Here is a 56029-nt window from a genome sequence, read left to right on the forward strand (position 1 = left end):
CCGCGGCGAGCAAATCGTGGTGCAGGTTGCAGGTGGCCACGGCTCACTAGGAACAACCATTGGCGACTATGTGGTGGCTTATAAATTGCCATCTAATTGATTTTAAATGAAAAGTTAAAAAGCCCAGCAATGTCTGGGCTTTTTTATGCTTTTTTGTTTGATGTTGGCTTTCTGAGAGTTGTTTTGGTTATAACGAAACGTTGTCCAACAGATCAAAATTGATATTGGCAGTCAGAGTTCAAATTTCTTATCATTCCGCGCCAATAGTAGCCAAAAGCTACGATCTCCAAGAATTTTAACTGGAAACAACAGTAATTATGACAAAACCAACTCCTGTGGCGTTACTGCCGCTCGTGCTTTTCTTGACGCTCTTTGTTGGCAGCGGTCTGTGGTACCAAAGCCTTGGCAAAGAATTCGCGTTTTACCAAATCCAAGCCCCTGTCGCGATTTTGCCTGCGATTGTGCTGGCGTTGATCTTGGGTCGTGGTGCATTGCAGTCGCGCATTGAAACCTTTGTTAAAGGGGTGGGCGATCAGACGATCATTACCATGGTGCTGATTTATTTGCTGGCGGGTGCTTTTGCTAGTGTTGCTAAAGCCATTGGTGGCGTCGATGCGACTGTTAACTTTGGCTTAAGCGTGATTCCTTCAAGCTTTATCTTGCCCGGTATCTTTATCATTACGGCGTTTGTGGCAACATCAATGGGTACTTCTATGGGCACCATCGCTGCGATTGCACCGATTGCTGTAGGTGTGGCGGAAGTGACGGATTTGCCATTGCTGACGACAGTAGGCGCGGTCGTGGGCGGTGCGATGTTTGGCGATAACTTATCGATCATTTCCGACACCACGATCGCAGCGACCCGTACGCAAGGCTGTGATATGCGTGATAAGTTTCGCATGAACTTCAAAATTGCTTTACCAGCAGCGGTATTGGTGTTGGTTTGGTTGTTTTTCCAAGGCTCACAAGCACACCTTGACGATCTAAAAGAGTATGACTTGTTGCTGGTATTGCCTTATGTCGCGGTACTGGTGTTGGCCGTATTGGGCGTCAATGTATTACTCGTTTTGTTTACCGGCATCGTACTGGCAGGTGGTATTGGCCTGTCGAACATGGACGATTACAACGTTGCGCAGTGGTCACAAGATATCTACGCAGGCTACACCGGCATGCAAGAAATCATGATCTTGTCGCTACTGATCGGTGGCTTAGGCGCGTTGATGAAAGCTCAAGGTGGCCTTGATTGGATTGTGAAGACAATTGAAGGCATCAGCCGTCGTCTCGGTGCCAAAGAAGGCTCAAACAAAGCCGGTGAGCTGAGTATCAGTACCTCGGTGGCGCTAACTAACCTATGTACCGCGAACAATACTGTCGCCATCTTGATTTCTGGTTCTGTTGCTAAAGATGTGGCCACTCGTTATGGCGTTGACCCACGTCGTAGTGCCAGCTTATTGGATATTTTCTCGTGTGTGATTCAGGGCTTAATCCCTTACGGCGCTCAAGTGCTGTTGGCTTCTTCGCTGGCTGGCGTGTCGCCTATCGAACTGATTACTCATGTTCAGTACAGCTGGATTCTTGCCGTTGTGGCGTTGCTGTCGATTGTCTTTGCTTGGCCAAAAGCAGCTGCCAAAGCCACAGCCTAAAAGTTATTTAGGCCGTTCATTAAAAAGCCGAGTGCGGTGCTATCCCTACTCGGCTTTTTTTATGCATACAAACTGATAGCGCTTAGCTTTGGGCAGGCTGTTCTGCCATAGAAGTGATACGACCTTGGTCGTCAAACTCAGCAATGCTTTCGTCTTTTTCACGCCATTCTGCTTGTTCCACATCCGATGCCTTAGGTGAGAATAGCCCCAGCTGTGCGTACAGCAAGCCCAGCACCGGTGAGATCCAGCAGGCGAACGCCAATGGAATGTAGAGTAGGTTTTCGAAATTACCGTCGGCAATGCCTAACCCCAGTGCTGTTACCACAAAGGCACCACCCGCATTCCAAGGAATCAGCGGTGAAATCAGCGTGCCGCCTTCTTCTGTGGCGCGTGATAAGTTAAGCGTTGAGTACTTCATACCACGGTACACTGGCGCGTACATGCGACCCGGTAGGGCAATCGACAAGTATGGGTCACCCGCGACAAGGTTGGTTGCCACCGAGGTAAACGTAGCAGACGTTTGTAGGCCCTTAAACGAACGTACCTTAGACATGATGGTACGGATAATCGACTCAAGACAGCCGGTTTTCTCTAGTGAGCCACCAAATGCCAAGGCAATCAGTACCAAAGAAATGGTCCACATCATGGACTGGATGCCGCCGCGGTTTAGCAGGCTATTGATCTCATCCGAAGCCGTTTGGATGCTATAACCACTGTTGGCAAAGGTGACGACTTCATACAAGCTTGCACCTTGTGCCCACATGGCGGCCAAACCACCGGTCAGGACACCGACAAACAAGGATGGCAACGGCGGCATGCGCATCACCGCCAAGGCAATAACAATGATCGCAGGTAGTAGCAGCCAGACTGAAATATCAAAGTTCGCCTGCAAGGTCGATGTGATCGACGTAATGCGTTCAAACGAGGCACTGTCATCACCAATCAAGGTAAAGCCCGCCACAAAGTAAATCACCAAGCCGATTAGCATGGCTGGCACCGTGGTTGGCATCATGTTTTTAATGTGTGAGAACAAATCTACGCCAGTCACCGCTGGCGCAAGGTTGGTTGTGTCTGACAGTGGCGAGACTTTATCGCCGAAGAAGGCGCCAGACACTACGGCACCGGCGGTCCAGTACATAGGGATATCAAAGCCTGCACCGATGCCCATTAGGGCCAAACCAACCGTACCCACGGTGCCCCAAGAAGTACCAAGCGATACCGATACCACGGCACATAGGATCATCGCCGCCGCTAAGAAAATCTGTGGTGATAAAATGGTGAGGCCGTAATAGATCAGCGTCGGTACTGTGCCACTGGCGATCCAGACGCCGACAATCATACCGACCAAAATCAAGATAGCGACCGAAGGTAAGCCCACGTGGACTACGTGCAGCATACCGGTTTCGATATCTTTCCATTTAAAGCCAAGTTTGATTCCGACCAGACCTGTGATCGCGATCCCGATTGAAAGCGGGACATGCGGGGTAAAGTCACCGAAGTAGAAAATTTGAATGCCTAGAATGATCAACGTCAACACGACAGGGACCATGGCTAGGCCAAAGCTCGGCTTTTGCACCGTGCTTTTGGCAGCATCAGAAGCCATATAATATTCCTTTTATGATGGGTAAAAACAGCATACGTCAGCGCAGCGTGATTAGGCCCAAAGCCGCTCTGCACTGAGTTAAAAAGATAAAGCCAGACAAGGGGTTGAGTAAAGACCTGTCTGGCTTAGTTGTGGTGTTAATCAAACGGCTTTGGTGCAGGAGTTTGATCTACTGAGGGCGGAAGAATCGGTAAGGTAAACTGTGGTTGGTCACCTGTCAGCGATTTTAAGAACGCAACAATCGCGGCATTGTCGGCAGCGGAGAACTGACGCCCTAATTGTAAGCGTCCCATAATGTCGACAGCCTCAGTCAAGGTCGCGGCTTCACCATCATGGAAGTAGGGATACGTTAGCTCCACATTGCGTAGCGTCGGAACTTTAAACATGAAGCGATCAGCGTCTTTACCGGTCACAGCGACACGACCCTCAGCACTGTTGTTCGTTTTATAGGGTTCGATAATGCCCATTTTCTGAAACGAATTACCACCAGCAGCGGGGCCATTATGACACGCGGTACAGCCGCTCTCTTTGAATAGAGCATAGCCCGATTTTTCGGTCTCGGTCAGTGCGTCTTCATCCCCCATGAGCCACTGGTCAAAGGGCGAATTGGGTGTGACCAAGGTTTTCTCGAACTCGGCGATAGCGTCGGTCATTAGGTCGATCGAGATACTTTGGGGGCCGAAGACTTGCTGGAATTCCCGTTGATAACCTGGAATCGAGTCGATGACGCTTACCGCGAGTAAGTGAGTCGAGCCCATTTCGCCTGGGTTAGCGATTGGACCGCCTGCTTGCTCTTTCAAGTCTTTTGCTCGGCCGTCCCAAAATTGTGCGAGGTTCAGGCTAGAGTTAAGCACGGTGGGGGAGTTTATCGGCCCTTGCTGCCAACGATCGCCGATCGACGTTTTTAAATTATCCGTACCGCCCATACTCAAGTTGTGGCAAGAGTTACATGAGATGAAGCCTGATTTAGACAAACGAGGATCAAAGTAAAGCTTTTTGCCCAGCTCTGCTTTGGCTAGATTGATTGTTTTGACGGGCTCGATTGGTTGGATGGGTTCTTGGGCGACCGCTGCACCGGCAAGCAGTACGACCGAAGTCGCGATCAAAGTTTTAGGTAATGCCAAACATTGCATGTTCCACCTCGCATGATTGGTTATTAAGGATGAGCGCCCTATCGTTATTCGTCCGTTATTCGTCCTTTATAAAGCGCTAATATAATCATAAAAGGTCTGTAAACTTATGTTACTGTATGCTGACCCAGCATGATGCATATCAGATATATAAAGCGGTTATGTGACTGGGCCGACGTCTTCTTTCATTGATCCTAAGAGCTCTTTATGTCGCAACTCGAACCCGCTGCAAAAGCTGGCATGCTGTATGGCATTACCGCTTATTTATTGTGGGCCATTGCCCCGCTGTATTTTAAAACCATCGATCAGGTGCCGGCTTTGGATATTTTGTCGCATCGCATTATTTGGTCGTTTGTGATTGTGTTGGTGTTAATGGTGTTGCTGCGTAAGGGCACGGCATTGCGCCAAGCGCTGAGTAAAAAGGTGCTGGCGGCGATGTTGGTCTCTTCTTTGCTGATCGCCGGTAACTGGGGCACTTACATTTATGCGGTCAACAGCCAGCAGTTGTTGAGCGCAAGTCTGGGGTATTACATTAATCCTTTAGTGAGCATCGTGTTGGGCATGGTGTTTTTCAAAGATAAGCTGGATCGGCCGAAACAAGTCGCGGCATTGTTGTGCTTGGCTGCTGTGGTGTTTGAAGTGATTCAATTTGGTCGCTTGCCGTGGATCGCGCTGACGCTGGCATTTAGTTTCGGCTTTTATGGCTTAATCCGTAAGAAAGTCGCACTGGATAGTTTCACTGGGATGACCATTGAAACCGCCATTTTATTGCCATGGGCCCTGATTCAGCTGCAATGGCTAAGCCAAGATATTGGCTTTATGACAGCGGATAATCTTTCTCTTACGCTGCTGTTGATGGCGGCGGGGCCTGTAACCATGGTGCCGCTAATGTGTTTTGCCGCGGCGGCCAATCGCGTGAGCTTGGTGACACTGGGCTTCTTCCAATACATTGGTCCCAGTGCCATGTTTTGCTTGGCTGTATTTCTCTACGATGAACCGTTTAGTACGGAGAAATTAGTTACGTTTGCTCTGATCTGGCTAGCGCTCTTGCTGTTGATCATCAGCTCGATCAAGTCGTTACGCAAGCAGCGCCAGCTTATGCGCGGCGCTTAAGAAAACAGCATCAGTTTCATCGCGGCGATGGTCGAAACGAGTCGGATTAGCCATTTAAAGTGGCTGGGCTTCACATGTTTTAAGAAGTGGTAGCCGATAACGGAGCCAATCAGCAAGCCCGGTAGCGCGTAAGCACTGATGGTTAAGCTCTCTTGGCTTAATAACCCTAGGCTTAGGTACATGGGCAGCTTAACCAAGTTGGTTAAGAAAAAGCCCCACGCACGGGTGCTGACATAGCTTTGTTTCGGTAGCTTTTGCTCCAGTAAAAACAAGCTAAACAATGGCCCTGAGGCGTTGGCGACCATGCTGACCAAACCACTAAAAAATCCCATCGAATAAGCAGTAACGGGCTTTTGCATAAAGGCATTTTTGGGGCGCAGGTCTAGGTATAAGCCTAATACAATCATACCGACGATAATCACGCCCAACATGGTCACGAATTGATCTGCATCGATGCCCGCCAGCAAATAGGTACCGATCAACACGCCTAAAAAGCTCAGCGGTAAAAAGCGCGCCAGCACCGCCCAAGAAATCTTTTGGCGATAGCTGTACACCGCCATGATATCGGTGATCACATACAATGGTAACAGCACGCCGAGGGCTTCAGGCCCAGGGAAGGCAAACATCACAATCGGCAAGACGATGAGTCCCATGCCACCGACGGAAAACTTAGAAAAACCGGTAATCAAACCAGCGATAAACATCACCACTAATGCGGTTGTCACTGTGTCCCCCTTGATTGGAAAAACGTATTACTTGAATAGGGCTAGGATACTCGCAATAATGAATTAAAAATAATTTCGTTTTTTGATTATCATGAAAGGAAAATCGAATCATGAAGCTGGACCAATTGCGCGCCTTTATCGCTGTTGTCGAAAGTGGCAGCTTTCGTGCCGCCGCCGAAGCCATTCATAAAACTCAGCCGAGCATCAGTGCCGCCGTGAAAGCCCTAGAAGCTCAGTATGGCTTGCAGTTACTGGACCGAGACAGTTATCGCCCGACGCTCACTGCGCAAGGCAAAGCGTTTTTTAAGCAAAGCAAAAAGCTGCTATCGCAGGTTAATCAGCTCGAAAGCCTAGGCCACCACTTGGCGCAAGGGGAAGGCCAGCAATCGCTGCGCTTATGCATCAGTCAAATGAGCCTTACCGATCACATTATTGGCTTATTAAAAAGCTTCGAAGCGGCGCATCCGCAGATCACCATCGAGTTGACCACCGATCACCTAAATGGCGTGCAAGAGCATCTGATTAAAGAGAAATCGGACATTGCCATTGGGCCTAGTTATGGCTTAGACGATCGCCATATTTTTGTCGAAGTCGGCAAGCTGGAAATGATGTCGGTGGTTCACCCAGACCTGTTGCCTGAGCTGCAAGCGGGCGCGCAAAAGGTCAAGCAGCAAGCGCTGTACTCGTTGCCACAAATCTTGGTCAGCCGCGCCGCCGAAGACCAAGCACATCGCTTCGTCTTACCGGCGGGCAAACGCTGGCACGTTAATGACTTCCAAGCCAAAAAGAGCTTAGTACAAGCCGGAATGGGCTGGGCACGCATGCCTTATTACATGATCAAAGACTCGTTAGACGAAGGCCGCTTGGTGCGTATGGATGTAGAAAACTTCACCTCACACAGCCAGTTTCCACTGTTTATGATTCGCCTACGAAACCAAACCTTAAGTCATGAAGCCAGCCAGTTTTGGGATCACGTGAAAGCAGCGGTTTAGAAGTTGAACTCTCAAATTATATGTTCCATTTGGGCTACAAAAAGGTGGCTGATTTGCGTTGCCATATAACTACCAAACGCCGGATGCGGGACGGGCGCAACGGCCAGTACAATATCGACCGCAGGCAAGGCGGGTAAATACTCTTGCTCGACAATCGTGAGTCCTGCGCTGACGCTAGAAACCGCCATGGCACTAACGCCTAGATTTTTGCGTAGCAAACTCTTAATCGTGGTGGCACTTGGGGTGCTGCACAGCAACCAATAATCGAGAGCGGCTTTTTCCAAGCCATCCAAGGCGGCGCTGTAGAACTTGCAATCCGGTTCGTACAACACCAACGGTAAAGGTGATTGCGCCATGATGCTGGTGTCGTCACCACAGACCCAGACACCGCGATCATGCTTGAGTAAGTAGCCTTCTTCAATATCGGGGGCTCGGGTCAAAATGGCGATATCAATTTCACCTCGATCCAGCTTCAAGCGCAGTTCAGTACTGCAATCACAGACAATGCTGAAGCTTTGCTGTGGCAACAGAACTCGAATATGCGCGACTAAATCTGGCAAGATGGATTCGGCGTAATCATCAGGACAGCCGATTTTAAGGGGGCGGTGGTGATCGCCTTGTTTAAAGTGCCCGATGGCTTCATCGTGCAATGACAGGATACGTCGCGCATAACTCACCAGCTGCTGGCCTTGATCGGTTAAACCAAGATGTCGGCCTTGCTTGGTAAACAGTGCTTGCCCGACGTCTTCTTCCAGCTTCTTCATCTGCATACTGATCGCACTCTGAGAGCGAAACGTCTGCTTTGCCGCACGGGTAAAACTGCCTGTATCCACGAACGCAACAAAACTGCGTAAACCATCTATATCCATATCGTATGACCCATCATTAATTCGAATAGAACCCTTCAAAACTATTCGTTAGTCAAATCAATTGCAAGGGCGCACAATCGTTTTATCTTCAACGACTGGATAAGGAATGCCCCATGAAACTGATCATCGCCAACAAAAACTACTCTACTTGGTCCCTACGTGGCTGGCTCGCCCTAAAAGCATTTGGTGTGCCGTTTGAGGAGATCAAACTCACGCTATTTACCGAGGCTTTCTACGATACATTGGCGCAGCATACGCCCGTGCAAAAAGTCCCAGTATTGATCGACGGTGACGTAACGGTGTGGGATTCACTGGCCATAGTGGAGTATGTGAATGAGGCGCATCTAAACGGAGCAGGCTGGCCTAGTGGCATGGCTCAACGGGCTGAGGCCCGAGCCATCGTCGCGCAAATGCACAGCGGCTATAACGCCCTGCGTAATGAAATGCCAATGAACTGCCGCGCCCAGCGTCGCTTGCAACTGAGTAATGAAGCACAAGCGGATGTACAAGCCATCGCAACACTTTGGCAAGACCTCAGAGCACGCCACAGCGATCAAGGCGACTACCTCTTCGGCGCATTTAGTATGGTCGACGCCTTCTTCGCCCCCGTTGCCTTTCGCTTCGTCACCTACGGTATCGAACTAAGCGGAGAAGCAGAGCGCTACCAGCAAACGCTATTAAATCATCCTGCCATGAAAGAATGGCTGGCCGACGCGCTCAATGAAACCGACATCATCAAAGAAGACGAAGCGGGTGAGCCAGTTTAGGCTTACTCTGTTTCGGTTGAGTGCTCAAATGACCTTGTTAAATTGTCTACACTTCGTCAGGAATGTCGAAGCAAAACGGTCTCTAAGGAAGAGCTAAGGCATTTGGGTTATATCTGTAGTTTTCTACCATCACTTTTGCGTATGGTTTAAACCTAGTTTACATAACAGGTTGGAAAGGAAGGCTATTATGAGCTCAACGATTCAAAAGGTTTTTGCCAAGGTGCTGTCGTATCTGTTTTTTATCTTGGCGGCATTTGTCGGTGGTACCAGTATTGTGACCGCGGCGACTCAATACATGGAAGGGGAAGCCTTAACACAGGTACTCATTCAGGTGATTAACTCCAATATCATCGCCATTGCGGTGTTTGAGTTGGCGATGGTGATTAACAAGGAGTACGGCAATAAGAATGAGCATGATGTGATTGTCATGCTGCGTCGTACCTTGCCGCGTTTTATCGGTACCGTGTGTGTGGCGTTGGCACTTGAGGGACTTATCATGGTTATCAAGTACAGCCAAATGGACATGGCCGGTAACTTATATTACCCAGTAGCGATCGTCGTCAGCGCTGCAGTACTACTGATTGCGCTAGGGCTTTTCATGCATTTCGTACCACGCGACACCGAGCCAAAGCAGCTGGATCACGACGATTAATACGTCGTCGTGGGTGGGCTAGGCTGTAGCGGGCGTTTCGGGAAGCGCCATGTTTGTAGTAACAAACAACCTGCAATCAAGCCCATGCCCAGCCAGCCCCAAGCGGACAGCTGTTCGCCTACTAACGTGACGGCCAGCAGGGCGGCGATTACAGGCTCAAATAAGGTCAGCAAGGTGGCACTGCTGGCATGGCTGGTACGTAAGCCATAGCCAAACAATAGATAGCCTAAAAACATCGGCACAAACGCCATATAAAGCGCCACGCTGGTATGTGTCACGCCATCAAACAAGCCTTCTGCCGTGAAGGCCAGCGAGGGCAGCAACAGCGCTGCCGACAGCAAAAACATACTGCCAATGGCCGACTTAGAATGTATGCCTGCCTCAATCAGGCGTTTACCAAGCCACGTATAGAGTGCGTATGCGCCTGCTGCGATTAAACCTAATACCACGCCCCAGAACGTATCGCTTGCGGCCAGTACAGAATCGTCGGCGGATTGCGTAAACGTTAATAGCACGATGCCGACCACACCTAGCAATAAGCTCAAGCACCAACGCACTCCCAGCGGACTTTTGCCGCCAATTAACCACTCCAGCAAAGCTGTGAAAAAGGGGGCTGCGCCGATGGCGACAACGGTACCAATAGCGACTCCCGCTAAGTGCATAGCACTGTAAAACGCTAACGGATAGATGACCACGCCCAGTGCCCCTAAAAGCACTAAACGTCGCATTTGCCAGAGTGCATGACGATCATAATATAGACGTCGCCAGGCCACCCAGACTTGCAACAAACCACCAATCCCCATGGCAAATGCCCCGATGGCCAGCGGACTAACGCTGCTAGCAAAACTTGCTGCTGTACCAGTTGTGCCCCAGAGCATGGCGGCAATCAGAATGGCGCAAGGGCCTGCTTGAGAGGCGAGAAAGGGCGCACGTGGCGACATAATGGTATCCAGTTGGGTGAAAGCCATCATGATAACCGATGGGGTCGGGTAGACGCATCCGGCAAAAGTCGGAAAGAATTTTAAGGTTGTATATAAATTAACCAGAGGTGTGGCCGATAACACAGAGGACGTGTCTCAGGGAGGGCATCCGATGGCTTCAAGCACTTTATCTTTTCAATCCAACTACGATTACCAGCGCCAACAAACCACCACGCGCCATGCGGTGAGTTTAAGCCGTGAGGCAGCACCTGAGCGTGATGCCGAAGGGCCGAGCGTCTCGTTGTCGGCGCAAATGGGGCGCCGCTTGGTGCAACAGCAAGAAATCAACGTACGCTCGGCGTCGAGTGAGCTAGAACCTTCAGGCAAAGAGGCGGCAGAGCACAGCATTTCGCAAGTAGAGCAACGCTTTCAAAGAATGATTTCGGTACTAGAACGAATGTTTGGCATTAAAGTGCAGCTGTATGAAGCGCCGGACGCGAACGCTGCCGCAGGGGCGGGCTTTGTCCCTCCTGAAGAGACTGCAGACAGTGCCAATGAGCCAAACAATAGTAACTCGCGCCAAACCGTGATGGCGATGCGCGAATACCATCAGGTTATCGAAACCGAATCGAGCCAAGTCGCGATTCAGGGCAAGTTAGAACTCAGCGATGGACGCAAGCTCAATGTCGATTTTCGCATGGACATGGCGCGTAGCCGCCAAGAGGAATATTGGGGCGAGCTGACCATTTCTAGTCAGCGCCAAGTGGATCCTTTGGTGGTCAACTTAAATAACAATGGCGCTCAGCTGACCCAGCGGCGAATGGATTTTGATTTAGACGGGGATGGCGAAACAGAGCGCGTCGCGTTTGCTACGGGCGATTCGGCGTTTTTGGCGCGTGATCGCAATAACAACGGCACTATTGATGATGGCAGTGAGCTATTTGGCCCGCAATCCGGCAGTGGTTTTGCTGATCTTGCTGAGCACGATAGCAATGGTGATGGCTTGATCGATCAGTTAGACGATATTTGGCAGGAATTGGTGTTGGTACAGCGCGATGAAGCGGGTAATGAAAGTCTGTTATCCCTTGCCGATGTGGGGATCGATGCATTTGTACTAGAGCGTACTTATACGCCATTTGGCTTGTTTAACGCTCACGGAGAGCGCATGGGCAACATTCGTGAGACAGGGTTATACGTGCGCGAAAATGGCACTGTGGACAGCTTACAGCATGTGGATCTGACGATTTAATAGTACGGCGATCAGTACTTAGGTACTGATCGCCACAAGCTTAAAGTTTTACCAGTGGGCTGTTGCTGACTAGGGTCGGTGTGATCTGGATTTTATCAATCAGCTCTTCACTGGCTTGTACTTCTTCCGCTTCTGTAAACAAGCCAAAGCGCAGTTTGAACTGTTTGCTCTCTTTACCAGCGATCGTCGGCACTAAGCCTAAATCCCATTGGTGGGTGCGGTTATAGGCAAATGAAGTGCCGGGCTCGATGCCGACCACATAGCCTTGTTCTAAGGTGTCGGTGTTTTTCCAAATGGTTAGTACCGGCAGTGTTTCAATCGCCCAGCTGACTTCGACGCCCGCATCGCCATTGGCGTTTTTTAATAAGGCGTGGCACTGGCCATCTTCGTCTGGCAATGGGAAGACGTTAAACACCATCTCATCAAAGTCGACGGTTGGTGCAGGCATTTGGTTCCACTCGGCCAAGCCTTGCTGTGCGTATTCATTAAACGGCGACACTTGGCGTGCGGCGATTTGTAGTGAAGCGCCTTGCTCTAAGATCGGTGTACCAAAGTTATTATGATAAATAGCTTGGTAGCTGTTGTCGTAGTTACTCAGGTTGCTAAGGGTATCGGTGACGTGCACATACGGCTCGTCAGGGGTCATGGCAAGCTCAGTAAACACTTCGTAGTTGGTGGATTTGAAGCGTTTTTCATCGACACGACCTTTTAGCGTGACGCGATAAGGAGGCTGCTGCTCGACCTCTAAGCTCACCTCGCTAGCAGGGGTGTTTTGAATGCGCCCATGTAGGCTCAATCGTTCACCTTGATCTTTGCCTGGATGTCCGGCCCATTGATAGCCACAACGCACCAGCATTTCATTGAAGCCATCGAGCCAGCCTAAACCGCCGGAGGCTTCTGCGTTAATAAAATGAGGGTGTACCACTTCTTTTACCGGAGAATCCCAGCCAAAACGCTGTCCGTTACGGACCACGTCCAGCACCGCCATGGCGCGTGTCGGCACAATGCGTAATGTTTTATCGCCCACAGTCAGGGTAATGAGCTTGGAGCCTTGTTGTTTGCCGCCGCGTAGTGTTTGTAGGCGACACTCAATGTTAACGTCTTCTGGTAGGCCCATATCGGCTGCAGTCAGATGTGCTGAATTCAGGTCAACATTGTTGGCTTGACTCAAAAAGGTAAAGTGGTAAACAGATGAAGTAGACATGAACACTCCTCATTTGGTGTGCACGCACTATAACGGCTGAAAACGCTGGTGTAAAAGAGCTGAATCAATTCATTGCAAGATCGCTGATTTTGCCCATCTTTAGTGCGTTTTTATTCGATGAACCCCGTGATATCCCTAGTTTTGCTTTTTTGTTTGCATTGTTTTGGTGCGCTTTTGGCAGCTTCATGGCATGCCAAAAGCGCAGGATTCGGCTAGCGTCTCGAAATTTATCGTCCACTCCCTTATGCTATTTTGACAACAAAAGGAGATGCATCGATGAACGTCAGTTTTTTAGGATTAGGAACCATGGGCTACCCCATGGCGGGTCATTTGAGCCGCGCTGGGCATCAGGTGACCGTCTACAACCGTACTCTGAGTAAAGCCGAGGCTTGGTGCCAAGAGTATCAAGGGCGTATTGCATTGACCCCTGCAGAAGCGGCGCAAGCGGATATCGTGCTGACTTGTGTGGGCAATGATGATGACTTGCGCAGTTTGTATTTGGGCGAGCAAGGTGCACTGAGTCAGGCGCAACCAGGCACTTTGTTTATTGATCATACGACGGCGTCTGCTGAAGTGGCGCGTGAGCTGCATCAAGCGGCGCAAGCGAAGCAATGCGACTTCTTGGACGGCCCTGTATCGGGTGGTCAAGCTGGCGCTGTAAACGGTGTTTTGACAGTCATGATGGGCGGTGAGCAAGCGTTGATTGATCGTGCCAAGCCGGTGTTAGAGTGCTACGCCAAAGCTTTTACGCGCTTAGGTGATGTTGGCGCGGGGCAGCTGGCCAAAATGGTTAATCAGATTATGGTCGGCGGTATTTTAAGCGGTATCTCAGAAGGCGTACGTTTTGCCCAGCAAGCAGGCTTAGATATTGAAACCTTAGTAGAGACACTGAAATACGGTGCGGCAGGCTCTTGGCAGCTTGAAAACCGTGGCGCCACCATGGCGCGTGATGAATTTGACTTTGGCTTTGCCATAGAATGGATGCACAAAGACTTAGGCATTGCCCTTGAGCAGGCGCAAGCCATGGGTATGAAGCTACCCTATACCGAAGTGATTGATCGTCAATATGTGGAGTTGATCGAGCAGGGGCGTGGCCGCCAAGATACGTCAGTGCTGGTGAAAGCGCTGGATAAGATCAACCAAGGCTCATAAAAGCAAAGGCCTTACCCGTAGTAAGGCCTTAACTGAGATTAGAACGAGTACAGTACCGATGCCGTGGTTTCGGTGTCGGTAGTGTCAGTGTTCGCAGGCACATCAGACGTGTATTTCACGCGGTACGCTAGCTTCATAGCTAGGTTATCAACGATGTTGGCTTGAATCGCAGAGACCGATTCGTAGACATCGTTGCCGCCATCTACGCTAGCTTCTGTGTTGAGCTCTTGGTGGAACAAAGACGAAGCAGTGAAGTGGTATTCGTAAGTGGCCGCCAAACGTACGAAAGTGCCGCGATCAGATTTGCCATCCGCATCAATATCACGGTCAATTGCGAACTCGCGGTAACCTACTCCAGCCGACGCTTCCAAGTAAGAGCCGTCGCCCTTTTGCCAAAAGCGATTACCGTAACCGGTAGAGGCCGAGCTCTTGTGGCGGTAGCCTGAGAAGCGATCTTCTTCGTGGGCACCACGTACAAACCAGAATTGTTCTGTATCGAACTTGTAGTTACTTTGCACTGTACCCGAATATTTCTCGGCAGTGGTTTCACTATCAGAGCTACTAGACAGCGCACTAAGGCTGTAATCCGTACGCCATTGTACAGACTCTTGGGTCAAGTTAAGACGACCATTGATGTTGTTGGTGTCACTGTTACCTGATGTCGCAACAAAGCCAAGTTCGGCAGAGCCACTTAGATTGCTGGGGTCGTCGTCTGTGGGGGTGTCGGCATGCGCCAATGGCACGGCTAGGCAAGCGGCCAGTAATGGCGTGATTAGTGCGTGTTTCATGTATGTCCTCATAGCGATCCATTATAGAATGTGAAAGAAGTTAACACAGTCAATCGCTTAGGCGCAGAGTTTGGTTAAAGGTTACATATTAAGGTCATATTTACCCATATGAACGAAGAAAAACTGATCTAGTTGTTAGTTTTGTCCATATTTTTTGCGCTTTATAAATGGCAATCCTTGCCCATCAAAATCGGTACGCCGGTGAACAAAACAATGAACGAAGTAAAAACCTACCTTAGTGGCTACAGTGCCGAGCTACAGCAGCAAGTCAGCGCTCTTTTAGACGCTGAAAAAACTGGGCCATGGTTGTTGAGCAAATACCCGCGTGCTCACGAGTTGGCAGGCGCCAAACAACTGTATCAGTACGCCCAGCAACTTAAGCAAGAGGCCATGCGCAGTGCGCCGCCGATCAGCAAGGTGGTGTATGACGACAAGATCCATGTAATTCATAATGCGCTGGGCTTGCATACTTATGTCTCACGAGTACAAGGCAGCAAACTCAAGGCGAAAAACGAGATACGTATCGGCGCCTTGTTTCGTCAGGTGCCTGAGCCGTTTTTAAGAATGATCTTGGTACACGAGTTGGCGCATTTAAAAGAAAAGGAACACAGCAAAGCGTTTTATAAGCTGTGCTGCTATATGGAGCCAGATTATCACCAGCTGGAATTTGAGCTACGTGTGTATCTGTGTCATCGCGAACGTTTTGGCGAATTGTGGGCCTAGACGAATAGCGCTAGACCCACATGACGCTTAATCAGTCAAAGTCTGCCGCGCTGTGGCGCTCGGTCAGACCATCGTCCCCCCACGGCTTGTTGACGCGGATACCGCGCTGTACCGCAGGGCGCTGTTGAACCAGCTCCGCCCAGCGTTTTAGGTGAGTGTATTCTTGTACTTGCAGGAATTCGTCTGAGCCTTCATACAAGTTGCCCAATACGAGATTGCCGTACCAAGGCCAGATGGCGATGTCGGCGATTGAGTATTCGTCACCCGCCATGTATTTATTGCGCGCCAAATGCTTGTCGAGTACGTCAAGCTGGCGTTTGGTTTCCATGGTGTAGCGATCGATCGGGTATTGCAGCGTCACTGGTGCGTAGGCAAAGAAATGACCAAAGCCACCGCCAACAAACGGCGCTGAGCCCATCTGCCACATCAGCCAGTTACGGCATTCGGTTTTGCCTTTAAGGTCCTTCGGCTGTAGCGTATCGAATTTTTCCGCTAAGTATTGCAGGATCGAACCGGATTCAAAAATACGCAGATCAGGATCGACTGTGGTGTCGATCAGGGCCGGTATCTTGGAGTTTGGGTTGATGGCGACGAAGCCAGAAGAGAACTGTTTGCCTTCCCCGATATCAATGGTGTACGCGTCGTACTCCGCTTCTTGGATGCCTTGCTCGAGCAGCTCTTCGAGCATGATAGTCGCTTTTTGGCCATTGGGTGTGGCAAGAGAGTGCAGTTGGAACGGGTGCTCGCCGCGCGGCAAGGTCTTTTCATGGGTTGAACCAGAGTAAGGGCGGTTGATCTTGGACCACTTGCCCGCTTCGTTCTCATCGTATTTCCAGACTTTGGGTAGCGTGTATTCGTTTTCCGTACTCATCGTTTACCTCACTTCAATTAATCTTGGATACTTTTATTTATATGAGTTGGAGCGGGGCGAGTACAAGGCGAGACTAAGGACACTCTGTGGAAACAAAAAAGCCAGCGGCTGAATCAGGCGCTGGCTTCTTAGGGAGTTTAACGATCGAAATTACGCGATCTTAGTCAACCAACCGTGTGTATCGGGTGCTTTGCCCCACTGAATATCGTTCAGTGCTTGGCGCAGTTTCTGTGCCATTGGGCCGATTTCGCCGTCGCCGACTTTGATGTCTTCACCGTTGTAGATAAAGGTGCCGACAGACGTCAATACCGCTGCCGTACCAGACAGCATGGCTTCAACACCTGGTTTCTTGGCGCGCTCAAGTAGTTCTTCTACTGATACTTCACGCTCAGACACTGTCATGCCTAGGTCTTTCGCGATCTGTAGGATGCTTGAGCGAGTAACGCCGTGTAGGAAGCTAGAGTCCAACGCCTTAGTGATGATTTCGTTGCCATCGACTAATAAGAAGTTGGCTGCGCCGGTTTCTGTGATGTAGCCATTTGGGCAGAACAAAATCTGGTCTGCTTGGTACTGCGCTTTGGCTTCAAGCGTTGGCTGAAGCGCGCTAGCGTAGTTACCGCCACTCTTAATCATACCCATGTGTGGCGCACAGCGTTGGCCTGTCTCGTCTAGCAATAGACGCAGTGGACGAGCGCCACCAGCGAAGTAATCGCCAACCGGAGACAGTAGCACGTACATCATCGAAGAATCAGAAGGCGCGGCCGCTTTACCAACCGCTGCTTCGGTACCGATGTGCGTTGGGCGAATGTACATAGAGCCTGGAGGCGTTGGTACATCGGCTGCGTACTCAGCCACGATGTCAGCGATCATCTGTGACAATTGCTCTTTGTTCACTTCTGGCAGTGATAGCAAGCGGCTGCTCTGGGCGAAACGCTCGACGTTTTGGTCCATTCGAAAGACGTGCACGCTGCCGTCTTCGTGACGGAATGCTTTCAAGCCTTCAAAGCAAGTGCTTGAGTAATGCAAGACGTGCGCACCTGGGTGTAGTGAGATGCTGTCAGAGGCAACGATCTGAGACTCAGACCATTGATTGTTTTCGAATGTTGCTAATGCCATGTTCGGCATAAACACGCTACCAAAAGCCGCCATTGTGTGTTTCCTACTGAAAAATATTACGAAAGGGATGTTCTAGGTATTAAGTTTGGGCAGGCGATTTGAATGGATGTCCAGACTTAATCACACGATACTAAAACAGATTGGACTGGTAAGAAAGCAACATTGCCAGATTCGCCCTAGGCGTGGCGGGAATTGTTCATTTAATCCATAAAAGAAGGCCCCAGAATAACCGCTATTCTGGGGCGCTCGTTTTAACGATTATTAAGAATCGAAATATAGTGATCGGTTCGATCGGTATGCTCTTCTGGCGCCACATCTTTCACATGGCCGCCATCGATATCATTTTTCAAGGCGCGGATCAGACTCAGCATCATCAAGAAGATGATAAAGGCAAACGGTAAACCTGCTGCCAAAGAGGCGGTTTGCAGGGCCTTAAGACCGCCTGCCAGCAACAATGCCGCAGCGACTGCGCCTTCACCCAAGCCCCAGAAAATACGGTAGCCCGTTGGCGGTGTTTCGCTGCCCATCGATACCATCGTGGTGATCACCAAAGTGCCCGAGTCAGACGAGGTAACGAAGTAGGTAATGATCAAGATCACCGAGATAAAGGCGACAAACTGCGTCAAAATGCCCAAATCAAGGTTCTCAATCACCACAAACAGTGGTTTGGAAATGTCTTCGTTGACCGCCGCAATAACACCACCGGTACCAAAGCCACCGTCGGCAAACAGCTCCATAAACATGCCAGTGCCGCCGAAGATCGACATCCACAAGAAGGTCACCAAGGTCGGTACCAACAGCACGCCTAGACAGAATTCGCGGATGGTACGGCCTTTAGAAACGCGGGCGATGAACATACCGACAAACGGTGCCCAAGCAATCCACCAGCCCCAGTAAAACACGGTCCACCAGCCTTGCCATTGACCTTCAGGATCAGGGTCGACCCAAAAGCCCATGGGAATGACGTTGATCAGGTAGTCGCCCAGATTGGTCACAAAAAAGCCCAGTAGAAACACGGTTGGACCGGCGAACAAAAAGATAGTGATCAATACGATCGACAACCACATGTTCACTTCTGACAAGATCTTAATGCCACGACCCACACCGGAGACCGCCGATAAAGTGGCGATCACAGAAACCACAGCAATAATAATCACCTGGGGTACGGTGCCTACTGGCACATCAAACATGTAATTAAGACCCGCGTTGATTTGCCCAGCACCCAAACCAAGGGTGGTCGCTACACCAAACAAGGTGCCGAATACGGCCAACAGGTCAGCAATGTGACCACGCCAGCCAAAGATCTTATCGCCAAACAGTGGGTACAGCGCCGAGCGAATCGTCAGCGGTAGATCATGGCGGTAAGCAAAATACGCCAGTGACAAACCGACGATCACATACACCGCCCAGCCGTGTAGACCCCAGTGCAAAAAGGTGGTCTGCATCGCCGTATTGGCGCCTGCCATAGTATTAGCGGTGCCGTCTGCTAAAAAAGGGCTGTTTTGGATGTGATAAGCGGGTTCTGCGATCGACCAAAATAGCAAGCCAATACCCATACCTGCGCCGAACAGCATCGAAAACCAAGAGAAGTAGCTGAATTCGGGGCGGTCGTTGTCTTTACCCAAGCGAATGTGGCCGAAGCGCGAGCACATCAACCAGAGTACGAAGCCGACGAATACACACATAGAAATCACGTAAAACCAGTCTAAGGTTTCTTGGATCCAGTTTTGCGTGGATTGGAAAACGCCCGCGGCGAAGTCGACGTCATAAAGAGTGAAAATAACAAATGCCAAGATCAGCCCTTTGGAGAAAAGCGCCATATTCGGGTTGAGGCCCCGAAACATACCTTTGTCCGCTAAGATCACGTAATCCGTGTCGGACTGTTTTGATTTTTTAGAATGTGTTCCCATGTCTAAACCTATTTCGATTTATTATCGACAACAAGCTACCCTGCAAACATGGCTCCGTAAACGACCTAAAAACTAATGTTTGCCATAAGTTCATCTAATGTCATAAAACGGTGTCGCAAAGTCACCTGTGGAACGTCTAAAATGGCGTTAGCATAGGCTCAAAAAGCAATCTTGGATGCGTTATCAATTAATTGTTTTAATTAATAAAAAATCAATGCCGCTACACGTCCTGCTGCGTTCAAGCATGTGTCTGACCCCAAGTGTCAGGCGTTCCTTGCCGAAGTGATATTTATATATTGCCACGCATTATGTTACAGCAATGCGAATTAAAACGGGCATGGTACGGCGTAATCACACGTGATAGACGGCGCGAATAGGCCATTTCAAACAAGCAAGATTAGCTTTGGCGGCGTTGAGCGACTTGATGCGCCTGCTCATAAAGCGTTTGTAATTCCTCAAGGCTGACGTCTAAAAACGCATCGTGTTGCGTGAGAGCTTGGTGCCAGTCCTCCAGCTCAATGCGATCGGCTTGGGTGGGCTTAGTCTTGTGGCGTTTAGGTTGTGAGGGGTAGCGGCGCCAGTGAAATAGATTATTCATAATCATGCCTAAGACAATAATCACCGCAATATTGAAGACGAACGCAAAGCCCGTGTAGGCGATCGCATCGGGTGTCACGCCGGTGACAAAAAAGAACGCAGTCGCCGCCCCCGGTGGATGTAAGCAGCGTAAGTAATGCATGCCGAATACGGTCAGACCGACGGCCAGCGCAGCCGCCACGATGCCATCACCGAGCACGATAAAGCAGCCGATCCCCATCAGCATGGCGAGACTTTGACCAATCAGCACCGGCCAAGGCTGTGATAACGCGCCGTGGGGCAAGGCAAATACCAAAAACGCACTGGCGGCGGATGAGGCAAAAAATAATAAGTGTGCCTGATCGCCGAGCGTCCATTGTGTCAGATAAGCCACTAACGCGATCGCAGCGCAGGTTGCTAGGCCTGAGATAAGTCGTTCTAAGTGGGAGGTTTGATTGACTTCGATGCCTAAGTATTCAGTCAGCTGAGCCAATAAGCGCATGGGAAGTGTCCTTTAAATCGTATACAGCGAGTTGATTTGCTAAGCCTACCGTCTTATCTTCCATAGATATAATGAATAATAACTGATTATAAATTCAAAAATATTGAACTAAATGTAGGCCAAGTTATGGACGTCGAGTTAGCGCGCACCTTCTTAGAAATTATGCAGTCTGGTACCTTCGCCAAAGCGTCAGAGCGCCTGCACGTGACCCAAACCACGGTGACCGCAAGGATCCACAGTTTAGAGCAGCAGCTTAATTGCCGATTGTTTATTCGCAATCGACGTGGCGCGCGCTTGACCAAAGAAGGAGAGCGCTTCGCGCATTATGCCCAGCAAATGATCAGTGTCTGGCAGGCGGCGCAAGATGCCTGTCAGACGCCTTTAGAAAACGCCAAAGAGACCTTGTGGCTAGGTTGTGAAAACAGCCTTTGGAATCCGATTATGGTGGATTGGTTGGCGGCCTTAGAGAGCTGTGAGCGCTTCCAACTGTCGGCGCAAGTGGCGACCACCGAAACCCTCTACGATGATCTAAGACGCAAGCGTTTAGACGCTGCCGTAGTGCACAGCGCACGCTATTATCCGGAGCTACAAATCGAGCAGGTTGCAGAAGAAAAGCTTGTACATGTGGCGGCGACGCATTGCACCAGCCCTAATTTGTATATTGATTGGGGTGAAGAGTTTGCTCAGCAATTTGATCGCTGCTTACCCTTTAGTCGGCAGACGGCGGATTATTATTCACTGGGGCCGTTGGCGTTAAAAGTGATGCTGCGCCAAGGCGGCAATGGCTACTTTCGTACGCGCGTCGTACAGCACCATCTAGAACGCGGCGCGCTTTCACTGGTGGAGCAATCACCGGAATTCCATTATCCGATCTATCTTGTATCACGCACCGATACACCCCAATCACAACGCAGTTTAGTCACTGAGCAGCTGCAGCAAGTGCTCCAAGAATCGACTCACTGGCTGGTTTAATGAGTCTGGATGCAAAAGCGGGCAAGTCGCTGCTTAAACTTTAAGCGACCTATTTTGGTGCAAATATGACGTGTTTTGTCCGCCTGTTTAAATGTTAAGTCGGTAGAATCAGGAGCTCATCCAATTTATGCGGAGGACACATGGACGTTAATATCAAACTTCTCTTTAGTGGCATGGCGATTGTCTTAGCGCTAGTGGGCTTCGTGCCCTATATTGCGCTGATTTTGCGCGGCAAAGTGAAGCCGCATGTGTTCTCTTGGGTCATTTGGGGCATTACCACCACGGTGATTTTCTTTGCCCAGCTGGAAGCTGATGGCGGCGTTGGCGCTTGGCCAATTGGACTGTCGGGCTTTGTTACCATCTTGATTGCGGTGTTGGCGTATCTCAATCGCGGCGATGCCACGATTACGCGCGCCGACTGGGGCTTTTTGATCGCCGCCATTGCCTCATTGCCATTATGGTATATGACCAATGACCCGCTATGGACCGTGGTGATTCTAACGACCATCGATATGATTGGCTTTGGTCCGACCTTCCGCAAAGCCTACCATCGACCCTTTGAAGACAGTCGCGTATTTTTCATCATCATGATCTTGCGTAATGTCTGCTCTGTCGTCGCCCTGGAAGCCTACTCGGTCACCACCGTACTGTTTCCATTCTGTTTGGCGATGGGCTTCTTGATCCTATTGATTATCTTACAATACCGCCGCATGGTGCTGGCGCCTGCCTGATCAAGCAAAGTCTGCTGTTATCAGCTCGCACAGGCGTAGCAATTGTGCCTGTGCGCTGTCTCCCTCTATCTCCAATTCAAGCGGCCAGCCACAGTTAATCCTGAAACAGTCATTGTAGTCTGGGTGGGTGCTGAAGCAGCTACCACGGCGGATATCGACGCCAACTGTTTGCGCTTGATCGGCAAGCTGGTTGGTGTCGATGCCAGGCAATCGTATCCATAAGACTAAACCACCTTTAGGTGCGCTAATTTGTGCCGAAGCAGGTAAGTGCTCACTTAATAGCTGCCGATACTGGTGAACTTGCGACTGCAAAATAGGGCGTACCTTGTGAAGGTGGTGGCGGTAATCGCCGCAGAGAATAAACTCTGAGATACAGGCTTGCACGAGACTATTAATGCCCATGCTGGTGTGGCTGTGATGGCTAAAAAAGCGCTCAAAGAAGCGCCCAGGTAGGCACCAGCCAAGACGCAATCCCGGCGCTAGGGTCTTGGAAATGGAGCTGCACCAGAGAATATAACCTTCCTTATCCCAATATTTGGCCGGCAATGACTGCTCTTTTTGATGGCTCAGCTCAAAGTACACATCGTCTTCGATAATGGGCATATCATAGCGTGCTGCTAACTGCGCAATGGCCTGTTTTTGCTCTGCTGGCAAGGTGATCCCTAAAGGGTTTAAGTGCGTGGTGCTTAGCAGAGCGGCGCTGACTTTTTGCTCGGCAAAACACACTTCTAGCGCTTCCAGATCAATGCCTTGGTGCGTTACTGGGATCTCGATGATCTGACGTTTCAAGGTGGTCAGTAAATCCAATAAACCACTAAAGCAAGGTGAGCAAACGGCAATCGCGTCTTTTGGCTCAGTCAGACACTCAAGGGCGATACGCACTGAGTCGAGGCTAGAGTTAGTGATGACTAACTCACTGGCATTAAAGGGAAAATGGTTGGCGCGAAAGTGCTCAGCGAGTGCTTGGCGTAAGCTTGCCAGTCCTTGGGCTTCGGGGTAGCTAAACATGCTTTGACTGGCGCGCTTAGTGACCCGTTTGATGGTTCGAGTCAGATCTGTTTCTGGTAATAGGTCAGGTGCCATCAAGGAGGTTCCGAGCGGGCCAAATCCTGCGAGGCTGCTGTCATAGCCTTGTTTAGGCGCGAAGCGACTAGGATCGCGCGGTGTCAAAGTATGACTTGATAAAGGTGGGAACTCGGTCACTTGGCTGCGATGGGCGACAAAGTAGCCTGACTGTGGTCGAGCATATATCCAACCGCGATCTTCTAGGTAGCTGTAGGTTTTACCGGCCGTCGTTAGGCTCACGCCTTGTTGTTGTGCCAATTGGCGTAGAGCAGGCAAGCGAACCCCAGAAGGTAAGCGCTCACTTACAATGTCATCAATAAACGCTTGCGCTAAAGATTCGTACAGGGTCATGGTGTTGTGTGCTCACTACTAACGTGTGATCTTTAAAATTGTACTCTTATTTTTATTAAAAATTGAATCTGCTCTCTTGGCAAGCGGTGTTTCATACTCACAGCTCAATCGCGGATAACCGCTTCAGCATGAGGGGAGACATCATGAATCAAAAAGACAGCTTGCTGCTGGTGCTATTGATGGCGCTGTGGGGATTTAACTTCAGTGTGATCAAGCTGGGCGTCAACAACATGGATCCATTTCTACTGACGGCCTTGCGCTTTACGTTGGCGGTATTGCCGTTGATCTTCTTTATTCGTCGCCCAAAGGTACCTTGGCGTTATCTGATGGCCTACGGATTAACCTTTGGCGTCGGCGTATGGGGCTTTACCACGCTATCGGTCGGCGCAGGCTTATCGTCAGGGTTGGCCTCGTTATTATTGGATATGAGCGTGATCAGCAGCTTATTGGTAGGGCGCTACTTACTCAAAGAGCAGGTAACCGTCAGTAAAGTATTGGGCTCTGTACTGGCGCTGCTAGGCTTGGGGATTATTATCTGGAATCAAGATGGCTCCGTAACGGCGCTAGGTTTGGCCTTGGTATTGAGTGCATCGGTGTTTTGGAGCGTGAATGGTCTAATCGTCAAACGCTCAGGCACTCGCGAAATCTTCGCCTTTAATATCTGGGGCATGGCTTTCGCACCGATTCCATTACTGCTGTTGGCGCTAATTGTCAGCGGCCCTGAAGCTGTAGCGCAATCGATCGCTGACATCAATGGTTCTGTACTGTTCTCCGCCGCTTTTCAAGCCTATCCAACGACACTGCTTGGCTACTGGTTCTGGAACAAAATGATCGTCAAATACTCCGTCTCAAGCGTCGCGCCCATGACCTTGCTAGTACCGGTATTTGCCCTGATCGGCGGCTATATTTTCTTTGGCGAAAGCCTTGATGCGGCACAAAGCGTCGCTGCCGTGGTGATTTTACTTGGTGTGGCGATCAGTGAGGTCAAACTGCCAAAAGGGCGCGGAGTGATAGTGAAAGCAAGCTAAGGCTTTGCTGGGGTAGATAATTAAGGGGGCAGATTCCTGCACGATTTAACTCTACATAAGCTACGGTATGTAAGGAATCTGACCCCTGAGCGTATTACTTCTGCAAACAGCCTAGCATTTGCTGTTCGATTTGATCCCAGTCGAGTTCTTTGGAGCTGATGATTTCGATGCGTGAGTCGCGACGGTAAGCGACTTTGTCGAAGTCGTGCTCGTCTTTAACGCGGTTAAAGAAGACCCAAGCATGGCCGATGCGGATCACGCCTTTGATGCGCTCAATGTTTTCTAGGCCGTTTAGAATCGGTTCTAGATCCCAAAATTCGAAGCAGTCCTCACGGTGGAAAATCCAGCCACAGCTGTAGTAGCCGCTACCGTGTCCGGTTTTGCGAATCGGTTGGCCAGGCTCTGCCACGGCTTCGACGTCGTGCTCATGATGGTGGTGGTCATCATGGCTGTGTTCATGATCATGATGGTGCTGGTGCGCATCAGGGAATTGCGCTTTAAGCTGACCGTTGCGCACTAGGTCGAGTAGCGCTGGATCTAACGCGCCCTTGGTGGTGCGGGCGATGTGTTGCTTAGGTGGAAACATGTTGCCCAAGCTTTCTTCGGCCATTTCCACGAGCTCGGCTTCGGCGATGTCACATTTATTGATCATCACTACGTCGGCAAGGTTGAGCTGGTCGTGGAAAGTTTCGTTGTTGACTACTTCCTCAAGCTCGAGCGAGCGTGGGTCGAGGATGCAGATGGTGGCACGCAGATCGAGTTTGTCTTTAAAAGACGGGCCCATCAGAGTGTCGATGATCCCTTCTGGGTGACCAAGGCCAGTGGGCTCGATGATCAAACGATCTGGCTTAGCGTGTTCGATCAAGGCCTTCAGGGTCGGTGTTAGCGATGCGCCCATGGCACAGCAAATACAGCCGCCCGCTAGTTCTTTGACGTGCAGGCCTTCTTCGGTCGGCATCATTTCTTGGTCGATGCCTACTTGGCCAAATTCGTTGACCAGCACGGCCCAAGATTCGCCCTCTGGTTTATTGGCGAGCAGGCCGTTGATGGTGGTCGTTTTGCCGACCCCGAGGAATCCCGAAATGATATTGGTAGGGATGCGTGTACTTAGCTCGTTCATACAGTCTCTTTTTGTTCACTGGGCGCAACGCACCAACGAGAGGTCGTGGTGCGTGTGTGGCGTGGCTTTGAGTTAGGAATAGTGTGGCGTCTTTTGTTGGCTCAGGCTAGCCCTATTCCGACATGCAATTTAGGATTTGCTTAGGCGGCGTTGGCAAGGGCTTGGTCGATGCTGTCTTCTAGTTGGCGCAAGCGGTTGAGCTCTTCTAATAGGCGCTGTTCGAGGTTTTTGAAGTTGAGCGGCAAGCTGCGCTGGCAGACGTTGTGACCTTCACCGATGACTTGGTAATCTTTCCAGCTGTTAATGCGCTCGCCTTCAAGGGCTAAAAATTCGGCCATAAAGCGCTCGCGATTAGGGCAATCTTCTTCGGCGTGTAGACACACAGGGAAGGCTTTCTTTTTGATTTGTGGTTCTTCGATGTACGTCTCAAAGTGCACGCCACCTTGGTTGTGGTTGTACCAAGTGTCTTTGTACAGCTGGATATAAGGGCCGCGATTGTAAATTTCCCAGCCATCGTCAAACCAGCTGGTTTTTTTGAGGGCTTGTTCTAGGTTGCGAAATACTTTTTTGATGTCTTTCATCGCTCTCTCTCGGGGCTTTCAAGGCATGATGCGACACGAGGCGGTCGCTTAAAATGTTATAATATATCATTTAATTGGCGGGTGACAGAATGCAAATGTGACAGCTTCAGGGAGTGTGTTTTAACGCGGCGGGATTAGTCGCTTTCAAAGCGTGAGCGCATTATAATCAAATGATAATGAAAGATAGTAGAAAGGTTGCCTAATGGAAAGTAAAACAGCCCGCTTTACGGTACTACTCGACCCACGCAAAAAGAAGGCGTTTGAGACGCTGTGCGCGGAACAAGATTTGACCCCATCGCAGGTGGTGCGTCAGCTGATTCGTGGTTATTTAGAAGAGCACGATGTGGATTTTACCCAGCTTGATTTAGACGAGCCAGCGAAAAAAGACTAAAAATCGGCAAAGCATTATCATGTTATTGTCATTGCGTTATAATGTTTTGCTTATTACTCCTATTTTATTGAGGTTATTTAATATGAGCCTTCCAGCTTGCCCACAGTGCAGTTCTGAATACGTTTACCAAGATCAGTCGCTACTGATCTGCCCTGAGTGCGCTTACGAGTGGGATCCAAACGAAGAGATCGTCGACGAAGATGCGCTGATCCTAAAAGATTCTGTGGGTAACTTACTTGCGGAAGGTGACAAGGTGACCTTGATCAAAGACCTGAAAGTAAAGGGCTCGTCTCAAGTATTAAAAGTCGGTACCAAAGCGACCATCAAACGCTTTGTCGACGGTGACCATGACATCGACTGTAAAGTGGATGGCGCTGGCGACATGATGCTGAAATCTCAGTTCGTTAAGAAAGCTTAACCCGTTACTGATAGCGCGGTTCGAGATGAGAAGGCCCCTAGCGATAGGGGCCTTTTTTATGGTTAGACTTCGATTCGGTTGCGACCATTACGCTTGGCGCGATAGAGGTTTTTGTCTGCTTGCTGAATTAAATCGCTTTGATTAGCCATGGTGTTGGAGCTAATACCACCACTAATAGTGACTGGGTGTTCTTGGCCTGGCAGGCGGATGGTGGCAACGCATTGTTTGATGTGCATGGCGATCTCATAAGCCTGACGTGGACCGTAATGCGGCAGCAATAGCACAAGTTCTTCTCCGCCAAAACGACCTACATGGCCTTGGTCTCGTACTTCACTCTTAATACACTCGGCGACTTTCTTAAGCACTTCGTCACCGAAAGGATGGCCATAGTTATCATTAATGGCTTTAAAGTGGTCAATGTCGAGCATAACGATACTCAGCGGTGCTTGTTGCTGTTGTGCTTGCTTGAGTAGTGTTTCGAGCAGCGCAGTAATATGGCGACGATTGTACAAGCCGGTCAGCTCATCGTGCTGTAGCAGATGGTTGATGCGCTCTGTGGTTTGGTTCGAGGTGTGGGCTAGGGCTTTGAATTCCTCGTAAGCTACCTCGTCTTCGTTGATCAAGGATAGCTGAGCATTGTTGTGCTCTAAATTGCGAATAAACAGCTGTACGCTGTCGTTCATGCGCTTATACACATAGCGCGCCGCCAAAACACTTAATAGTAATAGTCCGCCAGCCAACAGCAGGACTTTATAAATGCCACTTAAAAGTTGCTGATAAAGCGCGTCTTGGTAATTGCTGATTTGGCGGTTTAAGGCATCTAGATCTGCCCCAGAGCCAATCGCCCAATCCCACTCCGGCACAGCATTGATGTACATAAGTTTGTCAGAAAACGTATCTTGCGAAGCATGCGGCCAAGCTAGGGTAAGAAAGCCTTGATGAGGCGGGTTTTTGGCAATATCAATTTGCTGGCCGATAAAATCGATGCCAGGGGCTGGGTTATCGGTATAGTAATTTTTGCCGATGAGCTCTGGGAAACGTCCATTGGCGAGCTCAGTGCCCTCAAAGTCGTGGATAAAAATATATTGATTACCGTCGACACCATAGCTCAGCTGGTTGATATAAGACTGAATCTCTTGCTGCAGTTGTTGCGTGGAAATTTTACTGTACTCCCCCGCACCAAAATACCAGTTATAGGGGGCGAACTCGTGTAAGTAACTGATTTTCTTATACTGTTTAGTGTCGTCGTGAAACGGTAATTGCCAGTAGCCTTCGATAAACCCTTGCTGCTGAGTTTGTACTAACTCAATTTCACTCAGCATCGAAGCTTGTGTGGTTTGTGACGCTTGATCGAGCAAGTTATAGCCCTCTAAAGCAGGCATCACAGGGTTGAGCATAATATTGCCATCTAAACTGGCAATAAAGTAATAGCCACGACCCTCATTAAAGCGCATGCCACGCACGGTCTCGATGATCAGCTCTTGCAGGGCAGCAGTGCTCATTTTCCCTTGGTTTTGGGTATATAGGGTATTGATCAGCGCTTTGATTTCTAGCACTCGGCTTTTGATGTCAGCCCGCAGCCTCGTGTCGGTCTGTGAGCGGCGATAGTCGATGTAGCTGACAAGGGCGTCGACACGTGTTTTTAGCTCATCTTTTACTTGTTGGGTGTAGTCATCGCGAATGCGTTTTGAGTCGCTTTGATAGGTTTGATAGATATTGTTAATCCACAACAAAGACGTCAGCGCGATGGCGAAAGCGCCGATCAGCACGATGTTATAAAAGACAAAAACTGAAAGGCGCTTTTTACGCATGGTGTCTCGTCCTTGTGAGGCTTGGGCCGGTAGTGTGCTGTCTCCCTTACGTTGTCCCGTATCCTAACCCTTTCATAGGGTAAATAATACTCATTGTATACAATGAGTAGACATCCGATTAAAAAGTAAACACCTATGTTGTGTTCAGTTTCGCTTAGGGCTGTTTGAAATTCCTTATGCGGATATGCAGCATATTGCTGGAGAGATGGGGATGAGCTAAGACATTCGTCAATTCCGCTCGCTCCAGCTCCGTGGAGATCTTCGGCTGTCCATGACAGCAAAGATGATGACTTGATCACCTAATACTTTATAAAAGACACCGACTGGAAATTGCTTGAGCAAAGCACGGCGAATATCTCGGTGAACGGGTTGGTATAGCAAAGGATTGAGAGCGACTTGAGCGATGATTTCATCTGTTCGAGATATAAAATCATGGCCAAGCTTTGGGCTTATTCGTTTGTAGTAGTCGAGAGAATTACGAATATCTTGCTCCGCTTCCTTGCGAACAAAAATTCTGTAAGGCATTAATCTTCTATTAATTGTTTCTTAAGTAAGTGCCACTCTGTACCAAGGTTTTGGTCTTTCTCAAATGCAGAGGATCGTGCGTCTAGGATCGCTTTTTGTTCATCGCTGATCGGCGCTGAAGTTTGTTCTTGATAAGCACTTTCCCATAGCTTCTCTGCAAGCTGGACTTTTTCTTCGGTGGAAAGGTGTTCGATATTCATAACAGTAAACTCAGTTTGAATGTTTGTATCAGTATACGTTAGTGAAAGAGAGCTGGCGAATTATTAGCCAGCTTCATTCCTTGGCAATCGTACTGAGATCAACGCTGTTAGACCAATAAAGCCCGCCGATACCCAAAGACACACCGCTAAGCCGTACTCTTGGTAGAGCCAGCCTGATAATAACGTACCGATAAGGCGGCCCATGGCGTTGGCCATGTAGTAAAAGCCGACGTCTAGGGAAACGCCATCTTTGCCGGCGTAGCTGACGATCAGGTAGCTGTGTAGGGAAGAGTTGATGGCGAATATGGCGCCGAAGGCAAATAGACCTGCGATCACGGCGAATTCAATTTGCCAATCAAACGTCAGTGCAAGAGCAATCGCAACGGGAATGATGCCAAGGGCTAATGCCCAGCTTAGGGCTTGGCGACCGTCAGGGACTTTGCCTGAAGCTTTGCCAGTAAAGCGTGGCGCAAAGCCTTGCACAAAACCATAGGCAATCACCCATGCTGCAAGGAAGCCGCCTACGTACCAATGATCCCAGCCAAAGGTGCTGGCAAGGAATACTGGTAAGGCCACCACAAACCAGACATCACGGGCGCCGAATAAAAACAGACGTGCGGCAGAAAGATAGTTCACTGCAGCACTTTTCGAGAAGATATCGCCAAATTTTGGCTTATTCTTAGCTTTTCCAAGATCTTTGTTCAGTGCCAACATGCTGGCGACCCATACCAACGCAAGCGCGATGGCCATGCCCAAAATCGCACCTTTAAAGCCAAATAAGCTGAGTAACGCGCCGCCAAGGAAAAAGCCCACACCTTTTAGCGCGTTCTTAGAGCCTGTCAGCAGTGCGACCCATTTATACAATTGGCCTTGGGCATCGCTGGGGACTAATAGCTTAATCGAGCTCTTGGCGCTCATTTTATTTAAGTCTTTGGCAATACCGGATAACGCCTGCGCGCCCATCACCCATGGCACGGTTAAAAAGCTGGTCGGCACCAACAGCATGCTCAGCGCCACCACCTGCATAAACAGGCCAATATTCATGGTGCGGTTGAGGCCAAGACGCGCTCCAAGCCAACCGCCAACAAGATTGGTCACCACACCAAAAATCTCATAGAACAAAAACAGCATGGCGATTTCCAGTGGGCTGTAACCCAAACCGTGGAAATACAGCACCACCAACATTCGCAACGCGCCGTCGGTTAAGGTAAACGCCCAGTAATTACCCGTCACCACCATATATTGGCGGATCGCTGGCGAAAGATTGGCTAGTGCTCCCATGAGATCTTGATTCCGTTTATGAGCAAAGTAAGTGGTTAACGCCTCGCTTGACGATGACAGCACCGACCGACGCACATCCCTGTGCGTGACGGTCGGGTCGCCCATCCATGGGCTAAGTGCTTGTCATCTTCAAGCTAAGCTGAGCAAGTACATTAGCGAGATAAATCCAGCCGGATCGAAGGCTGGATTTATCAAGGCTACAGAAGCTAACTATTTGGCTTGTAGATCCAAACGACCAACCATACGCATCAGCTCTGCGGTACGGTTGGCGTAGCCCCATTCGTTGTCGTACCACGCATACAGCTTCACCTGAGTGCCATTGATGACCATGGTCGAAAGGGCGTCGATGGTGCTGGAGCGTGGATCCGTTTTGTAATCCACAGATACTAATGGGCGCTCTTCGTAACCGAGGATGTCTTTTAGCTCGCCTTCGGCGGCTTCTTTTAGGAAGCCGTTTACTTCCGCTTCCGTGGTTGGGCGGCTGACTTCAAACACACAGTCAGTTATAGAAGCGTTGGCCAGTGGCACACGCACTGCGTGACCGTTTAGCTTGCCTTTTAGCTCTGGGAAAATATGGGTAATCGCGGTCGCCGAGCCTGTCGTGGTGGGGATCAAGCTGGCACCACAGGCACGTGCACGACGCAGATCTTTGTGCGGTGCGTCCAAGATGGTCTGCGTGTTGGTGATATCGTGAATCGTGGTCATGGAGCCATGCTCAATGCCCAACTTCTCGTGAATCACTTTCACCACTGGTGCAAGGCAGTTGGTGGTACAAGACGCTGCGGTAACAATTGGGTGAATGGCTGGGTCGTATAGATCATGGTTCACGCCCATTACGACGTTGAGCACGCCGTCTTCTTTCACTGGCGCGGTGACCACTACGCGTTTTACGCCTTGATCAATGTAGGCTTGTAGCAAGGCTTTGGTTTTCATCTTGCCACTGGCTTCGATCACCACATCACAGCCCGACCAGTCCGTCTCACCAATCGATTTGTTCTGTGTGCAGGCAATGCGCTGACCATTGATGATCATCTCGTTGCCTTCTGTGCTGGCTTCGTGATGCCAACGGCCGTGAACAGAGTCGAACGTGATCAAATGTGCCAATGTCGCGGCATCACCTGCTGGATCGTTAATTTGAACGAATTCCACATCATCCCAGTCAAAGGCCGCACGAAAAGACAAGCGCCCCATGCGACCAAAACCATTAATTCCCACTTTAATCGTCATACTGACCTCATATTTTTTGTTATTTGATGATTGTTATGCACAGCAACTTTGAGCACGTTCGGGGCGATCGCCCATTTGCGCCAAACGGCTTAAGTCGGCAGCTACGTAGTCCAGATTTTCCGCGGCGCTTAGCTGTAGTACCAGTTTGGCCCAGTCGGGTAAGGTCTCATTAAGGCTGTAAAATACCCACTGACCTTGGCGACGATCGGTCAGTAGTCCACAACTGCGCAGCTGGGCTAAGTGGCGTGAGATTTTTGGCTGGCTTTCGTCGATAGCCGCCATCAGTTCGCAGACACACAGCTCTTGTTCTAGCTGGATCAGCAACAAGCAGCGCAGGCGCGTGTCGTCGGCTAAACACTTATAAAACGACAGGGGGTTAAGCTCTAGCTCAAGCGGCTCTGACATAGGGTGTACTCATAGGCTAATTTATATATGGCAAACAGCATATATGAAAAAACATATAAGTAAAGGGGCTAGTTTGGCGTACAGCTGGCTTGGTAGTTGATGGTGAAGTCATAGATCAACTCACGTACCCAGCGACGCAGTGGATCAGCGTGCGTGCGTTCATGCCACACTTGGTTTAAGCGTACGCTGGCAATGTCGAGTGGCACAGGGTAAACGCGCAGTTTAGGGTTGTTACGCAGAGCGCTCTGCGCCACGCTTTCAAAGCAGGTGGTGATGATTTCTGGGTTTTCTTGGACGATATGAATCGGAGCCAAATGGCTTGAGACTCCGGCCACTACTTTACGCTTATGCCCTAAGCGTTCTAGTTCTAAATCCACTTCACCGATCAAATCGCCAGAGACCGATACGACCAAGTGTTCGCACTGAAGATAGGCGTCCAAATCCAGCACTTCACCTCGGATATGAGGATTGTCTTCTGATGCCAGCACACAATAACTGCGCTCGCCGACAAATTGTTGGCGCATGGTGTCGGGTAGGTCTTTGTAAAAACCGGCGATGGCTAAATCACATTGGCCGTTTTCTAGCTCCGCCCTTGGCAGCTCGCCGCGGGTATTGCGAATCACAAAGCGGACGTTGGGGGCTTGCTCACGCATGATTTTTAAAAGATGCGACAGCGAGCACATTTCGAAGTAATCATGGGTATAAATCACGATTTTATCGTCGCGCTTGCGAAAGTCAGGCTCGACTTGCGTCGCGTAAAACGCTTCTAAGTTAGGCATGATGTCACGAATTTGTTGCGCCAGTTCGTGGGCTTTTGGCGTTGGTGTTAAGCCTCTCGGTGCTTTAATGAAGAGCGGGTCGTGCCATTCATCGCGCAACTTATTCAGTTTGTGGCTCAGTGCTGGTTGGCTGATGGATAACAGCTTAGCCGCGCGAGAAGCATTGCGCTCCTGATAAAGCACATGAAACAGCAGTAATAGATTTAAATCTCGGCGAAAAATATTCATAAAAGAGCCTTTTAAACGAACAACACGGGCAGCGCCCGTGTTGTGTCTCTATGTTCTCGGGAAGAGAGTAGAGTAAGTGTAGTTTGCTTAGAGCTTAATAACGACCCGCCCAATGGGCGTAAGGCGCAGGCAACACCCAAGAGGGATTTTCAACCTCGAGTGCTTTGGCCAGCTGGTAGGTATAGCGTGGGTTCGCTAGGTAAGCACGCCCAATCAGTACTTGATCCAGTTGCTGCTCTGCGATTGCGCGTTCGGCATCCTGAGGTTTATCGAAGCCCCAAGCAGAAGCAACCGGTAAGCCTGTTTCACGACGTACGCGCTCGGCGGTTTGCGCTAGCATTGATGGGCCCCAAGGAATGTTTACATCGGGTGTGGAGAAGCCAAAGCTGACGCTTAAGAAATCCAAGCCATGGTCTTTAAACTCTTTGATCAACCAGATCGATTCTTCCAGCGTTTCTTCATCACGACCATCGTACTCGATTACGCCAAAGCGTGCGGTCAGCGGTAGCTCTTGTGGCCATACAGCGCGAACGGCTTTTAAGGTGTCGATGAGAAATTTACCGCGACCTTCTTTATCGCCGCCGTATTCATCTGTGCGCTGGTTGGCATCACGGTTAAAGAACGATTGCGCTAGGTAGCCGTGAGCAAAATGCAGTTCCAGCCATTCAAAGCCTGCGTCTAAAGCGCGTTTTGCCGCATCGACGAAGTTTTGCTGCACGCGCTCAATATCGGCATGGGACATCTCTTTCGGTGTCTTCGGCAGGTTGGCGCCGAAAGCGACCGCAGACGGGGCGATGGTGTCCCAACCGCGTGGGTCGTCTTCTGCTAGGTGATCGTCGCCATCCCAAGGGCGGTTGGCGCTGGCTTTACGACCGGCATGAGCGATTTGGATGCCTGGTACACTGCCATTTTCCTTGATAGACGTCGCAATTTTAGCCAACTCATCGGCCTGTTGATCGTTCCAAATGCCTACGTCGTTTGGCGAGATACGGCCTTCGGGTGATACAGCGGTTGCTTCCACCACCACTAGGCCCGCGCCGCCACGAGCCAACTCTGCGTAATGCTGCTTATGCCAATTGTTGACCACGCCATCTTCGCCAGCGCTGTATTGGCACATGGGTGGAATTCCGATGCGGTTCTTTAGGGTTATGCTTTTTAGCGTAAATGGCGTAAATAGCTCAGCCATGGATTTCTCCTTGTCAAAATTTGCGAGGCTGACGTCTTGTTTTGATCGGGTCAGCGAAAGTGTGAGTGCTATAATAGGGATTCTTGGTTATTCATAAATTGATATTTTTAAATAACAGCTATTCAAAAATTAAATAACAGTAGTCATAAAGAGTCGGTCCTATGAAAACCTGGATTATTTTGTTTGTTGCTATCGTCTCGGAAGTAATCGCTACTTCGGCGCTCAAGGCCAGTGATGGCTTCTCAAAGCTCGGCCCTAGTATCTTGGTCGTGGTAGGTTACGCCTTAGCGTTTTACTTCTTATCATTGACTCTAAAGGTAATGTCTGTAGGCGTTGCTTACGCCATTTGGGCGGGGCTTGGCATTGTGCTGACAGCTATCATTGGCTGGTTTCTGTTTGGGCAGAAACTTGATGTGGCGGCGCTTTTGGGGATGGGGCTAATACTTTTGGGAGTAATTGTGATTAATTTGTTTTCCAACGCAAGTGGGCATTAATTCGTCGCAATTAGGATAGTGCGCAAACCGCCCTAGGCGTACTTTGCGCTAAGTCAATTTGGCATATTAGAGGGTTTTTATGTTTCGTCTATTAAGCAAATATCAATGCGCAAAAGACCTAGGTCTTCCGATTGCTGCATTCGTTGCGTTACTGCTGTTTAGCGCAATTTTCACTTATTTTTGCCCAGAAAGTGGCTGGTCTACTTTCTTTGCCATTTTGCCACTTGTGCCTGCGATCTGGGCCGTGCGTACCACGATCCGTCTAGTGACCTTGATGGAAACTCAGCAACAAGTTCAGCAGTTGGTGAACTTTGCTACGAGCTTCGTTGTGGTCGGTTTGCTGACCTTTACCTACGGCTTCCTATCGTGCTTCGCTGATTACCCAAGTTTCCCACTTATTCTTGTGGCGCCTTTGATGGTGGCTGTTTGGGTGATCACTGACCAAATTTCGAAGCGTCGCAACAAGTAATTCGCGCCGCGTTCACGCTTTTCTGGCGGTTACCGCCACGTTTTTCCGCCAAATTGCCTTCCTGCCGGAATCTGGACAACCCAACGATTAGGGTTGTCCTACCGGATCACTTATAGCACATTAGTGTTCTTTCATTTTCTCATCGATCTGATTAACGAGAGGCGCTTGTGTCATTTGAAACACGTCTAGCCAATGCCCATGCCGAACTACAGGCGCAGGGTGTTTGGTTGTCCAACTATAAACCGCCCATGTTTAGTTTATTGCGTATGCTTGGCATCAAGGTGCCACCGCCGTACTACTTGGGCTTTCACCTCAATGCGGTCATTGCCTTTTGGTATTTCGCCATCATCATCTTTTTAGTGATGTACTTTGGACTGCTTGGTAGCAACGATAGCTTGCGATCTGCCTTAGATAAGGCGGCTTTGTGGGGCATTATCTATGGTGTTGGGATGGCGACGTTTTATGCCATCAGACGCCGCAAGTTACAGCTCAGTGACTGGTCGTCACTATAATTAACGAATTGTTTTATAAGGATTTTACATGTCTAGTAAAGTGTATTGTGTGGCGCAGTTTTTGCCTAAAGAAGGTCAAGAAAAGGCACTGTTTGAGGTCTTGCAGAGTTTAGAGCCAAACACGCTGCGCGAGGACGGTTGTTTGCAATATCGAGTGACGCGCCAAGTGATGAGCCCATTTGCCGATGGCAAGAGTTTCCCGATTGCATTTCATGAGCAATGGGCCAATATGGCGGCGTTTGAAGCGCATTGTCAGCGTCAAGAGATTGCGGCATTTTTTGAGCGCTACTGCCAAGCAGAAGATGGCTTAGCGGCGGACTGGAATGTCTGTATTTACAGCGATGAGCCTGAGGATTTTGACGCGCCAGAGCTGGCTTAAAAAAGGGCGCCAAGGGACACAGTGGATGCCCCTTGGCGAAAAGCGTTTACCTTACAGGAATCTTTAAGTGTGCAATTGATAAGGTAACCTTACACTTAAATGTCGGCGTTGGACGCTAACGTGATCACCTGCCCAGTAAACACTGGGAGTACTAAAAAACTGAATCAACCCTGTGTGGCGTTACAACGAGTGCATGTTTCACTGTAATGCGCGTCACATGTTAACAATCAGTATTGAGTGATTAATCAGCTAACCAATCAATAATGTTATAATATAACATTTGTTTGTGGATGCAACCCCTTATGTACAAAAAATAACCCCCAGTTTTTAGGCTGAGGGTTAGGGGAGTAATGCACTGATTTGTGAGCCGTTTAGTGATTGAGGTTAATCACTCGATCGCAGCGTTTGGCGATCAGGTCTGGATCATGGCTCACCAACATCACCGCGCAGCCGTTTTGTTTCGCCACATCCACTAATAGCTTGCTAACGTCCCGTTGAGTCACTGGGTCTAAACGTGAGGTCGGTTCGTCGGCAAACAAAAATACCGGATCTAGCAAGAGCACACGCAACATGCAAAAGCGCTGTAGCTCGCCTCCCGAGACCCCTTCTGAATTACGATTGAGTAGCGCATCCGTTAAGCCCAATTGCTGCATCAAAGGCGCAATACGCGCTCGGTCAATGTTGTGCAGTTTGATGGTATCCTCAAGCAGCGTGCGCAGCGACACAGCACGGCTCACCGCTGCGGTAGGGTCTTGGTAGAGCTTCTGCCATTGCTGAACTGCAGCTTGACGCTGACGCTTGATGCGGCCGCCAAGGGGCTGTTGTACGCCTAGCAGCGTGTCGCCCAAGGTGCTTTTACCACAGCCACTGTCGCCGACAACCCCAACAACTTCACCTTCATCAAGCGTGAAGCTGAGGTGCTTGGTCAAGGCGCTAGTGCCATAGCCGATGGTCAAATCTTCCACATCGAGCAAGCGTTTGTCGGTTTGGGTGCTAGGCTCGGGAGCAGGCCAGTTGACGGGATCGGCTTCGATCAAGGCTTGGGTAAAGGCATGCTGCGGCGCCTTTAGGATTTGCTCGGCATCGCCTTCTTCGACCAATTCGCCAGCTTTGATGACCATCATGTGGCCGCCGATTTTGCGCGCCACTGCCACATCGTGGGTGATGGTGATTAGCGTGCCTTGTTCAGACTGGGTGAGCAATTGCTCGACTACTTGATCGCGGCGTGACACATCCAAACCTTTGGTTGGCTCATCGGCCAATAAGACCGAGGCGCCGCCCGCCATAGCACAGGCGATGGCGACGCGCTGTGCCATGCCGCCAGAGAGCTGATCGACACGTTTATGACCACTGTCCGAGAGGCCTTGCAGGGCCAGCGTATAATCGGCGCTCTGACGAGCCTCCCCCGCACTTTGCCCCGCCACCAGTTGGTAGGTTTCTTGTAGCTGTGGCTGTGCGCCCATTAGTGGGTCCAGTGAGTTCCAAGGCTCTTGTGGCAGCATACTGATGCGATGTCCCCAAAAGCGTTGGCGCTGCTTGGCATTAACTTCATCGCCAAACAAGGTCACCTTGCCTTCGGTGCGTAAACTGCTTGGTAAATTGCCCATAATGGCTTGTGCCAGCAGACTTTTACCTGAGCCTGTTTGGCCTAAAATGGTCAAACGTTGGCCTTTTTCAAGGGTTAAGCTCATCGGTGCCAGCAATTCGGTCTGCCCGGCCCAGACGGTTAAGTTTTCAATATGAATCAAACTCATTGTGTGCGACCTCGGCCCATTAATTGACATGCTAGAACCACTAACGCCAGCAAAATAAGCGGCTGAGCCAGCAGCCAAGGCGCATCACTGTAGTAGGGGAAATGCTCGACAATCATTAAGCCAAGCTCAGCTAAAGGCGGCTGAATACCGACATAGACAAAGCCTAATGAGGCCATCATCAAGATTGCATTAGCCGCGCCAAACGCAGCGATGGTAAATAGCTGTGGCGCGATCGCTGGCCAGTAATGACGACGGAAAATATACCACTGGCCAAAGCCCATCAATTTTGATGATTGCACTTCAGGTGAGTGCGTTAAGCGTTGCGTGATGGCGCGGCTGACGCGAAAGTATTCGATCCATTGAATCAAAGAAATCGCTACGTACAGCATCCAAAAAGAGCCTGGCACGATGGCGGCAAAGATCAGCACCAAGACCAAGCCCGGTAACGCCAAAATCATGGTGACGATGGCATCTAAGCCACGATCTAGCCAACGGCCACGAGTCGCAGCAAGCACGCCTGCGCTGACACCAATGATGGCCGAAGTTAGGACGCACAAGCCCGCCATCATAAGCGATAACTGCAGCGCGTCTGCCAAGCGGATCCACATATTGCGACCAAAGTGGTCGGTGCCGAGCCAAAACTCGCTGTTTGGCGCGGTCATGATATGGCTAAGGTTTTGCGTCGCGGCATCGCCTTCTTGCAACATAGGGCCAAACACAGCGTAAACGATTAAGAGCAGCAATAGCGCCGCTCCGGATTTTTGTGTGGTGGTCAAAGAAATGCTCATGACAACTGGCCTCCACGTGGGTCAAGGTAGTGACAAGCAATGTCGACTAAGGTGTTCATGACTACAAACAGCACGCCCATCATCAAGGCAGCACCTTGGATTAAGGGAATATCACGGGCAAAAATGGCATGGGCTAAGCCATGTCCGATACCAGGCCAAGAAAATAATGATTCGATCATCACCACCCCTTCAACCACGGTGATTAATTGAATGCCCAAGAACGCCACCACAGGGACTGCGATGTTGCGCGCACCATGACGCATAAAGGCTTGGCTTGGGCTTAAACCTTTCATACGGGCGAATTCAAAAAATGAGCTACCAAATACGCGGCGTGCTTCCGTATGTACCACGCGATTGGAAATCGCCGCTAAGCTTAACGCCAGTGTCAAAGCCGGTAGCACCAAATGCGCCGGAGTACCAAAGCCCGCCACGGGCAGTAGATTCCACTCCAATGCAAACATAATCACGGCCAATAAGCCGATAACAAATACCGGTACTGCGCGTAAGGCCGTTGAAATGGTCAGCAAGACACGGTCTAGCCAGCCGCCTTTGAAGGCACTGGCAAGGCCGAGTGGTACGGCGATCAAAATGGATAGAAGGATGCCTGCCAATGCCAGTAGTACCGAGTGCCCCAGCATGTGCCAAATCTGCTCGGTCACGGGCGCGCCACTGACCAGAGAATTGCCAAGATTCCAGCTGAGTAAATCGGTGAACCACTGCCAATAAGCGCTCCAGGCGCTTTGGTCTAAGCCCAGCTCGGCGCGCACCATGTCAGCGGCACGATTATCCACCGCGTCCATGCCATAGCGGCTGGCAGCGATACGGTAGGCCATGTCACCAGGCAGCGCACGCATCAAAAAGAAGGTGAGGGTGCCGACGCCCCAGGAGACGGCAACCAACTGTAATAAACGTTTGAGAAGTAAAGCGCGCATGGAATTACTTCACCCACGATAGTTCGTTGAGGAAGTAGCTGCGCTCGTATGGGTCAAAACGGAAACCTTCTAGGCGCTTATTGACCGCGGTTTGCTGGACATAAGATGCCACCGGGATAAGCGGTTTTTCATCGTATAGCGCCTGTGCCACGGTTTGTGCTTTTTGACGGTAGACACTTGGGTCAGACTCAGACAGCAATTCGTTTAGAGTGGTCTTGATGCCCTGATTGTCCCAATTAAGCGTGCCCCAGTCGCCGCCTTTTGCGCCGCCTAAGTCTTTTAGAAGAGAACCTAATGGATCGGCGATGACACCGTAGTTACGCGCCATCAGTGCCGTGTCCAAGGAATCATCCGCGTGGCCGGCTGGGATGGCGCTGGAGTTAGTAATGCTGACATTAAGCTTCACACCCAGTTGGCGCCATTGATCTTGAATCGCTGTTGCCACGGTTGTGAGCTCTGGGCGGTCTGCGTAGGTGATCATATCGATCTCAAAGCGTTGCCCGTCTTTTTCCAGCCAGCCATCGCTGTTGGTTTGCCAACCTTGCGCCTGCAGTAGGGCTTTGGCTTGTTCTAAATCTTGCTCGACTGAAGTATCGGCTACATGCCAATCCGCCATGTAGGCCGGTAGGATTTGCGCGGTTGCAGCCTCTGGTGCGCGCAGTACTGCCGCAGCAATGCCGCGACGGTTGAGTGCTAGGCTAAGCGCTTGACGGGCTTCTACGGTATCCATGCTAGGGTGGCTCGCATTGACTTTTACCACCAAGGTGCGAGGCAAGTCAGAGCGGATAATTTCAAGGTTTGGTAAGCGTTTGAGGGTCGGCACTGCCGCTGGATCCAGACCAAAAACAATGTCCCCTTGGCCGCTTCGAGCTTGCAGTACGCGCGCTTCAGCACGATGACCGGTCAAGTAGCGGGCGTATTCGATCTCGGCCACTTTGCCCCAGTAATCGTCAAATTTCTCGACCACCAAACGGTGCGGTACGGCAATTTGGTAAACCGAGAATGGCCCTGTACCAATGGCTTCGCGAGCAAGGTTATCTTCGCCGTAGGCTTGTGGCGCTAAAATGGCACTGGCGTAGTTGGCTAAGATCGCGCCCAATGGCTGAAACGGTTGCGACAGGTTGATGTCGATATGCTGCGCATCGACGACCTCGATACTGGTCACAGGCACGCCCTGCCAAGCGCCGGGTTTTTCAGTCGCGATGCGTAAGGCTTTTACCACTGAGTCTGCAGTCATAGGTGTGTCGTTGTGATAAACAACATCGTCGCGCAGTGACAACCGCCATTTATGGCCACCTTCTAAGATATCCCAAGCGCTGGCCAGTCCTGGTGTTAGGTTGCCTTGATTGTCCACATTGAGCAGGGTTTCAAAGATTTGCATGCGCGTGAACACATAACCACTGCGCGATGGATCAATGCTTGAAAATTCAAACGCGGCGTTAATTTTAACCGTGTTTTGGTCTGTTGGTTCGGCGTTAACGGGGGTAGTGGCAAGAGCAAGGGCCGAAATCGCTCCGGCTAACGAAGAAGTGAAAAAGCGCATGTGACAGCGAATCCTTTAGTGAGATCAATAAAAACTGCGCAAATGTTATGATATAACGTAATTTTTGAGAATTATTTTTAGATACTTTCTAAGTGAAAGATTTTCAAGTTATTTGATCCTGATGGGGCTAATCCCCGTATAAATTAGGGTTATTTATGAATGGGCAACAGGTTGTCGCAATTGAGCTAATTTTTTAGTGGAGAGATGCGGAACTAATGTGTACAATTTTCGGTCGAAATTCTGATTTATATCAAAATTGACTAATTATTGAGCAAATCCATTCTGCTCTGAGTCAAAAACAGGCATAGGTGTCCGATTGTGGATATGAAACAAACGAACAAAAACATGATGAGCAGCGGTGGCGCACTAAGCCAGCCTCTTCAGTCTATGAAGTGGGCGGCTCGTCTGAATGCGTTTGTTTTGGCTGTGGTGGCAGTGAACCTGATCATCTTCCCACTCGGCGGCGCCTACGATCCTAGTGACTTTTTCCACACGGTTTTTAAAGACCTCCCGCTTATCTCCCTGTATGCCTTCTTCGGCATCATCAGCCTCTTTGTGTTTGTCTACTGGCTATTTTTTATGCCTAGTGGGCAATTTGCGTGGCCTGAAAAGCGCTCACGCAACATAAGACCACCGCGTCAGGTGGTTCTTCGTCAAGCTTTTTACAACTCTGTATCAGCTTGTCGCGCACCCCCAGTTTCTGCTTAAAGAGTTTTGGCGGCATTTTCGATCGTTCTATTTGAATGATGGTAAATACCACGTGCTCTTGGGCACGCACAAAACTCCTCCGCGGGAAAGTTACCGGCCTGAGCCGGTCTGAAATCCTGTCATCATTTCGATGTCAGCCTACGTCAATCTAGGGTTAGAGGATGAATCTCTTGTTAACTCGTAACTTAAGTAAAGTCGCTTTGGCAGCACTAGTAGCTCTACTAGCTGGTTGTCAGGGTGGTGTGCTTGACCCGAAAGGACAAATCGGTGTGATGGAGAAGGAGCTGATTATTACAGCGACTATCCTGATGCTGCTTGTCGTGATTCCGGTTATCTTCATGACACTTTACTTCGCATGGAAATATCGCGAAGGTCGTGGCGAAGCCTACGAACCAAAATGGTCACACTCCACTAAAATTGAAACCGTGGTATGGGTGATTCCAATTATCATCATTGCGATTCTTGGTGTCATTACCTACAAATCAACGCATGCGTTGAACCCATACAAGCCAATTGAATCTGAAGAAGAGCCAGTTACTGTTGAAGTAGTGTCTCTGAACTGGAAGTGGTTGTTTATTTACCCAGATCTTGGTATCGCAACGGTGAACGAGTTAGCGTTCCCAGCGAACGTTCCTGTGAACTTCAAGATCACCTCTGCGGGTACAATGAACTCATTCTTCATTCCACAGTTGGGTTCTATGATTTACTCAATGGCTGGCATGGAAACTAAGCTGCACTTGATCGCTGATGAGCCAGGCTCGTTCAGAGGCTTGTCTGCAAACTACTCAGGTCATGGCTTCACTGGTATGCAATTCGAAGCAATTGCTACACCAACTCGTGAAGACTTCCAAGAGTGGGTTGAAGGCGTTAAAGCATCTGGCGAAGCACTGACAACAGAGCGCTATGAAGAGCTTGCTCCACCAAGCCAGTACCAGCTTGATAACCCAACTAAATCACATCCAGTAGAGTACTTCGCTACTGTGAAAGATGGTTTGTACTTCGACATCATCTGGGAATACATGGGCGACATGGGTCGTATCGACTTCTACGGTAAGCCTGAATACGGTGCACAGCTTCCTGAGGGTGTAACTCTGCCTCAGCGTGAGCCAGCGAGCACTACCCATGAAGCTGAGGAGGCATCTCACTAATGAATCTTCTAGGTAAATTGTCTTGGGATTCTATCCCACATGACCCTATTGTCCTGACTACCCTAGCATTCGTAGCAGTCGGCGGCGCGGCATTGTTCGTGTTCATGACGCTTGCGAAAAAATGGGGCTGGTTATGGCGCGAGTGGTTGACGTCTGTTGACCACAAACGCTTGGGTATCATGTACATCATCCTAGCATTCGTAATGCTGATCCGTGGTTTCGCGGACGCCATTATGATGCGTACGCAGCTCGCGCTGTCGACTAATGGTGGGGAAGGTTACTTGCCGCCGCACCACTACGACCAAATCTTTACGGCACACGGTGTCATCATGATCATCTTTATGGCGATGCCATTTATGATCGGTCTGATGAACATCATCCTGCCATTGCAGATTGGTGCGCGCGACGTTGCCTTCCCGTTCCTGAACAACCTGTCTTTCTGGTTGGCGGTTGCGGGTGCGTTGCTAGTAAACATCTCTCTAGGTCTTGGTGAATTCGCGATGACTGGTTGGGTAGCTTATCCGCCATTGTCGGGACTTGAATTCAGTCCAGGGGTGGGTGTCGACTACTACATATGGGCACTGCAGATTTCCGGTATCGGTACGACGCTTACTGGTGTGAACTTCTTGGTAACTGTACTTAAGATGCGTGCACCTGGCATGAAGTTGATGGATATGCCGATCTTCACTTGGACCTGTACTTGGGCCAACGTATTGATCGTAGCATCTTTCCCAATTCTGACTGCTGCGCTAGCAATGCTAACGCTTGACCGTTACTTGGATTTCCACTTCTTCACTAACGACCTTGGCGGGAACTCGATGATGTACATCAACTTGTTCTGGGCATGGGGTCACCCTGAAGTATACATCCTAGTACTGCCAGCATTTGGTATCTTCTCTGAGATCGTTTCGACGTTCACAGGTAAGCGCCTATTTGGTTACAAATCGATGGTTTACGCATCTGGTGCGATTTCCATCCTTGGCTTCATCGTATGGTTGCACCACTTCTTTACGATGGGTTCAAGCGCGAACGTTAACGCCTTCTTCGGTATCATGACGATGATCATCGCGATCCCGACAGGTGTGAAGCTGTTCAACTGGTTGTTCACAATGTACAAAGGCCGTGTTCGCCTAGAAGTGCCAATGCTTTGGACTCTTGGTTTCATGGTTCTGTTCTCGATCGGTGGTATGACCGGTGTTCTACTAGCTGTACCAGGCGCGGACTACGTGCTTCACAACAGCTTGTTCTTGATCGCCCACTTCCACAACACGATCATTGCAGGTGCAGTATTCGGTTACCTAGCTGGTTTCACCTTCTGGTTCCCGAAAGCAATGGGCTTCCACCTAGATCCAAAATACGGAAAGATCTCTTTCTGGTGTTGGTCTATCGGCTTCTTGCTAGCGTTCATGCCACTTTACGTTCTAGGTTTCCTAGGTATGACTCGTCGCCTAAACAGCACGGACAACCCAGACTGGAACATTTGGCTATACATCGCTGCAGTAGGTGCCTTTGTGATCGCGATCGGTATCGCTTCTCAGCTTATCCAATTGTTTGTTGGCTTCAAAAACAAAGACAAAAACTTGGACAAGACTGGCGATCCATGGAACGGCCACACTCTAGAATGGTCTCTAGCGTCTCCACCACAGTTCTACAACTTCGCTAAATTGCCGAAAGTTGAAGACTTGGATGCGTTCACTGACATGAAAGAGAAAGGTACTGCGTACCAGCGTCATGAAAGCTATGAGCCTATCCACATGCCAAGCAACACTAATGCAGGTCCAATCATGGGTCTATTGTCTACAGCGCTAGGTTTTGCTCTAGTGTGGCACATTTGGTGGTTGGCAGGTGCAAGCTTCATCGGTTTGATCGTTGCCTTCATTTGTCGTGCGTACGCAAGTAACACTGATTACTACGTACAGCCTGATGAAGTGGCACGTATCGAGAATGAACACCTAGATAACGTGGCTAAGGGGTAATCATGAGTACTTCTGCAACTGCGCATCACGATGCGCACCATGATGAACACCACGATACCGGACGTAATACTACGTTAGGTTTCTGGATTTACTTGATGACGGACTGCATCTTGTTTGCGTCCTTCTTTGCAACGTACGCAGTGTTGTTTATGAACACTGCGGGCGGTGTATCTGGTAAAGATATTTTTGATCTGAACCTAATTGCGGGCGGTACTGCTGCCCTATTGCTAAGCTCGATTACGTTCGGCTTCGCAATGATCAGTGCGTACAAGAAGAGCAAAGGCGGCACCCTATTATGGTTGTTCGTGACGTTCTTGTTTGGTGCGGCCTTCATCGGCATCGAGCTTTATGAGTTCAATCACTTGATCCATGCCGGTCACGGACCAAGCTCTAGTGCCTTCCTAACAGCGTTCTTCTCGCTAGTAGGTTTGCACGGCTTGCACGTAACAGCAGGTCTAATCTGGATTACAGTTCTGTTTATTGATGTTGCTAAGCGTGGTCTACAAGACCGCACAGTAACTCGCTTAGGTTGCCTAAGCTTGTTCTGGCACTTCTTGGACGTGATCTGGATCTGTGTATTCTCTTTCGTCTACCTAATGGGAGCTATGTAAATGAGTCAACATGATCACGACGCACATTCTCACGGTAGCGTAGGTTCATACGTCATTGGTTTCGTTCTATCGGTAATCTTGACAGTGATCCCATTCTGGGCAGTGATGACCAGTGCATTTGATCGTGCTACGTTGTTCGCGGTAATCGTCGTAACAGCTGTGGTACAGATCTTTGTACACTTGAAGTACTTCTTGCACCTAAACTTCACTAAAGAAGGCAAGATCGATACTTTGTCGTTCATCTTTACAGCCATCGTTATCGTAATGGTCGTAGCACTATCTGTATGGATTATCTACGAATCTGTTCTGATGATGATGTACTAGGCGAAGCAGCGTATGTTTAAGCGGATCTCATCGTCGCCAAAACCAGAGCAACATAGTGTGTTCGACCGTTACCTTAAGGTAACTAAGCCGGGCATCATTATGGGCAATTTGATCTCCGTGGCGGGGGGGTATTTCCTCGCCGCTCGCGGTGACATCGATTGGCTACTCATGCTAGTGACAATCATTGGATTGTCACTGGTAGTGGCTTCTGGTTGTGCGATCAATAACTGCATCGACCGCGATATTGACGCCAAGATGCAACGTACTCGCAACCGCGTAACAGTTACCGGTGAAATGTCGCTCAAAGCGGCACTAGCACACGGACTGGTACTTGGCGTGGTCGGGTTTGGTTTACTTGCGTACTTTACGAATGAAGTCGCTGTGTTTTTCGCAGCGTTTGGCTACTTCGTGTACGTGGGTCTGTACAGCCTGTACTTTAAGCGCCATTCGGTTTACGGCACGTTGATTGGTAGTCTGTCGGGCGCAGTGCCACCAGTGGTGGGTTACTGTGCGGTGACGGGGCAGTTCGACGCAGGTGCGGCGATCCTGTTGGTAATGTTTAGTATTTGGCAGATGCCACATTCTTATGCCATTGCCATCTTCCGCTACAAAGACTACGCCGCGGCAGGTATTCCGGTGTTGCCAGTGGCCGAAGGCATTCAAAAAGCAAAACACCACATTGTGTTGTGGATTGCTGTGTTTGCCATCGCCAGCGCGATGCTGCCATTAACAGGCTATGTGGGCGTCGGCTTTATGGCCGTTGCTGCCTGCACCAGCCTTTGGTGGTTAGGTATGGCGATTAAAGGCTACCGTGCCGACATTGATGTGAATCGTTGGGCACGCCAAGTGTTCTTCTTCTCCATCATCACCGTCACGGCGCTGAGTATTACTATGTCGTTGGACTTTCGTGCGGTAGCCCCTGACTACCTAGTCATGCTGTCACACTAAGTCCTATTCGTCAGCCAAATCGAAAACGCCCCGCAGGGAAACCTGCGGGGCGTTTTTTTTGCTACAGTGATGACTCATGTTAATTGAATGCAGGGAGTGACAGGATGATCCACACGTTACGCACACGTCATGGGCTCTATTTATTGGCTGGTTTGTTATCGGTCTCTTGTGCTGCAAACAGTAGCGATACTGAGGTGACGATTGATTGCGAGACGGCTTACACGACGCGGGATATGAATCAGTGTGCGGCGCAAACGTTAGCTGAGTCTGAACAAGTGATGCAGCGTTACCTTGATGCCAGTTTGGAGCGACATCAGCAAGATCCAGAGCTGGTTCAAGCGATCGAGCTAGCTCAACAACGTTGGCAGCAATATCGTAGTGCGCACTGTGATGCAGTGTACACTCAGTGGCGTGAGGGCACGATTCGCGGCGTGATGACACTAAGCTGTAAAACCGAGCTCACAGAGCAGCGTACGCATGCTCTGTGGTCAAACTTTTTGACTTACATGGACAGTACGGCGCCTGTGTTACCTGAGCCCAAAGTGTCTAAACCATAGCTAGGCATAAAAAAGCCCGCCATGGCAAAGAGCATCATGGCGGGCAATAAAAAGGAGCGGGCACTAGGGAAGCCCGCTAGGAACAATCATTAGTTTTGTTTAGCAAGATCCAAACTGTGCAACGCTAGACGTTCTGGTTCCATCATGTAGCGATATAGAATTGCCGCAGTAAAGCCGCCAATGAATAACGCATAGTTAGCAAGAGCGGTGAATACGAAGCTACAGAAGATGGCGACGATACCCGCGATGACCAACGCATAGACACTCTTTTTATTGACCCCTTTGTCGTACCAGTACAAGCCTTTTTCAGACTCCGTGTACAGCGATGGGATGTCGATCTTGCCTTTCTTTATAAAGAAGTAATCCACAATGATGATGCCGTATAGAGGTCCGATCATCGCCGCTAGTACATCCACTGTGTAGTGAATCACTTCAGGGTTGTTAAATAGGTTCCAAGGCATTAGCAATACTGAGCCAAACGCTGCGATAAAGCCGCCGGCTTTAAAGCTGATCTTTTGTGGCGATACGTTGGAGAAATCAAAAGCGGGCGCGACGAAGTTGGCAACGATGTTGATGCCCACAGTAGCGAAGATAAAAGTCATAGCGCCCAAGACAGTGATCAGACCTGAGTCCAAACGACGTACGGTTTCGACTGGATCGGTGATCATGGTGCCAAAAACAGGGATCGACGCTGACACAATCACCACGCTGAACACCGAGAACAAGATGAAGTTAAACGGTAGGCCTAGTAGGTTGCCAAGTTTGAGCTTTTCATAGCTGCCACAGTAGCGCGAGAAGTCACTGAAGTTAAGTGTCGGACCAGCGAAGTAGCCCGCTACCAAAGCGATCGCAATGATCATCTGCATAATAGCGTCCATACCCGATAGGCTAGCGTCGCCCAGTGTGAAACTAATGTTGTCCCAACCTGCTAGATTGACCATATAGATACACAACGCAAACATGGCGACATAGATGGCAGGGCCGGACCAATCGATGACTTTACGAATCATGTCCATGCCAAACATAAACACAATGCCTTGCAAGATCCACATCGCGGTGAAGCCAATCCAGCCAAGGTAGGATAAGCCTAAAAAGCTCTCATCGGCGAGTGTTGCCATACCAGGGAAGAAATACAGCAACAGGATAATAAAGGAGCTTGAGGCGAGGAAGGTTTGAATGCCGTACCACACTACGGCGATCAAGCCACGGATCACCGCAGGGATATTGGCACCAAACACACCAAATGACATACGTGCGATGACGGGGAAGGGGCGCCAGCTTTTTGTCCAGGTTTGCCCATCAAGTTAGCAAACAGCAATACGATGGAAATACCCACGAGCAGGCTGATAAACACTTGAATACCATTTAAGCCCAAGGCAAATAAGCTGGCAGCGAAAACATAGCCACCGACGCTGTGTACATCAGACATCCAGAAGGCAAAAATGGAGTACCAGCCCCACTTTTGTTCGGTGTCTGGCTTGAGGTCGGCATTACTGAGTCGAGGACTCACAGGTAAATCGTGTTTCATGATGGATGGCTCCCTGTTTTGATTGTATACAATCTATCAATACAATTACCGTGCCAAACTCTGAAACATTGGTTTCTTTGTGTTTTTTAAATGAAATTAAAGTTTCTTTATTGGGTGCTGCACCCAAATGTTGCGAGCATTTTCGTTTATGTTCTACTTTTGTGCATTTTTCTTCCAGATTGTTTGCCACGTGTTTCCCGTGATCGAGCATGGTATAGTGAAGAATTGGTGTACACATCCACACAAATAATTGTATACAATATAAGTGATTACACTCATGGCAAATGACGAGAAAATTTACCAGAAGATTTTGAAAGCGATTGTTGAGCATCAGCTACCACCTGGGGCGCGCCTGCCAGAGGACCGTTTGTCTGAGGCTTTTGGCGTCAGCCGCACTGGGATTCGTAAAGTGTTACAGCGCTTAGCGCTGGAGCATTTTGTCGTGATTGCGCGCAACAAGGGCGCACAGGTTAATCATCCTAGTGAGGAAGAAGCCTTAGAAGTGCTAGACAGCCGAATATTGATCGAGCCATTGTTGATTGCTGGCGTACAAGCCAACTGGAGCAGCGAGCAGTCCGAACGCTTTAAAGATCTGGTAGAAGAAGAGCGTGACGCAGAGCAAGCGGGTGATATGGCCGCTTCGATTCAAGCGACTGCGCGTTTTCATTACGAACTCGCGCAATTGGCGGGTAACAGTGTACTAGCCGCGTTTGTAGAGCAGCTATGTTATCGCTCTTCACTCGTCATTGCTGCCTACGGCACGCGCAGTAGCGTGAGCTGTGATTGTGGTGATCACAGTCAGCTTTTAGATCTGCTTGATAAACAGCAGCCGCAACAAGCTCAAGCTTGGATGAAGCATCATTTACAAGAGATCAAGGCCTCATTAGTTCTCACCAGCCAAGAAGAACAGCACATCGACTTCCAGCGCTTATTTTCATAGGAAACCTTCATGCGAATCCAAATTATTAACCCCAACACCAGTGCCGGTATGACCGAAGCCATGGCCGCCAGTGCGCGCCTTATTGCTTTGTCGGATACCGAAATCATCGCTAGTACCCCAGAGCACGGTCCCAAAAGCATTGAGTGCGCGTTTGATGAAACGATCGCGGGTGCGGCCATGTTGGATCAGGTCCAACAAGGCAAGGGAATGAATGTGGATGCGCATATTGTGGCCTGTTTTGGTGACCCAGCATTGGATGCCGCTCGTGAGCTGGCGGATGCGCCTGTGATTGGTATTGCTGAGGCGGCATTTAAATTAGCCAGCATGGTCGGCCATAAGTTTGGTGTGGTGACGACGTTGTCACGAACTGTACCTGCGAGTGAGCACCTATTGCATAAATATGGATACAAACATCTGTGTAGCGGCGTGCGCGCTACCGATATTCCGGTGCTGGCGTTAGAGCATATTGAGCCGAGCGCCTACAACCAGCTACGTGACGAATGTCTAGCGGCGATCGAGCAAGATGGTGCTGAAGCCATTGTATTAGGTTGTGCGGGCATGTCGGCGCTGGTTGAACGTTTGCAGGCAGAGCTTCCGGTCCCGGTCATCGATGGTGTGGCGGCGGCGGTGAAACTGGCCGAAAGTTTGTACCAGTTAGGGCTTAAGACCGCGAAAACTGGTCAATACGGTGCGCCAGTTAATAAACCCTTTATCGGCCGTTACGAGCATTGGAATCGCTAAACAAGGTAGTAGAGTATGAAACATTATTTAGAACGAGATTACGCTGGCTACGGGCGCGACAACTTGCCAAAAGTAGAATGGCCTAATAAAGCCCGCATCGCGCTGCAATTTGTACTGAACTTCGAAGAAGGCGGCGAGAACTGTGTGTTACACGGCGATGAGCACGCCGAAACCTTTTTATCTGAAATCTTTGGTGCGCAGCCGTTCAAAGACCGCCATATGAGCATGGAGTCGTTATACGAATATGGCTCGCGTAACGGTGTCTGGCGCATCTTGAACGAATTTGAAAAACGCGGTTTACCATTGTCGATTTTCGCAGTGGCGACGGCGTTACAGCGTAACCCTGACGTAGCAAAAGCCTTTGTCGATGGCGGTCATGAGTTGGTGTGCCATGGTTTAAAATGGATTCACTATCAAGACATGCCGATTGAAGAAGAGCGCAAACACATGCAACAAGCGCTACAGATCATCCAAGATGAGACCGGTGTGATGCCAATGGGTTGGTACACGGGCCGTGATTCCCCCAACACGCGTAAACTGGTCGCAGAGCAACCGCAGCTGAAATACGATTCAGATAACTATGGTGATGATCTTCCTTATTGGGTAGAAGTGCCGCACCACGATGATGAGAGCAAAACCAAACCGCATCTGATCATCCCTTACACGCTGGACTGTAACGATATGCGCTTCGCCTCACCCTATGGATTTAGCCATGGTGATGAATTCTTCCAGTACTTAAAAGACAACTTCGATTGCCTCTACGCCGAGGGTGAAACTGCACCGAAGATGATGTCGATTGGTATGCACTGTCGCACCCTGGGTAAACCAGCGCGCTTTATGGCACTGAAGAAATTCCTTGATTACGTGCAGTCCCATGACGATGTGTGGATCACGCGCCGGTGTGATATCGCTAATCATTGGATTGAGCATCATCCGCCCGCTTAATGTGATGCCGCTAAAACTAAAAAGGCGAGTCAAATGACTCGCCTTTTTTATGTGCGCAAAAGTAAGTCATCACTCGATATGAATGTACCTATCTAGCTATCGCTAAAGAGTGGGAATATGCCATGCGCTGCTTGTATTGGCCTTGTCGCCCATGAAAGTGATCAGTCACATTTTACAACGGCTCTCTTTCTGTATAATAATTCTCAGCTTAACCAAGTGGACAGCAAAGCTTACGTATACTTGCCCTATTGGCAAAAGGTTGCACATTTGTTCATTTGATTAATCACTATTAGTTAATTCATAATTCCATAAATTAAAATAATAAGCCCCCTTCGGTGCTATCTTTCTTTTATATTAATTAACACAAACTCGGCGCAGAGTGCTTGGCTCGTTGGGTGACTATATAGAGTCTACTGACCATGACTGATACCGTTTTAGAGTTTACTCGAGTGTACTTAGCCTGCTTCTATACCTTTGTCGCACTCTTCTACACCGTTCGCATCATTACGTTTAAGCGCAGTTCAGGCCTTGAACGCGTGTTTCACGGGCAGCGCTATTCTGCCAACTGGTGGCATCACAAAATTTTTGGACTGTTTCGTGTGGCGATTTGGATGGTGTGCGTCTGGCGTGTATTTTTCCCGTCCATCGACAGTTACTTAGGCTTACTGCCAGGCTATGAAAATCCGTGGCTGCTGGCCGCTGGCGATGTGTGTTTGACGGTGGGTTTTGCTTGGGCAATTAAGTCGCACTTTGCGCTAGGGCAGGCTTGGACCTCTGGAGTAGACAATAGCCTTAAGCATCAGCTCGTGACAAACGGTGTGTACAGTAAATCACGCAATCCTATTTACCTCGGTGTGTTATTGGCGCAAGTTGGATTTGTCTTGGCGCTGCCATCCGTGTTCTCTGTGGTGTGTTTGGCATTTGGTGTGACGACTATTTTGCGTCAGACAAAGATCGAAGAGGCGCATCTTGAGCGCCTGCATCCTGAGTCTTATAGCGAATACAAACAGCGCGTGCCGCGCTGGGTCTGATGGTTTTATTGGTTGTGTAAATAAGCCACGAAGCAGCGACAAAAAAAGCCCCTAACTCAGTAAGTTAGGGGCTTTTTTAATGCTTAAAATGGGCGCTTACGCAGAAGCGCTCATTTTGGCAGAAAGGCGTTCTGCAGCCAGCTTTGCCGCTGGCTCGAACTCTTCTGTACCGTTAGCAAGTTGCTCGGCCAAGATCTTCTTCATGCGACGTGACCAGAATTTGGTAATGTGGTTTTCCACAATATCCGCAACTTCTGATTCCGACCCAGCGCTCACATTGTTTTGGGCAATGTGATTGATCATGGTTACGATGCTTTCTTCTTCAGTATGAAACATAGTGCTCTCTCAATACCTACTTATTTAACAGCATCAGCAGAAGACGCTGAGCCACGCAAGAACTCGTATTGACGCTCGTGGTTGTCTTGGAAGTTCTTCTGCCATTCTGATGGCTGAGACACTTTCTCAACTTGTACCGCGGTCACCTTGTACTCAGGACAGTTAGTCGCCCAGTCTGAGTTGTTGGTCGTGATGACGTTGGCGCCACTACCAGGGTGGTGGAATGTTGTGTAAACCACGCCAGGTTGCATACGTTCAGCGACGCGTGCACGAAGTACCGTTTGGCCTGCACGGCTGGTGATACCCAACCAATCGCCAGTCTTGATACCGCGCTCTTCTGCATCGTGAGGGTGCAACTCAAGGATATCTTCATCGTGCCAAGCTTGGTTGTCGGTACGACGAGTTTGTGCGCCTACGTTGTATTGGCTCAAGATACGGCCAGTCGTTAGCAACAGTGGGAAGCGGCTGTTAGCGCGTTCCGTTGTTGGTACGAATTCTGTCACGGCGAACAAGGCTTTACCTTCGTCACCGATTGGGAAGCTTTCAGTGTGCATGATCGGTGAGCCCATTGGGAACTCATCGTTACATGGCCACTGTAGGCTGCCGTGCTCTTCAAGCGCATCGTAGCTAACATTCGCGAAGCTTGGTGTCAGGCTTGCGATCTCATCCATGATTTCAGATGGGTGAGAGTAGTTCATTGGGTAGCCCAATGCGTTAGCAAGATCGACCGTTACTTCCCAGTCTTCTTTACCTGCAACCGGTGCCATCACTTTACGTACGCGGTTAATACGACGCTCCGCGTTAGTGAAGGTACCGTTCTTCTCTAGGAAGGTAGAGCCTGGTAGCAATACGTGAGCGAATTTCGCTGTTTCGTTCAAGAAGATATCTTGTACGATCAAGCAATCAAGCGCCGATAGAGCCGCTTCAACGTGTTGTGTGTTCGGGTCAGACTGGGCAATGTCTTCACCTTGCACGTACATGGCACGGAATTCGCCTGATAGGGCAGCATCGAACATGTTCGGAATACGTAAACCTGGCTCATCGTCCAGTTTCACGCCCCATACTTTTTCGAAGCGTGCGCGGGCAACCGCGTCCGATACGTGCTGGTAACCTGGTAGCTCGTGTGGGAAAGAACCCATGTCACAAGAACCTTGTACGTTGTTCTGACCACGTAGTGGGTTTACACCGACACCTTCACGACCCATGTTGCCAGTCGCTAGGGCAAGGTTGGCAATCCCCATTACCGTTGTTGAACCTTGGCTGTGCTCGGTTACACCTAGACCGTAGTAGATCGATGCGTTTTTCGCTGTGGCGAATTTACGTGCTGCTTCACGTACTTTCTCAGCTTTAACGCCAGTGATCTCTTCTACGTTTTCTGGTGCATGACGCTCTTCGATGATGAACTCACGCCATTTCGCGTAAGCATCGCCTTCACAACGAGACGCGATAAATTCTTTGTCTTCGTAGCCTTCTGTGACAACCACGTGTGCTAATGCGTTAACCATGGCAACGTTGGTGCCTGGACGCAATGGCAAGTGCGTTGCATCACCTAGGTGAGGTGTGCTCAGTAGATCGATTTCACGTGGGTCCGTTACGATCAAGCTAGCGCCTTCACGTAGACGACGACGCATTAGCGAGCCGAATACAGGGTGGGCGTCAGTTGGGTTAGCACCGATTACAAGGATACAGTCAGAGAACATGACTGAGTCGAATGTTTGCGTACCCGCAGACTCACCTAGCGTTTGCTTCAGACCGTAGCCGGTTGGGCTGTGACATACACGTGCACAGGTATCGGTGTTGTTGTTACCGAATGCCGCACGGATCAGCTTCTGAACCAAGTAAGTTTCTTCGTTGGTACAACGAGAAGACGTAATACCACCGATGCTTTCACGGCCGTATTGCGCTTGAATGTCTTTTAGACGTTTTGCCGCGAAACCAATCGCTTCTTCCCAGCTGACTTCTTTCCAAGGCTGGTCGATCGAATCACGGATCATTGGCGCTTTGATGCGGTCTTTGTGCGTAGCGTAACCAAATGCGAAACGACCTTTAACACACGAGTGACCGTGGTTCGCGTCGCCTTCTTTAGCTGGCACCATACGTACTAGCTGATCGCCTTTCATTTCGGCTTTGAATGAACAGCCAACACCACAGTAAGCACATGTTGTTGTTACACTGTGTTCTGGCACACCCATGTCGATGACGGATTTTTCCATCAGAGTCGACGTTGGACACGCTTGGACACAGGCACCACAAGACACACACTCAGAGTCTAGGAATTGCTCGTCTTGGCCAGCGGCCACTTTCGAGTCAAAGCCACGACCATCAATCGTCAATGCAAACGTACCTTGGACTTCACCACAGGCACGTACACAGCGTGAACACACGATACATTTGCTTGGATCGAAGGTGAAGTATGGGTTTGAGTGGTCTTTTTGTGAATCAAGGTGATTCTCGCCATCAAAGCCGTAACGGACTTCACGTAGACCCACAGCGCCTGCCATGTCCTGTAGTTCACAGTCACCGTTGGCTGGACAGGTTAGACAGTCTAGCGGGTGATCGGA

57 protein-coding genes and 1 pseudogene (2 of these 58 running past the window's edge) are annotated in these 56029 nt (G+C 49.7%); 29 read left to right on the plus strand and 29 right to left on the minus strand.

The window, feature by feature from the left end; translation table 11 throughout:
- Positions 1-100: the 3' end of a membrane-bound PQQ-dependent dehydrogenase, glucose/quinate/shikimate family gene (locus JQX58_RS07075; protein WP_204146134.1), read on the plus strand. The gene continues 2243 nt to the left of window position 1, outside the view; 100 of the gene's 2343 nt are visible here — the last part of the coding sequence; its start codon lies off the left edge, out of view; its stop codon occupies positions 98-100.
- A 217-nt stretch (positions 101-317) separates the two neighbouring features.
- Entirely contained in the window at positions 318-1643 is a 1326-nt protein-coding gene (locus JQX58_RS07080; RefSeq protein WP_204146135.1) for a Na+/H+ antiporter NhaC family protein, read from the plus strand.
- Positions 1644-1725: 82 nt separating this feature from the next.
- On the opposite strand, the gene nhaC is transcribed toward JQX58_RS07080, so the two are convergent.
- Positions 1726-3246, minus strand: coding sequence for a Na+/H+ antiporter NhaC (gene nhaC / locus JQX58_RS07085; protein ID WP_204146136.1), 1521 nt, complete (start codon positions 3244-3246; stop codon positions 1726-1728).
- A 137-nt stretch (positions 3247-3383) separates the two neighbouring features.
- Positions 3384-4379 carry a cytochrome-c peroxidase gene (locus tag JQX58_RS07090; RefSeq protein ID WP_204146137.1) on the minus strand — a complete coding sequence of 332 codons (996 nt, stop codon included), beginning with the start codon at positions 4377-4379 and terminating at the stop codon, positions 3384-3386.
- A 204-nt stretch (positions 4380-4583) separates the two neighbouring features.
- Here JQX58_RS07090 and rarD point away from each other — a divergent pair, with 204 nt between their 5' ends.
- Entirely contained in the window at positions 4584-5489 is a 906-nt protein-coding gene (gene rarD / locus JQX58_RS07095; RefSeq protein WP_204146138.1) for an EamA family transporter RarD, read from the plus strand.
- Here the strand turns inward: rarD and JQX58_RS07100 are convergent.
- Positions 5486-6214, minus strand: coding sequence for a TSUP family transporter (locus JQX58_RS07100; RefSeq protein WP_204146139.1), 729 nt, complete (start codon positions 6212-6214; stop codon positions 5486-5488). The two genes, rarD and JQX58_RS07100, sit on opposite strands and share 4 nt — an antisense overlap.
- A 110-nt stretch (positions 6215-6324) precedes the next feature.
- On the opposite strand from JQX58_RS07100, the gene JQX58_RS07105 reads away from it, so the two are divergent.
- A complete protein-coding gene (locus JQX58_RS07105; RefSeq protein ID WP_204146140.1) occupies positions 6325-7206 on the plus strand; it encodes a LysR family transcriptional regulator in 882 nt (293 codons plus the stop codon).
- Between the two features lie 11 nt (positions 7207-7217).
- On the opposite strand, the gene JQX58_RS07110 is transcribed toward JQX58_RS07105, so the two are convergent.
- Entirely contained in the window at positions 7218-8075 is an 858-nt protein-coding gene (locus JQX58_RS07110; protein ID WP_204146141.1) for a LysR family transcriptional regulator, read from the minus strand.
- A 113-nt stretch (positions 8076-8188) separates the two neighbouring features.
- Between JQX58_RS07110 and JQX58_RS07115 the strand changes: the two genes are divergently transcribed.
- The gene (locus JQX58_RS07115; protein ID WP_204146142.1) at positions 8189-8842 is read left to right on the plus strand and encodes a glutathione S-transferase family protein; all 654 of its coding nucleotides are present in this window, start codon (positions 8189-8191) and stop codon (positions 8840-8842) included.
- 187 nt (positions 8843-9029) lie between these two features.
- Positions 9030-9494, plus strand: coding sequence for a hypothetical protein (locus tag JQX58_RS07120; protein WP_204146143.1), 465 nt, complete (start codon positions 9030-9032; stop codon positions 9492-9494).
- Here the strand turns inward: JQX58_RS07120 and JQX58_RS07125 are convergent.
- Positions 9491-10462 (minus strand): DMT family transporter, encoded by a 972-nt coding sequence (locus tag JQX58_RS07125; RefSeq protein WP_239090211.1) that lies wholly within the window; start codon positions 10460-10462, stop codon positions 9491-9493. The two genes, JQX58_RS07120 and JQX58_RS07125, sit on opposite strands and share 4 nt — an antisense overlap.
- Before the next feature lie 124 nt (positions 10463-10586).
- On the opposite strand from JQX58_RS07125, the gene JQX58_RS07130 reads away from it, so the two are divergent.
- Complete coding sequence (locus JQX58_RS07130; protein WP_204146144.1) at positions 10587-11663, plus strand: FG-GAP repeat domain-containing protein; 1077 nt, start codon at positions 10587-10589, stop codon at positions 11661-11663.
- A 40-nt stretch (positions 11664-11703) separates the two neighbouring features.
- On the opposite strand, the gene JQX58_RS07135 is transcribed toward JQX58_RS07130, so the two are convergent.
- Positions 11704-12867, minus strand: a complete 1164-nt coding sequence (locus JQX58_RS07135; RefSeq protein WP_204146145.1) for an aldose 1-epimerase family protein — start codon at positions 12865-12867, stop codon at positions 11704-11706.
- A gap of 276 nt (positions 12868-13143) precedes the next feature.
- Between JQX58_RS07135 and JQX58_RS07140 the strand changes: the two genes are divergently transcribed.
- On the plus strand, positions 13144-14019 hold the full coding sequence (locus tag JQX58_RS07140) for an NAD(P)-dependent oxidoreductase (RefSeq protein WP_204146146.1): 876 nt from the start codon (positions 13144-13146) through the stop codon (positions 14017-14019).
- Between the two features lie 38 nt (positions 14020-14057).
- Here JQX58_RS07140 and JQX58_RS07145 read toward each other — a convergent pair whose 3' ends face one another.
- Positions 14058-14807 carry a DUF481 domain-containing protein gene (locus JQX58_RS07145; protein ID WP_204146147.1) on the minus strand — a complete coding sequence of 250 codons (750 nt, stop codon included), beginning with the start codon at positions 14805-14807 and terminating at the stop codon, positions 14058-14060.
- Between the two features lie 213 nt (positions 14808-15020).
- Between JQX58_RS07145 and JQX58_RS07150 the strand changes: the two genes are divergently transcribed.
- Positions 15021-15530, plus strand: coding sequence for a M48 metallopeptidase family protein (locus tag JQX58_RS07150; protein WP_204146148.1), 510 nt, complete (start codon positions 15021-15023; stop codon positions 15528-15530).
- 31 nt (positions 15531-15561) lie between these two features.
- Here JQX58_RS07150 and yghU read toward each other — a convergent pair whose 3' ends face one another.
- From yghU to JQX58_RS07170, 4 genes are all read right to left on the minus strand, one after another.
- Positions 15562-16401, minus strand: a complete 840-nt coding sequence (yghU, locus tag JQX58_RS07155) for a glutathione-dependent disulfide-bond oxidoreductase (protein WP_204146149.1) — start codon at positions 16399-16401, stop codon at positions 15562-15564.
- 150 nt (positions 16402-16551) lie between these two features.
- Positions 16552-17550 carry a branched-chain amino acid aminotransferase gene (locus JQX58_RS07160; RefSeq protein ID WP_204146150.1) on the minus strand — a complete coding sequence of 333 codons (999 nt, stop codon included), beginning with the start codon at positions 17548-17550 and terminating at the stop codon, positions 16552-16554.
- 218 nt (positions 17551-17768) lie between these two features.
- Complete coding sequence (locus JQX58_RS07165; RefSeq protein WP_204146151.1) at positions 17769-19427, minus strand: BCCT family transporter; 1659 nt, start codon at positions 19425-19427, stop codon at positions 17769-17771.
- A 397-nt stretch (positions 19428-19824) separates the two neighbouring features.
- A complete protein-coding gene (locus JQX58_RS07170) occupies positions 19825-20505 on the minus strand; it encodes an HPP family protein (protein WP_204146152.1) in 681 nt (226 codons plus the stop codon).
- 126 nt (positions 20506-20631) lie between these two features.
- Between JQX58_RS07170 and JQX58_RS07175 the strand changes: the two genes are divergently transcribed.
- Positions 20632-21477: a LysR family transcriptional regulator gene (locus JQX58_RS07175; RefSeq protein ID WP_204146153.1), complete on the plus strand. Its 846-nt coding sequence runs from the start codon at positions 20632-20634 to the stop codon at positions 21475-21477.
- Between the two features lie 140 nt (positions 21478-21617).
- On the plus strand, positions 21618-22208 hold the full coding sequence (locus tag JQX58_RS07180; protein ID WP_204146154.1) for a hypothetical protein: 591 nt from the start codon (positions 21618-21620) through the stop codon (positions 22206-22208).
- Here the strand turns inward: JQX58_RS07180 and JQX58_RS07185 are convergent, their stop codons facing one another.
- Positions 22209-23624 (minus strand): aminotransferase-like domain-containing protein, encoded by a 1416-nt coding sequence (locus JQX58_RS07185; RefSeq protein WP_204146155.1) that lies wholly within the window; start codon positions 23622-23624, stop codon positions 22209-22211.
- A gap of 143 nt (positions 23625-23767) precedes the next feature.
- Here JQX58_RS07185 and JQX58_RS07190 point away from each other — a divergent pair, with 143 nt between their 5' ends.
- A complete protein-coding gene (locus tag JQX58_RS07190; protein ID WP_204146156.1) occupies positions 23768-24652 on the plus strand; it encodes an EamA family transporter in 885 nt (294 codons plus the stop codon).
- Positions 24653-24746: 94 nt separating this feature from the next.
- Here the strand turns inward: JQX58_RS07190 and JQX58_RS07195 are convergent, their stop codons facing one another.
- The gene (locus JQX58_RS07195; protein WP_204146157.1) at positions 24747-25772 is read right to left on the minus strand and encodes a CobW family GTP-binding protein; all 1026 of its coding nucleotides are present in this window, start codon (positions 25770-25772) and stop codon (positions 24747-24749) included.
- Positions 25773-25912: 140 nt separating this feature from the next.
- On the minus strand, positions 25913-26353 hold the full coding sequence (locus JQX58_RS07200) for a hypothetical protein (RefSeq protein WP_204146158.1): 441 nt from the start codon (positions 26351-26353) through the stop codon (positions 25913-25915).
- Positions 26354-26555: 202 nt separating this feature from the next.
- Between JQX58_RS07200 and JQX58_RS07205 the strand changes: the two genes are divergently transcribed.
- Both JQX58_RS07205 and JQX58_RS07210 read left to right on the plus strand, forming a co-directional pair.
- Positions 26556-26744: a CopG family transcriptional regulator gene (locus tag JQX58_RS07205; RefSeq protein ID WP_204146159.1), complete on the plus strand. Its 189-nt coding sequence runs from the start codon at positions 26556-26558 to the stop codon at positions 26742-26744.
- Between the two features lie 82 nt (positions 26745-26826).
- On the plus strand, positions 26827-27162 hold the full coding sequence (locus JQX58_RS07210) for a zinc ribbon domain-containing protein YjdM (protein ID WP_204146160.1): 336 nt from the start codon (positions 26827-26829) through the stop codon (positions 27160-27162).
- Between the two features lie 62 nt (positions 27163-27224).
- Here the strand turns inward: JQX58_RS07210 and JQX58_RS07215 are convergent, their stop codons facing one another.
- From JQX58_RS07215 to JQX58_RS07250, 8 genes are all read right to left on the minus strand, one after another.
- The gene (locus JQX58_RS07215; RefSeq protein WP_204146161.1) at positions 27225-28973 is read right to left on the minus strand and encodes a sensor domain-containing diguanylate cyclase; all 1749 of its coding nucleotides are present in this window, start codon (positions 28971-28973) and stop codon (positions 27225-27227) included.
- 228 nt (positions 28974-29201) lie between these two features.
- Positions 29202-29498 carry a type II toxin-antitoxin system RelE/ParE family toxin gene (locus JQX58_RS07220; RefSeq protein ID WP_204146162.1) on the minus strand — a complete coding sequence of 99 codons (297 nt, stop codon included), beginning with the start codon at positions 29496-29498 and terminating at the stop codon, positions 29202-29204.
- Complete coding sequence (locus JQX58_RS07225; protein ID WP_204146163.1) at positions 29498-29698, minus strand: addiction module protein; 201 nt, start codon at positions 29696-29698, stop codon at positions 29498-29500. Before JQX58_RS07225 ends, JQX58_RS07220 begins: the two co-directional genes overlap by 1 nt.
- Before the next feature lie 63 nt (positions 29699-29761).
- Positions 29762-30979 carry an organoarsenical effux MFS transporter ArsJ gene (gene arsJ / locus JQX58_RS07230; protein WP_204146164.1) on the minus strand — a complete coding sequence of 406 codons (1218 nt, stop codon included), beginning with the start codon at positions 30977-30979 and terminating at the stop codon, positions 29762-29764.
- Between the two features lie 210 nt (positions 30980-31189).
- Positions 31190-32206, minus strand: a complete 1017-nt coding sequence (locus JQX58_RS07235; protein WP_204146165.1) for an ArsJ-associated glyceraldehyde-3-phosphate dehydrogenase — start codon at positions 32204-32206, stop codon at positions 31190-31192.
- 33 nt (positions 32207-32239) lie between these two features.
- Complete coding sequence (locus tag JQX58_RS07240; protein WP_204146166.1) at positions 32240-32611, minus strand: metalloregulator ArsR/SmtB family transcription factor; 372 nt, start codon at positions 32609-32611, stop codon at positions 32240-32242.
- 68 nt (positions 32612-32679) lie between these two features.
- On the minus strand, positions 32680-33618 hold the full coding sequence (locus JQX58_RS07245) for a LysR family transcriptional regulator (RefSeq protein ID WP_204146167.1): 939 nt from the start codon (positions 33616-33618) through the stop codon (positions 32680-32682).
- A 94-nt stretch (positions 33619-33712) separates the two neighbouring features.
- Positions 33713-34804: an NADH:flavin oxidoreductase/NADH oxidase gene (locus JQX58_RS07250; protein ID WP_204146168.1), complete on the minus strand. Its 1092-nt coding sequence runs from the start codon at positions 34802-34804 to the stop codon at positions 33713-33715.
- Positions 34805-34965: 161 nt separating this feature from the next.
- Between JQX58_RS07250 and JQX58_RS07255 the strand changes: the two genes are divergently transcribed.
- From JQX58_RS07255 to JQX58_RS07270, 4 genes are all read left to right on the plus strand, one after another.
- The gene (locus tag JQX58_RS07255) at positions 34966-35298 is read left to right on the plus strand and encodes a DMT family transporter (protein ID WP_204146169.1); all 333 of its coding nucleotides are present in this window, start codon (positions 34966-34968) and stop codon (positions 35296-35298) included.
- Between the two features lie 79 nt (positions 35299-35377).
- Positions 35378-35767, plus strand: a complete 390-nt coding sequence (locus tag JQX58_RS07260; RefSeq protein ID WP_204146170.1) for a hypothetical protein — start codon at positions 35378-35380, stop codon at positions 35765-35767.
- Between the two features lie 167 nt (positions 35768-35934).
- Positions 35935-36279 carry a DUF6404 family protein gene (locus JQX58_RS07265; protein ID WP_204146171.1) on the plus strand — a complete coding sequence of 115 codons (345 nt, stop codon included), beginning with the start codon at positions 35935-35937 and terminating at the stop codon, positions 36277-36279.
- Between the two features lie 28 nt (positions 36280-36307).
- Positions 36308-36658: a putative quinol monooxygenase gene (locus JQX58_RS07270; RefSeq protein WP_204146172.1), complete on the plus strand. Its 351-nt coding sequence runs from the start codon at positions 36308-36310 to the stop codon at positions 36656-36658.
- 371 nt (positions 36659-37029) lie between these two features.
- Here the strand turns inward: JQX58_RS07270 and JQX58_RS07275 are convergent, their stop codons facing one another.
- The 4 genes from JQX58_RS07275 to JQX58_RS07290 are packed head-to-tail and all read right to left on the minus strand — an operon-like array spanning position 37030 to position 41675.
- Complete coding sequence (locus tag JQX58_RS07275) at positions 37030-38412, minus strand: ABC transporter ATP-binding protein (protein WP_204146173.1); 1383 nt, start codon at positions 38410-38412, stop codon at positions 37030-37032.
- Positions 38409-39200 (minus strand): ABC transporter permease, encoded by a 792-nt coding sequence (locus JQX58_RS07280; protein WP_239090212.1) that lies wholly within the window; start codon positions 39198-39200, stop codon positions 38409-38411. Before JQX58_RS07280 ends, JQX58_RS07275 begins: the two co-directional genes overlap by 4 nt.
- Positions 39197-40132 (minus strand): ABC transporter permease, encoded by a 936-nt coding sequence (locus JQX58_RS07285; protein WP_204146174.1) that lies wholly within the window; start codon positions 40130-40132, stop codon positions 39197-39199. Before JQX58_RS07285 ends, JQX58_RS07280 begins: the two co-directional genes overlap by 4 nt.
- A gap of 4 nt (positions 40133-40136) precedes the next feature.
- Complete coding sequence (locus tag JQX58_RS07290) at positions 40137-41675, minus strand: ABC transporter substrate-binding protein (RefSeq protein WP_204146175.1); 1539 nt, start codon at positions 41673-41675, stop codon at positions 40137-40139.
- A gap of 318 nt (positions 41676-41993) precedes the next feature.
- Between JQX58_RS07290 and JQX58_RS07295 the strand changes: the two genes are divergently transcribed.
- The 7 genes from JQX58_RS07295 to JQX58_RS07325 all read left to right on the plus strand — a co-directional run bounded on the left by JQX58_RS07295 (position 41994) and on the right by JQX58_RS07325 (position 47947).
- A complete protein-coding gene (locus JQX58_RS07295; RefSeq protein ID WP_204146176.1) occupies positions 41994-42383 on the plus strand; it encodes a hypothetical protein in 390 nt (129 codons plus the stop codon).
- A gap of 161 nt (positions 42384-42544) precedes the next feature.
- Positions 42545-43531: a ubiquinol oxidase subunit II gene (gene cyoA / locus JQX58_RS07300; RefSeq protein ID WP_204146177.1), complete on the plus strand. Its 987-nt coding sequence runs from the start codon at positions 42545-42547 to the stop codon at positions 43529-43531.
- On the plus strand, positions 43531-45507 hold the full coding sequence (cyoB, locus tag JQX58_RS07305; protein ID WP_204146178.1) for a cytochrome o ubiquinol oxidase subunit I: 1977 nt from the start codon (positions 43531-43533) through the stop codon (positions 45505-45507). The genes cyoA and cyoB overlap by 1 nt, the downstream gene beginning before the upstream one ends.
- 2 nt (positions 45508-45509) lie before the next feature.
- Positions 45510-46118, plus strand: coding sequence for a cytochrome o ubiquinol oxidase subunit III (gene cyoC / locus JQX58_RS07310; RefSeq protein WP_204146179.1), 609 nt, complete (start codon positions 45510-45512; stop codon positions 46116-46118).
- Positions 46119-46442 (plus strand): cytochrome o ubiquinol oxidase subunit IV, encoded by a 324-nt coding sequence (gene cyoD, locus JQX58_RS07315; RefSeq protein ID WP_204146180.1) that lies wholly within the window; start codon positions 46119-46121, stop codon positions 46440-46442.
- A gap of 12 nt (positions 46443-46454) precedes the next feature.
- Positions 46455-47390: a heme o synthase gene (gene cyoE, locus JQX58_RS07320; protein ID WP_204146181.1), complete on the plus strand. Its 936-nt coding sequence runs from the start codon at positions 46455-46457 to the stop codon at positions 47388-47390.
- A gap of 104 nt (positions 47391-47494) precedes the next feature.
- Positions 47495-47947 (plus strand): lysozyme inhibitor LprI family protein, encoded by a 453-nt coding sequence (locus JQX58_RS07325; RefSeq protein ID WP_204146182.1) that lies wholly within the window; start codon positions 47495-47497, stop codon positions 47945-47947.
- Positions 47948-48036: 89 nt separating this feature from the next.
- On the opposite strand, the pseudogene JQX58_RS07330 reads toward JQX58_RS07325, so the two are convergent.
- Positions 48037-49475, minus strand: a pseudogene (locus JQX58_RS07330) (NCS1 family nucleobase:cation symporter-1).
- Positions 49476-49752: 277 nt separating this feature from the next.
- Between JQX58_RS07330 and JQX58_RS07340 the strand changes: the two are divergent.
- The 4 genes from JQX58_RS07340 to JQX58_RS07355 all read left to right on the plus strand — a co-directional run bounded on the left by JQX58_RS07340 (position 49753) and on the right by JQX58_RS07355 (position 53132).
- Positions 49753-50415, plus strand: coding sequence for a GntR family transcriptional regulator (locus tag JQX58_RS07340; RefSeq protein WP_204146185.1), 663 nt, complete (start codon positions 49753-49755; stop codon positions 50413-50415).
- A 9-nt stretch (positions 50416-50424) separates the two neighbouring features.
- Positions 50425-51156: an aspartate/glutamate racemase family protein gene (locus JQX58_RS07345; protein WP_204146186.1), complete on the plus strand. Its 732-nt coding sequence runs from the start codon at positions 50425-50427 to the stop codon at positions 51154-51156.
- A gap of 15 nt (positions 51157-51171) precedes the next feature.
- A complete protein-coding gene (gene puuE, locus JQX58_RS07350) occupies positions 51172-52101 on the plus strand; it encodes an allantoinase PuuE (RefSeq protein WP_204146187.1) in 930 nt (309 codons plus the stop codon).
- Between the two features lie 419 nt (positions 52102-52520).
- Positions 52521-53132, plus strand: a complete 612-nt coding sequence (locus JQX58_RS07355; protein WP_204146188.1) for a methyltransferase family protein — start codon at positions 52521-52523, stop codon at positions 53130-53132.
- 96 nt (positions 53133-53228) lie between these two features.
- Here the strand turns inward: JQX58_RS07355 and JQX58_RS07360 are convergent, their stop codons facing one another.
- Positions 53229-53468, minus strand: a complete 240-nt coding sequence (locus JQX58_RS07360; protein ID WP_204146189.1) for a formate dehydrogenase subunit delta — start codon at positions 53466-53468, stop codon at positions 53229-53231.
- Between the two features lie 20 nt (positions 53469-53488).
- Positions 53489-56029, minus strand: the 3' portion of a protein-coding gene (gene fdhF, locus JQX58_RS07365) for a formate dehydrogenase subunit alpha (RefSeq protein WP_204146190.1). The gene runs 333 nt beyond the window's last position; the window shows 2541 of its 2874 coding nt (coding positions 334-2874); the start codon falls outside the window, past its right edge; it ends in the stop codon at positions 53489-53491.

Source organism: Marinomonas ostreistagni (genome assembly GCF_016888445.1).
In the GTDB taxonomy this organism is placed as follows: domain Bacteria; phylum Pseudomonadota; class Gammaproteobacteria; order Pseudomonadales; family Marinomonadaceae; genus Marinomonas; species Marinomonas ostreistagni.

Excerpts from the sequence above, each read along its gene's own strand:
- JQX58_RS07080 (WP_204146135.1), top strand. The coding sequence starts at position 318 with ATGACAAAACCAACTCCTGTGGCGTTACTGCCGCTCGTGCTTTTCTTG.
- nhaC (WP_204146136.1), bottom strand. The coding sequence starts at position 3,246 with ATGGCTTCTGATGCTGCCAAAAGCACGGTGCAAAAGCCGAGCTTTGGC.
- JQX58_RS07090 (WP_204146137.1), bottom strand. The coding sequence starts at position 4,379 with ATGCAATGTTTGGCATTACCTAAAACTTTGATCGCGACTTCGGTCGTA.
- rarD (WP_204146138.1), top strand. The coding sequence starts at position 4,584 with ATGTCGCAACTCGAACCCGCTGCAAAAGCTGGCATGCTGTATGGCATT.
- JQX58_RS07105 (WP_204146140.1), top strand. The coding sequence starts at position 6,325 with ATGAAGCTGGACCAATTGCGCGCCTTTATCGCTGTTGTCGAAAGTGGC.
- JQX58_RS07110 (WP_204146141.1), bottom strand. The coding sequence starts at position 8,075 with ATGGATATAGATGGTTTACGCAGTTTTGTTGCGTTCGTGGATACAGGC.
- JQX58_RS07115 (WP_204146142.1), top strand. The coding sequence starts at position 8,189 with ATGAAACTGATCATCGCCAACAAAAACTACTCTACTTGGTCCCTACGT.
- JQX58_RS07120 (WP_204146143.1), top strand. The coding sequence starts at position 9,030 with ATGAGCTCAACGATTCAAAAGGTTTTTGCCAAGGTGCTGTCGTATCTG.
- JQX58_RS07125 (WP_239090211.1), bottom strand. The coding sequence starts at position 10,462 with ATGGCTTTCACCCAACTGGATACCATTATGTCGCCACGTGCGCCCTTT.
- JQX58_RS07130 (WP_204146144.1), top strand. The coding sequence starts at position 10,587 with ATGGCTTCAAGCACTTTATCTTTTCAATCCAACTACGATTACCAGCGC.
- JQX58_RS07135 (WP_204146145.1), bottom strand. The coding sequence starts at position 12,867 with ATGTCTACTTCATCTGTTTACCACTTTACCTTTTTGAGTCAAGCCAAC.
- JQX58_RS07140 (WP_204146146.1), top strand. The coding sequence starts at position 13,144 with ATGAACGTCAGTTTTTTAGGATTAGGAACCATGGGCTACCCCATGGCG.
- JQX58_RS07145 (WP_204146147.1), bottom strand. The coding sequence starts at position 14,807 with ATGAAACACGCACTAATCACGCCATTACTGGCCGCTTGCCTAGCCGTG.
- JQX58_RS07150 (WP_204146148.1), top strand. The coding sequence starts at position 15,021 with ATGAACGAAGTAAAAACCTACCTTAGTGGCTACAGTGCCGAGCTACAG.
- yghU (WP_204146149.1), bottom strand. The coding sequence starts at position 16,401 with ATGAGTACGGAAAACGAATACACGCTACCCAAAGTCTGGAAATACGAT.
- JQX58_RS07160 (WP_204146150.1), bottom strand. The coding sequence starts at position 17,550 with ATGGCGGCTTTTGGTAGCGTGTTTATGCCGAACATGGCATTAGCAACA.
- JQX58_RS07165 (WP_204146151.1), bottom strand. The coding sequence starts at position 19,427 with ATGGGAACACATTCTAAAAAATCAAAACAGTCCGACACGGATTACGTG.
- JQX58_RS07170 (WP_204146152.1), bottom strand. The coding sequence starts at position 20,505 with ATGCGCTTATTGGCTCAGCTGACTGAATACTTAGGCATCGAAGTCAAT.
- JQX58_RS07175 (WP_204146153.1), top strand. The coding sequence starts at position 20,632 with ATGGACGTCGAGTTAGCGCGCACCTTCTTAGAAATTATGCAGTCTGGT.
- JQX58_RS07180 (WP_204146154.1), top strand. The coding sequence starts at position 21,618 with ATGGACGTTAATATCAAACTTCTCTTTAGTGGCATGGCGATTGTCTTA.
- JQX58_RS07185 (WP_204146155.1), bottom strand. The coding sequence starts at position 23,624 with ATGACCCTGTACGAATCTTTAGCGCAAGCGTTTATTGATGACATTGTA.
- JQX58_RS07190 (WP_204146156.1), top strand. The coding sequence starts at position 23,768 with ATGAATCAAAAAGACAGCTTGCTGCTGGTGCTATTGATGGCGCTGTGG.
- JQX58_RS07195 (WP_204146157.1), bottom strand. The coding sequence starts at position 25,772 with ATGAACGAGCTAAGTACACGCATCCCTACCAATATCATTTCGGGATTC.
- JQX58_RS07200 (WP_204146158.1), bottom strand. The coding sequence starts at position 26,353 with ATGAAAGACATCAAAAAAGTATTTCGCAACCTAGAACAAGCCCTCAAA.
- JQX58_RS07205 (WP_204146159.1), top strand. The coding sequence starts at position 26,556 with ATGGAAAGTAAAACAGCCCGCTTTACGGTACTACTCGACCCACGCAAA.
- JQX58_RS07210 (WP_204146160.1), top strand. The coding sequence starts at position 26,827 with ATGAGCCTTCCAGCTTGCCCACAGTGCAGTTCTGAATACGTTTACCAA.
- JQX58_RS07215 (WP_204146161.1), bottom strand. The coding sequence starts at position 28,973 with ATGCGTAAAAAGCGCCTTTCAGTTTTTGTCTTTTATAACATCGTGCTG.
- JQX58_RS07220 (WP_204146162.1), bottom strand. The coding sequence starts at position 29,498 with ATGCCTTACAGAATTTTTGTTCGCAAGGAAGCGGAGCAAGATATTCGT.
- JQX58_RS07225 (WP_204146163.1), bottom strand. The coding sequence starts at position 29,698 with ATGAATATCGAACACCTTTCCACCGAAGAAAAAGTCCAGCTTGCAGAG.
- arsJ (WP_204146164.1), bottom strand. The coding sequence starts at position 30,979 with ATGGGAGCACTAGCCAATCTTTCGCCAGCGATCCGCCAATATATGGTG.
- JQX58_RS07235 (WP_204146165.1), bottom strand. The coding sequence starts at position 32,206 with ATGACGATTAAAGTGGGAATTAATGGTTTTGGTCGCATGGGGCGCTTG.
- JQX58_RS07240 (WP_204146166.1), bottom strand. The coding sequence starts at position 32,611 with ATGTCAGAGCCGCTTGAGCTAGAGCTTAACCCCCTGTCGTTTTATAAG.
- JQX58_RS07245 (WP_204146167.1), bottom strand. The coding sequence starts at position 33,618 with ATGAATATTTTTCGCCGAGATTTAAATCTATTACTGCTGTTTCATGTG.
- JQX58_RS07250 (WP_204146168.1), bottom strand. The coding sequence starts at position 34,804 with ATGGCTGAGCTATTTACGCCATTTACGCTAAAAAGCATAACCCTAAAG.
- JQX58_RS07255 (WP_204146169.1), top strand. The coding sequence starts at position 34,966 with ATGAAAACCTGGATTATTTTGTTTGTTGCTATCGTCTCGGAAGTAATC.
- JQX58_RS07260 (WP_204146170.1), top strand. The coding sequence starts at position 35,378 with ATGTTTCGTCTATTAAGCAAATATCAATGCGCAAAAGACCTAGGTCTT.
- JQX58_RS07270 (WP_204146172.1), top strand. The coding sequence starts at position 36,308 with ATGTCTAGTAAAGTGTATTGTGTGGCGCAGTTTTTGCCTAAAGAAGGT.
- JQX58_RS07275 (WP_204146173.1), bottom strand. The coding sequence starts at position 38,412 with ATGAGTTTGATTCATATTGAAAACTTAACCGTCTGGGCCGGGCAGACC.
- JQX58_RS07280 (WP_239090212.1), bottom strand. The coding sequence starts at position 39,200 with ATGAGCATTTCTTTGACCACCACACAAAAATCCGGAGCGGCGCTATTG.
- JQX58_RS07285 (WP_204146174.1), bottom strand. The coding sequence starts at position 40,132 with ATGCGCGCTTTACTTCTCAAACGTTTATTACAGTTGGTTGCCGTCTCC.
- JQX58_RS07290 (WP_204146175.1), bottom strand. The coding sequence starts at position 41,675 with ATGCGCTTTTTCACTTCTTCGTTAGCCGGAGCGATTTCGGCCCTTGCT.
- cyoA (WP_204146177.1), top strand. The coding sequence starts at position 42,545 with ATGAATCTCTTGTTAACTCGTAACTTAAGTAAAGTCGCTTTGGCAGCA.
- cyoB (WP_204146178.1), top strand. The coding sequence starts at position 43,531 with ATGAATCTTCTAGGTAAATTGTCTTGGGATTCTATCCCACATGACCCT.
- cyoC (WP_204146179.1), top strand. The coding sequence starts at position 45,510 with ATGAGTACTTCTGCAACTGCGCATCACGATGCGCACCATGATGAACAC.
- cyoD (WP_204146180.1), top strand. The coding sequence starts at position 46,119 with ATGAGTCAACATGATCACGACGCACATTCTCACGGTAGCGTAGGTTCA.
- cyoE (WP_204146181.1), top strand. The coding sequence starts at position 46,455 with ATGTTTAAGCGGATCTCATCGTCGCCAAAACCAGAGCAACATAGTGTG.
- JQX58_RS07325 (WP_204146182.1), top strand. The coding sequence starts at position 47,495 with ATGATCCACACGTTACGCACACGTCATGGGCTCTATTTATTGGCTGGT.
- JQX58_RS07340 (WP_204146185.1), top strand. The coding sequence starts at position 49,753 with ATGGCAAATGACGAGAAAATTTACCAGAAGATTTTGAAAGCGATTGTT.
- JQX58_RS07345 (WP_204146186.1), top strand. The coding sequence starts at position 50,425 with ATGCGAATCCAAATTATTAACCCCAACACCAGTGCCGGTATGACCGAA.
- puuE (WP_204146187.1), top strand. The coding sequence starts at position 51,172 with ATGAAACATTATTTAGAACGAGATTACGCTGGCTACGGGCGCGACAAC.
- JQX58_RS07355 (WP_204146188.1), top strand. The coding sequence starts at position 52,521 with ATGACTGATACCGTTTTAGAGTTTACTCGAGTGTACTTAGCCTGCTTC.
- JQX58_RS07360 (WP_204146189.1), bottom strand. The coding sequence starts at position 53,468 with ATGTTTCATACTGAAGAAGAAAGCATCGTAACCATGATCAATCACATT.